Origin of the sequence: Paenibacillus sp. GCM10028914 (assembly GCF_042666275.1) — a bacterium.
In the GTDB taxonomy this organism is placed as follows: Bacteria; Bacillota; Bacilli; order Paenibacillales; family Paenibacillaceae; genus Paenibacillus_AQ.
Genome location: NZ_JBHTFO010000001.1, coordinates 1 through 57,671, shown reverse-complemented (window position 1 = coordinate 57,671; position 57,671 = coordinate 1). Strand labels below are relative to the sequence as shown.

The 57,671-nt window shown below is 40.1% G+C and carries 61 protein-coding genes, 1 pseudogene and 1 riboswitch (1 of these 63 running past the window's edge); of the genes and pseudogenes, 11 read left to right on the top strand and 51 right to left on the bottom strand.

From position 1 onward, the window contains the following. The 3 genes from ACFQV5_RS00310 to ACFQV5_RS00300 all read right to left on the bottom strand — a co-directional run. On the bottom strand, nucleotides 1-680 hold the beginning of the coding sequence (locus tag ACFQV5_RS00310; protein WP_379242429.1) for a TerD family protein. Its footprint begins 1,435 nt before the window's first position; the window shows 680 of its 2,115 coding nt (coding positions 1-680); the start codon lies at nucleotides 678-680; the stop codon falls past the left edge of the window. Between the two features lie 339 nt (nucleotides 681-1,019). Beyond that, nucleotides 1,020-2,618, bottom strand: a complete 1,599-nt coding sequence (locus ACFQV5_RS00305; RefSeq protein WP_379242427.1) for an ABC transporter permease — start codon at nucleotides 2,616-2,618, stop codon at nucleotides 1,020-1,022. Next, nucleotides 2,611-3,324: an ABC transporter ATP-binding protein gene (locus ACFQV5_RS00300; protein WP_379242425.1), complete on the bottom strand. Its 714-nt coding sequence runs from the start codon at nucleotides 3,322-3,324 to the stop codon at nucleotides 2,611-2,613. The genes ACFQV5_RS00305 and ACFQV5_RS00300 overlap by 8 nt, the downstream gene beginning before the upstream one ends. Nucleotides 3,325-3,548: 224 nt before the next feature. On the opposite strand from ACFQV5_RS00300, the gene ACFQV5_RS00295 reads away from it, so the two are divergent. Continuing rightward, nucleotides 3,549-4,616: a M42 family metallopeptidase gene (locus ACFQV5_RS00295; protein WP_379242643.1), complete on the top strand. Its 1,068-nt coding sequence runs from the start codon at nucleotides 3,549-3,551 to the stop codon at nucleotides 4,614-4,616. Between the two features lie 112 nt (nucleotides 4,617-4,728). Here ACFQV5_RS00295 and ACFQV5_RS00290 read toward each other — a convergent pair whose 3' ends face one another. Both ACFQV5_RS00290 and ACFQV5_RS00285 read right to left on the bottom strand, forming a co-directional pair. Continuing rightward, nucleotides 4,729-4,866 carry a DUF3953 domain-containing protein gene (locus ACFQV5_RS00290; protein ID WP_379242641.1) on the bottom strand — a complete coding sequence of 46 codons (138 nt, stop codon included), beginning with the start codon at nucleotides 4,864-4,866 and terminating at the stop codon, nucleotides 4,729-4,731. Nucleotides 4,867-5,121: 255 nt separating this feature from the next. Beyond that, nucleotides 5,122-5,670, bottom strand: a complete 549-nt coding sequence (locus ACFQV5_RS00285; protein ID WP_379242423.1) for a TetR/AcrR family transcriptional regulator — start codon at nucleotides 5,668-5,670, stop codon at nucleotides 5,122-5,124. A 197-nt stretch (nucleotides 5,671-5,867) separates the two neighbouring features. Here ACFQV5_RS00285 and ACFQV5_RS00280 point away from each other — a divergent pair, with 197 nt between their 5' ends. Next, nucleotides 5,868-7,637, top strand: coding sequence for an oleate hydratase (locus ACFQV5_RS00280; RefSeq protein ID WP_379242421.1), 1,770 nt, complete (start codon nucleotides 5,868-5,870; stop codon nucleotides 7,635-7,637). 117 nt (nucleotides 7,638-7,754) lie between these two features. Here the strand turns inward: ACFQV5_RS00280 and ACFQV5_RS00275 are convergent, their stop codons facing one another. The 3 genes from ACFQV5_RS00275 to ACFQV5_RS00265 form a co-directional block, all read right to left on the bottom strand. Continuing rightward, nucleotides 7,755-8,351: a hypothetical protein gene (locus ACFQV5_RS00275; RefSeq protein ID WP_379242419.1), complete on the bottom strand. Its 597-nt coding sequence runs from the start codon at nucleotides 8,349-8,351 to the stop codon at nucleotides 7,755-7,757. 259 nt (nucleotides 8,352-8,610) lie between these two features. Then, nucleotides 8,611-10,611 carry a heavy metal translocating P-type ATPase gene (locus tag ACFQV5_RS00270; RefSeq protein WP_379242417.1) on the bottom strand — a complete coding sequence of 667 codons (2,001 nt, stop codon included), beginning with the start codon at nucleotides 10,609-10,611 and terminating at the stop codon, nucleotides 8,611-8,613. Nucleotides 10,612-10,853: 242 nt separating this feature from the next. Beyond that, a complete protein-coding gene (locus tag ACFQV5_RS00265; protein WP_379242415.1) occupies nucleotides 10,854-11,384 on the bottom strand; it encodes a GNAT family N-acetyltransferase in 531 nt (176 codons plus the stop codon). Nucleotides 11,385-11,592: 208 nt separating this feature from the next. On the opposite strand from ACFQV5_RS00265, the gene ACFQV5_RS00260 reads away from it, so the two are divergent. After that, on the top strand, nucleotides 11,593-12,369 hold the full coding sequence (locus ACFQV5_RS00260) for an SMI1/KNR4 family protein (protein WP_379242413.1): 777 nt from the start codon (nucleotides 11,593-11,595) through the stop codon (nucleotides 12,367-12,369). Between the two features lie 161 nt (nucleotides 12,370-12,530). Here the strand turns inward: ACFQV5_RS00260 and ACFQV5_RS00255 are convergent, their stop codons facing one another. Next, nucleotides 12,531-13,103 (bottom strand): sugar O-acetyltransferase, encoded by a 573-nt coding sequence (locus ACFQV5_RS00255; protein ID WP_379242411.1) that lies wholly within the window; start codon nucleotides 13,101-13,103, stop codon nucleotides 12,531-12,533. Between the two features lie 119 nt (nucleotides 13,104-13,222). Then, complete coding sequence (locus tag ACFQV5_RS00250) at nucleotides 13,223-14,263, bottom strand: NAD(P)-dependent alcohol dehydrogenase (RefSeq protein WP_379242409.1); 1,041 nt, start codon at nucleotides 14,261-14,263, stop codon at nucleotides 13,223-13,225. A gap of 217 nt (nucleotides 14,264-14,480) precedes the next feature. Between ACFQV5_RS00250 and ACFQV5_RS00245 the strand changes: the two genes are divergently transcribed. Further along, a complete protein-coding gene (locus tag ACFQV5_RS00245; protein ID WP_379242407.1) occupies nucleotides 14,481-14,897 on the top strand; it encodes a MerR family transcriptional regulator in 417 nt (138 codons plus the stop codon). Between the two features lie 53 nt (nucleotides 14,898-14,950). Here ACFQV5_RS00245 and ACFQV5_RS00240 read toward each other — a convergent pair whose 3' ends face one another. The 15 genes from ACFQV5_RS00240 to ACFQV5_RS00170 form a co-directional block, all read right to left on the bottom strand. Continuing rightward, nucleotides 14,951-15,418, bottom strand: a complete 468-nt coding sequence (locus ACFQV5_RS00240) for a DinB family protein (protein WP_379242405.1) — start codon at nucleotides 15,416-15,418, stop codon at nucleotides 14,951-14,953. Nucleotides 15,419-15,503: 85 nt separating this feature from the next. Continuing rightward, nucleotides 15,504-15,842, bottom strand: coding sequence for an NIPSNAP family protein (locus ACFQV5_RS00235; protein ID WP_379242403.1), 339 nt, complete (start codon nucleotides 15,840-15,842; stop codon nucleotides 15,504-15,506). Nucleotides 15,843-15,860: 18 nt separating this feature from the next. Further along, nucleotides 15,861-16,325 carry a GNAT family N-acetyltransferase gene (locus ACFQV5_RS00230; RefSeq protein WP_379242401.1) on the bottom strand — a complete coding sequence of 155 codons (465 nt, stop codon included), beginning with the start codon at nucleotides 16,323-16,325 and terminating at the stop codon, nucleotides 15,861-15,863. A gap of 107 nt (nucleotides 16,326-16,432) precedes the next feature. Then, nucleotides 16,433-16,684 carry a DUF5694 domain-containing protein gene (locus ACFQV5_RS00225; protein WP_379242639.1) on the bottom strand — a complete coding sequence of 84 codons (252 nt, stop codon included), beginning with the start codon at nucleotides 16,682-16,684 and terminating at the stop codon, nucleotides 16,433-16,435. Between the two features lie 114 nt (nucleotides 16,685-16,798). Next, entirely contained in the window at nucleotides 16,799-16,945 is a 147-nt protein-coding gene (locus ACFQV5_RS00220; RefSeq protein WP_379242399.1) for a hypothetical protein, read from the bottom strand. A 12-nt stretch (nucleotides 16,946-16,957) separates the two neighbouring features. Next, nucleotides 16,958-17,548, bottom strand: coding sequence for an AAA family ATPase (locus ACFQV5_RS00215; protein ID WP_379242397.1), 591 nt, complete (start codon nucleotides 17,546-17,548; stop codon nucleotides 16,958-16,960). Between the two features lie 18 nt (nucleotides 17,549-17,566). Then, on the bottom strand, nucleotides 17,567-18,031 hold the full coding sequence (locus ACFQV5_RS00210) for an SRPBCC family protein (RefSeq protein WP_379242637.1): 465 nt from the start codon (nucleotides 18,029-18,031) through the stop codon (nucleotides 17,567-17,569). A 490-nt stretch (nucleotides 18,032-18,521) separates the two neighbouring features. Beyond that, on the bottom strand, nucleotides 18,522-19,373 hold the full coding sequence (locus ACFQV5_RS00205; protein ID WP_379242395.1) for a P-loop NTPase family protein: 852 nt from the start codon (nucleotides 19,371-19,373) through the stop codon (nucleotides 18,522-18,524). 589 nt (nucleotides 19,374-19,962) lie between these two features. After that, entirely contained in the window at nucleotides 19,963-20,058 is a 96-nt protein-coding gene (comI, locus tag ACFQV5_RS00200) for a competence inhibitor ComI (RefSeq protein WP_021255831.1), read from the bottom strand. Between the two features lie 400 nt (nucleotides 20,059-20,458). Next, complete coding sequence (locus ACFQV5_RS00195; RefSeq protein WP_379242393.1) at nucleotides 20,459-21,223, bottom strand: transglutaminase domain-containing protein; 765 nt, start codon at nucleotides 21,221-21,223, stop codon at nucleotides 20,459-20,461. 219 nt (nucleotides 21,224-21,442) lie between these two features. Continuing rightward, nucleotides 21,443-21,787, bottom strand: a complete 345-nt coding sequence (locus ACFQV5_RS00190; RefSeq protein ID WP_379242391.1) for a hypothetical protein — start codon at nucleotides 21,785-21,787, stop codon at nucleotides 21,443-21,445. 6 nt (nucleotides 21,788-21,793) lie between these two features. Next, the gene (locus tag ACFQV5_RS00185) at nucleotides 21,794-22,225 is read right to left on the bottom strand and encodes an SHOCT-like domain-containing protein (protein ID WP_379242389.1); all 432 of its coding nucleotides are present in this window, start codon (nucleotides 22,223-22,225) and stop codon (nucleotides 21,794-21,796) included. 12 nt (nucleotides 22,226-22,237) lie between these two features. After that, nucleotides 22,238-22,603: a DUF2089 domain-containing protein gene (locus ACFQV5_RS00180; protein WP_379242387.1), complete on the bottom strand. Its 366-nt coding sequence runs from the start codon at nucleotides 22,601-22,603 to the stop codon at nucleotides 22,238-22,240. Between the two features lie 269 nt (nucleotides 22,604-22,872). Then, nucleotides 22,873-23,697, bottom strand: coding sequence for an endonuclease/exonuclease/phosphatase family protein (locus ACFQV5_RS00175; protein WP_379242385.1), 825 nt, complete (start codon nucleotides 23,695-23,697; stop codon nucleotides 22,873-22,875). Between the two features lie 9 nt (nucleotides 23,698-23,706). After that, a complete protein-coding gene (locus ACFQV5_RS00170) occupies nucleotides 23,707-25,380 on the bottom strand; it encodes a PTS transporter subunit IIBC (RefSeq protein WP_379242383.1) in 1,674 nt (557 codons plus the stop codon). 379 nt (nucleotides 25,381-25,759) lie between these two features. On the opposite strand from ACFQV5_RS00170, the gene ACFQV5_RS00165 reads away from it, so the two are divergent. The 4 genes from ACFQV5_RS00165 to ACFQV5_RS00150 all read left to right on the top strand — a co-directional run bounded on the left by ACFQV5_RS00165 (nucleotide 25,760) and on the right by ACFQV5_RS00150 (nucleotide 30,751). After that, nucleotides 25,760-26,785 (top strand): LacI family DNA-binding transcriptional regulator, encoded by a 1,026-nt coding sequence (locus ACFQV5_RS00165; protein WP_379242381.1) that lies wholly within the window; start codon nucleotides 25,760-25,762, stop codon nucleotides 26,783-26,785. Between the two features lie 301 nt (nucleotides 26,786-27,086). Further along, nucleotides 27,087-29,375, top strand: a complete 2,289-nt coding sequence (locus ACFQV5_RS00160) for a glycoside hydrolase family 65 protein (protein WP_379242379.1) — start codon at nucleotides 27,087-27,089, stop codon at nucleotides 29,373-29,375. Nucleotides 29,376-29,393: 18 nt separating this feature from the next. Beyond that, nucleotides 29,394-30,053 carry a beta-phosphoglucomutase gene (pgmB, locus tag ACFQV5_RS00155; protein WP_379242377.1) on the top strand — a complete coding sequence of 220 codons (660 nt, stop codon included), beginning with the start codon at nucleotides 29,394-29,396 and terminating at the stop codon, nucleotides 30,051-30,053. Between the two features lie 176 nt (nucleotides 30,054-30,229). Further along, complete coding sequence (locus ACFQV5_RS00150; RefSeq protein ID WP_379242375.1) at nucleotides 30,230-30,751, top strand: hypothetical protein; 522 nt, start codon at nucleotides 30,230-30,232, stop codon at nucleotides 30,749-30,751. A 397-nt stretch (nucleotides 30,752-31,148) separates the two neighbouring features. On the opposite strand, the gene ACFQV5_RS00145 is transcribed toward ACFQV5_RS00150, so the two are convergent. The 20 genes and pseudogenes from ACFQV5_RS00145 to ACFQV5_RS00050 all read right to left on the bottom strand — a co-directional run bounded on the left by ACFQV5_RS00145 (nucleotide 31,149) and on the right by ACFQV5_RS00050 (nucleotide 49,307). Further along, the gene (locus ACFQV5_RS00145; RefSeq protein WP_379242373.1) at nucleotides 31,149-31,997 is read right to left on the bottom strand and encodes an AraC family transcriptional regulator; all 849 of its coding nucleotides are present in this window, start codon (nucleotides 31,995-31,997) and stop codon (nucleotides 31,149-31,151) included. A gap of 332 nt (nucleotides 31,998-32,329) precedes the next feature. Further along, nucleotides 32,330-33,598, bottom strand: coding sequence for a cytosine deaminase (locus ACFQV5_RS00140; RefSeq protein WP_379242371.1), 1,269 nt, complete (start codon nucleotides 33,596-33,598; stop codon nucleotides 32,330-32,332). Next, nucleotides 33,567-34,844, bottom strand: coding sequence for a cytosine permease (codB, locus tag ACFQV5_RS00135; protein ID WP_379242369.1), 1,278 nt, complete (start codon nucleotides 34,842-34,844; stop codon nucleotides 33,567-33,569). Before codB ends, ACFQV5_RS00140 begins: the two co-directional genes overlap by 32 nt. 305 nt (nucleotides 34,845-35,149) lie before the next feature. Then, on the bottom strand, nucleotides 35,150-35,803 hold the full coding sequence (locus ACFQV5_RS00130) for an EcsC family protein (protein ID WP_379242367.1): 654 nt from the start codon (nucleotides 35,801-35,803) through the stop codon (nucleotides 35,150-35,152). 231 nt (nucleotides 35,804-36,034) lie between these two features. Next, the gene (locus tag ACFQV5_RS00125) at nucleotides 36,035-36,349 is read right to left on the bottom strand and encodes a DMT family transporter (protein ID WP_379242365.1); all 315 of its coding nucleotides are present in this window, start codon (nucleotides 36,347-36,349) and stop codon (nucleotides 36,035-36,037) included. 3 nt (nucleotides 36,350-36,352) lie between these two features. Then, nucleotides 36,353-36,688, bottom strand: coding sequence for a DMT family transporter (locus ACFQV5_RS00120; RefSeq protein WP_379242363.1), 336 nt, complete (start codon nucleotides 36,686-36,688; stop codon nucleotides 36,353-36,355). A gap of 95 nt (nucleotides 36,689-36,783) precedes the next feature. Next, a riboswitch (guanidine-I (ykkC/yxkD leader) is annotated at nucleotides 36,784-36,883 on the bottom strand. A 92-nt stretch (nucleotides 36,884-36,975) separates the two neighbouring features. Continuing rightward, a complete protein-coding gene (gene paiA / locus ACFQV5_RS00115; protein WP_379242361.1) occupies nucleotides 36,976-37,494 on the bottom strand; it encodes a spermidine/spermine N(1)-acetyltransferase in 519 nt (172 codons plus the stop codon). Nucleotides 37,495-37,519: 25 nt separating this feature from the next. Continuing rightward, nucleotides 37,520-37,633: pseudogene (locus ACFQV5_RS00110) on the bottom strand (MarR family transcriptional regulator); the annotation flags it as partial. A gap of 34 nt (nucleotides 37,634-37,667) precedes the next feature. After that, entirely contained in the window at nucleotides 37,668-38,417 is a 750-nt protein-coding gene (locus ACFQV5_RS00105; protein ID WP_379242359.1) for an ABC transporter permease, read from the bottom strand. After that, nucleotides 38,418-39,179 carry an ABC transporter ATP-binding protein gene (locus ACFQV5_RS00100; protein WP_379242357.1) on the bottom strand — a complete coding sequence of 254 codons (762 nt, stop codon included), beginning with the start codon at nucleotides 39,177-39,179 and terminating at the stop codon, nucleotides 38,418-38,420. It abuts the gene before it with no gap. Nucleotides 39,180-39,386: 207 nt separating this feature from the next. Then, the gene (locus ACFQV5_RS00095) at nucleotides 39,387-39,728 is read right to left on the bottom strand and encodes a DUF1048 domain-containing protein (protein WP_379242355.1); all 342 of its coding nucleotides are present in this window, start codon (nucleotides 39,726-39,728) and stop codon (nucleotides 39,387-39,389) included. A gap of 33 nt (nucleotides 39,729-39,761) precedes the next feature. Further along, nucleotides 39,762-40,082, bottom strand: coding sequence for a PadR family transcriptional regulator (locus ACFQV5_RS00090; protein ID WP_379242353.1), 321 nt, complete (start codon nucleotides 40,080-40,082; stop codon nucleotides 39,762-39,764). Nucleotides 40,083-40,401: 319 nt separating this feature from the next. Beyond that, the gene (locus tag ACFQV5_RS00085; protein WP_379242351.1) at nucleotides 40,402-42,075 is read right to left on the bottom strand and encodes a ribonuclease J; all 1,674 of its coding nucleotides are present in this window, start codon (nucleotides 42,073-42,075) and stop codon (nucleotides 40,402-40,404) included. A gap of 195 nt (nucleotides 42,076-42,270) precedes the next feature. Continuing rightward, complete coding sequence (locus ACFQV5_RS00080; protein WP_379242349.1) at nucleotides 42,271-43,362, bottom strand: carboxylate--amine ligase; 1,092 nt, start codon at nucleotides 43,360-43,362, stop codon at nucleotides 42,271-42,273. Between the two features lie 247 nt (nucleotides 43,363-43,609). Continuing rightward, nucleotides 43,610-44,578, bottom strand: coding sequence for an arsenic resistance protein (locus ACFQV5_RS00075; RefSeq protein WP_379242347.1), 969 nt, complete (start codon nucleotides 44,576-44,578; stop codon nucleotides 43,610-43,612). Nucleotides 44,579-44,740: 162 nt separating this feature from the next. Next, nucleotides 44,741-45,112: a VOC family protein gene (locus ACFQV5_RS00070; RefSeq protein WP_379242345.1), complete on the bottom strand. Its 372-nt coding sequence runs from the start codon at nucleotides 45,110-45,112 to the stop codon at nucleotides 44,741-44,743. A gap of 66 nt (nucleotides 45,113-45,178) precedes the next feature. After that, complete coding sequence (locus tag ACFQV5_RS00065; protein ID WP_379242343.1) at nucleotides 45,179-45,655, bottom strand: GNAT family N-acetyltransferase; 477 nt, start codon at nucleotides 45,653-45,655, stop codon at nucleotides 45,179-45,181. A gap of 173 nt (nucleotides 45,656-45,828) precedes the next feature. Next, nucleotides 45,829-47,985, bottom strand: a complete 2,157-nt coding sequence (locus ACFQV5_RS00060; RefSeq protein WP_379242341.1) for a stalk domain-containing protein — start codon at nucleotides 47,983-47,985, stop codon at nucleotides 45,829-45,831. Between the two features lie 167 nt (nucleotides 47,986-48,152). Then, nucleotides 48,153-48,617 (bottom strand): phage tail protein, encoded by a 465-nt coding sequence (locus ACFQV5_RS00055; protein WP_379242339.1) that lies wholly within the window; start codon nucleotides 48,615-48,617, stop codon nucleotides 48,153-48,155. 210 nt (nucleotides 48,618-48,827) lie between these two features. Then, nucleotides 48,828-49,307 (bottom strand): GyrI-like domain-containing protein, encoded by a 480-nt coding sequence (locus ACFQV5_RS00050; RefSeq protein ID WP_379242337.1) that lies wholly within the window; start codon nucleotides 49,305-49,307, stop codon nucleotides 48,828-48,830. A 108-nt stretch (nucleotides 49,308-49,415) separates the two neighbouring features. Here ACFQV5_RS00050 and ACFQV5_RS00045 point away from each other — a divergent pair, with 108 nt between their 5' ends. Further along, a complete protein-coding gene (locus tag ACFQV5_RS00045) occupies nucleotides 49,416-50,381 on the top strand; it encodes a helix-turn-helix transcriptional regulator (protein WP_379242335.1) in 966 nt (321 codons plus the stop codon). A gap of 19 nt (nucleotides 50,382-50,400) precedes the next feature. Here ACFQV5_RS00045 and ACFQV5_RS00040 read toward each other — a convergent pair whose 3' ends face one another. From ACFQV5_RS00040 to ACFQV5_RS00030, 3 genes are all read right to left on the bottom strand, one after another. After that, entirely contained in the window at nucleotides 50,401-51,177 is a 777-nt protein-coding gene (locus tag ACFQV5_RS00040; RefSeq protein WP_379242333.1) for an NAD-dependent epimerase/dehydratase family protein, read from the bottom strand. Between the two features lie 158 nt (nucleotides 51,178-51,335). Continuing rightward, nucleotides 51,336-52,130, bottom strand: a complete 795-nt coding sequence (locus ACFQV5_RS00035; protein WP_379242331.1) for an SDR family NAD(P)-dependent oxidoreductase — start codon at nucleotides 52,128-52,130, stop codon at nucleotides 51,336-51,338. A gap of 83 nt (nucleotides 52,131-52,213) precedes the next feature. After that, nucleotides 52,214-53,224 (bottom strand): helix-turn-helix domain-containing protein, encoded by a 1,011-nt coding sequence (locus tag ACFQV5_RS00030; protein WP_379242329.1) that lies wholly within the window; start codon nucleotides 53,222-53,224, stop codon nucleotides 52,214-52,216. A 286-nt stretch (nucleotides 53,225-53,510) separates the two neighbouring features. Between ACFQV5_RS00030 and ACFQV5_RS00025 the strand changes: the two genes are divergently transcribed. Beyond that, nucleotides 53,511-53,741 carry a glycine zipper domain-containing protein gene (locus ACFQV5_RS00025; RefSeq protein ID WP_379242327.1) on the top strand — a complete coding sequence of 77 codons (231 nt, stop codon included), beginning with the start codon at nucleotides 53,511-53,513 and terminating at the stop codon, nucleotides 53,739-53,741. Between the two features lie 248 nt (nucleotides 53,742-53,989). Here ACFQV5_RS00025 and ACFQV5_RS00020 read toward each other — a convergent pair whose 3' ends face one another. The 3 genes from ACFQV5_RS00020 to ACFQV5_RS00010 all read right to left on the bottom strand — a co-directional run bounded on the left by ACFQV5_RS00020 (nucleotide 53,990) and on the right by ACFQV5_RS00010 (nucleotide 56,884). Beyond that, nucleotides 53,990-55,855, bottom strand: coding sequence for an FUSC family protein (locus ACFQV5_RS00020; protein WP_379242325.1), 1,866 nt, complete (start codon nucleotides 55,853-55,855; stop codon nucleotides 53,990-53,992). A gap of 121 nt (nucleotides 55,856-55,976) precedes the next feature. Next, the gene (locus ACFQV5_RS00015) at nucleotides 55,977-56,417 is read right to left on the bottom strand and encodes a MarR family winged helix-turn-helix transcriptional regulator (RefSeq protein WP_379242323.1); all 441 of its coding nucleotides are present in this window, start codon (nucleotides 56,415-56,417) and stop codon (nucleotides 55,977-55,979) included. A gap of 101 nt (nucleotides 56,418-56,518) precedes the next feature. Then, a complete protein-coding gene (locus tag ACFQV5_RS00010) occupies nucleotides 56,519-56,884 on the bottom strand; it encodes a hypothetical protein (protein ID WP_379242321.1) in 366 nt (121 codons plus the stop codon). A gap of 294 nt (nucleotides 56,885-57,178) precedes the next feature. Here ACFQV5_RS00010 and ACFQV5_RS00005 point away from each other — a divergent pair, with 294 nt between their 5' ends. Then, nucleotides 57,179-57,439, top strand: a complete 261-nt coding sequence (locus tag ACFQV5_RS00005) for a YmaF family protein (protein WP_379242635.1) — start codon at nucleotides 57,179-57,181, stop codon at nucleotides 57,437-57,439. Nucleotides 57,440-57,671 lie beyond the last annotated feature (232 nt).

Below are 57,671 nucleotides of genomic sequence, written 5' to 3'. Positions count from 1 at the left end.
CCACCTGACCAAGCAACAGCCAGACGAAGAACATCCGTAGCTGTCTTAAAGTATCGTCCGATTCGATCCAGGTTTGCCTTTTCATGCTTCACTAATGAAGCTACCACAAAGCCCACATTCTCTTTAAGCGGTATTTCTGACGGGAGAATATAATCCAGATCATCCGGGTCTATATATTCAATAACTGCATCGATATCAGCTTGATCGGTCTGTGAGATCGATACCTTGGCCTGTATAAGCTGGCGAATCATGCTGTGAAACTCCTCTATACTTCCAAGATCAATCAACTTCAGATTAACCTTATCTTGCAGTCGCGGTCTGTCTTTAGATTCATAGGCCAGCAAGTCCCCAGTCCAATAATGATACATCGCATTGAGATAAAGTTCCGCATCATCCGCCTCCATCACCTGTACCGGAAAGTCAGGATACATCGGCTCATACTTTACATGCGCTCCTACCATCACCCTTAAATCTGCAATAAGCTGGACATATAACACTTCGAACTGCTCCTTGGACAAGGCACGCATGACATTCAATAATTTATAAGACAACGTAAACCCTAGCGTTTCGATATTGTTCATCGCTGTTGCCAGATATGACTTCGGGAGCCGATCTGGCTCAGGATGTTCATTAACAATTAGTTTAGCCGTTCTTCTTAAGTAGATCGTATTAATTATCATAAAAAGAGTCCAGGAAAGCCATATCCCTATTTTTCACCAATTAAATAGAAGGAAGGAATATGATAGCCTGGACGCCTCCTCTCTGATATAGAAGTCCTTCAGGAAAGCTGCGACCCTAAATCACTAAATTGAGTTAGAAGGAAGAACCGCAATAGCCTGAAGGTCAAAACTCACGTCTGTGTAACCGAACTTTGATGTACTGATCATCCCATACTCCAAAGTGATCCAACAGGGCGAAAGTATTACGACTATGAAAAAGGAGCTACTTATGCCTGATCAGGAATGAAAATGAGAGGTTATCCCTGCTTCTAGCTACAGGAATAACCTCTCTATTTGTTCTTACAGAACCTGAAATAGCCGCTCTGCATGTCTCTGAATATATTTATACAACACGAAACTTACCAAGGTCATTAGTAGTGCAATGACAAGCAATATCAGATTTGCATTCATGTCAGATAGAAGCATAGATAATCCAATTGGAATAAATAGACTGATAAAGCTAACTAGCATCGATACCATAACGGCTGCACTCTGTTTGATGGCTGTAACTTCATTTGTCCATGTGAAATTAGGCAACTTCAAGTTAACAAGCACACCAATCAAAGCTGAATAGAAGGCATAAATGCCTGGAATCACAAGCAACAGCAAGCTCTCCATCCATCCCGTACCTAAGGAGATGATGAGCATCACGCAGCTTATAAACATAATCGGTAAGTTCATTGTAAGATTGACGGCTACTTTACTGAACAGAATGGTGGATTTCGATACAGGTGAGCTTTTTAAGATCCATAAGTGATTCCCCTCCAGAGAAATGGAGCATGAGGTTGTACAGCTCATGACAATAAACAAGGAAACAAAAAGCGGTGCCAACCTGCTCAAATAATCTGATAATTGCGGGATATCAAGAAATTGTTCTAATGTCTCCGGGCCAACGAACAATAAAGAGATGGACATCACTAGTAACAAGACCATGCCTATGCTTGTATTCAGCACATATAAAGAAGAACTCATATATCGGCGAAGCTCCTTCTTATACAGGGCACGAAACGGAGATGAGATTCTCAGCTCCTTCATTTGATACTTACTTCTAGCATGAGAGGTCGTTAAGCCAGTATGAATGGCTTTAAATCGGGTCCCAAGAATATAGGTAAACATCATAAAGACAAGCACCGAAATCGCTATAAATAGCAAGAGCGAATCCATCTGATAGGAGCAGACCGCATCAACATACATCGCTGTAAGAGGATACAGCTTAAATATCATATCGGCTAGTTGTGTACTCATGTCCCTAAGAAGCTGCTCATTTCCTTTCATGCTGAACGAACCGAGCATAAATGCAATAATCACCGCAAAAGTTAACACGAGGCTGACGAATCGGCTTCCCTTAAATCGTGAGGAGAACCAGCTAATGAGTGCACCAATAATGGTTGCAGCAATGATAGGAACTAACGGAATAAATACAAGCGTTATCAGAAAACACACATAATAGAGTGCACTCGGATTTACTTTAATGGCATACACGATGCCTGCCGGCACCATCACGATTAAACTGAAAAACAAATTGAGCACATAGAGCTGAAGTACGCGGCTCGCTACAACATCACTCGTTCTTATAGGCAGTGACATGACTAAGTCATAATCTTTAAAGCCAAATAATACATCGCCCGCCTTATAGATTGTAGTGAAAAAAGCTACAACCGAGGTAGCTGCCATCATTATAGCAAGCAGTAGATCCATTCGCCCTATTTGTTCGAAGGTCAAAGACATTCCATAACTGTAGATAAATGAAACTCCTGCGATAACAACCATACTCAGTAGCATAGCAATGCACAGCAGAATCCATTTTCGTCTTTCCTTCACATCATGGGTATGCAGTGCCTTATTTATGCCAAAGGAAGATAGTAACTGTATTCTGGTTAATTCCCATATATTAATCATTGTTAATCAGCTCCAGGAATACATCTTCTAGACTATGATCACCTTTAACATCTTCTGTCTTCCCATGAGTAATTAATTTCCCAGCCTTGATAATCGCAATCTTATTACACAGCTTCTCTGCTACATCTAGCACGTGAGTGGAGAAGAAGATCGCACTGCCGTTTCTACACAGCTCTGCCATGATTCCTTTTAATGTGTGCGCCGCTTTAGGATCGAGGCCGACAAAAGGCTCATCAAGAACAAGCAGCTTCGGCTGATGAATAAGAGCCGATATGATCGCTAGCTTTTGCTTCATACCATGCGAATAGGATGAAATCATATCACCTAAATGAGGTGTAATCTGAAATTCATCGCTGTACTTTTGAATTCGTGCCTCACGATCCGCTTTGGTTACGTTATAAAGATCAGCAATAAAATTCAAGTATTGTATACCTGTTAAGTGTTCATAAATATCCGGGTTATCAGGGATATATGCAGTCACCGCTTTGCAGGCAACGGGATCTTTACGGATCGAGATGCCGTCAATTTCAATCTCACCTTCTTCAAAATCTAGAACGCCCACGACGGACCGAATCGTCGTTGTCTTCCCTGCGCCGTTATGGCCGATAAAGCCGTAGATGTCACCTCGCTCAACCACTAGATTCAAATCGTCTACTGCTTTTTTGCCACCCTTGTAACTCTTCGTAAAATGCTTGATCGTAAGCATTCCCTCACCCTTTTCTTGAAAATTACCTATAATACGTTCAGCCTAATCAGAACGTTCAATGAGGAAACCTGTAAAAACACACCATTCAATTATTTTGGATTCGAACCCATAAGCTGAGTATAAAGTAGCGCATTCCAGTTAATGACTTGATCCGTATAGTCATATATAATAAATGGATAATCACTAATTATTGAGGAGGAACATCCTTGGACTCTACTTTGAAAATGTTAAAAGCTCTAACCGACGCCAACGGCGTTCCAGGCCACGAAGATGAAGTACGCGACGTTATGCGTGAGTACATAGCTCCTTATGCCGATGAAATTACGACAGATCATCTCGGAAGCTTGATCGCCAAAAAAACAGGTACAGACCCCGATGGCCCTAAAATTATGGTTGCCGGACACTTGGATGAAATCGGCTTCATGGTGACTCGAATTGACGATAAAGGCTTCATCTACTTTCAACCGCTCGGCGGCTGGTGGGAGCAAGTGATGCTAGCGCAGCGGGTGACCATAATGACGCGTACCGGGAATATTCCTGGCGTGATTGGATCAAAACCACCGCATATTTTATCGCCTGAAACACGTAATAAGCCAGTTGACAAAAAAGAGATGTTTATCGATATCGGCGCAGAAAGCAAAGAACAAGCTACAGAGTTCGGTGTTCGTCCTGGCGACTCCATCGTACCGGTATGCGAATTTACCGTAATGAAAAATGAAAAAATGCTGATGGCCAAAGCATGGGACAACCGCATTGGCTGCGCCATTGCGATCGATGTACTGAAGCAATTGAAAGATGCTGAGCATCCGAATACCGTTTATGGTGTTGGTACTGTTCAAGAGGAAGTCGGCTTACGCGGAGCGAAAACGGCTACCAATGTAATTCAGCCGGATATCGGTTTCTCGGTTGACGTAGGCATCGCCGGCGATACGCCAGGTATAAGCGAAAAAGACGCCATGGCTAAAATGGGTAAAGGACCGCAAATTCTCATTTATGACGGATCGATGATCTCCCATCGCCGTCTACGCAACTTTATTACCGACACTGCGGATGAGCTCGGCATTCCTTATCAATTCGACTATGTTGCTGGAGGCGGCACCGATGCGGGCGCCATTCATGTGACAGCTGGCGGTGTACCGTCGCTTGCGATTTCGATTGCAACGCGATACATTCATACGCATGCTGCGATTCTACACCGTGATGATTTCGAAAATGCCGTGAAGTTGATCACCGAAGTAATCAAACAATTAGATAAAGATAAAGTGAAGGAAATTACTTTCGGGCAAGTGTAAAGAAGAATTACACGCCGTTTTAGTCCTTTCGTAAAATGTAACTAATAAAAAGGTAGCCGATCAATACGATCAGCTACCTTTTTGTTTCTCCGCATTCTACTTTCCTAGAGTCTTAAACTATAAAACTCTGGGTAAATACGAATAGTAAAAATAAAAATAAGCCCAGACTAAACCAGCCTTGTAGCTTTCTTTTTTTCTGAAATTTTTCTAATGCTATCAATAAAGTTGTTAACCCTAACGATAAAATCATTAAAGGTTGATAATCAAAATTACTTGAGATGAGTCCATAAAGGCCTAGTGCAATTGTGATAATTGAGAATAGAATCCTTAAAAACATTGACAAGAGTTATTTCTCCCCTTTTCAATTTTTTCCATATTATAACATGCGCGTGAAGTTAACTTTATAACAATATAAAAAAGACTGCTGAATAACTTTTGACTAGAAAAGTTACTAAACAGCCTATTACTACTTTAGGATACATCCTCATCATCAGGTATACAAATTCTAGAAACGCTCTACTGCATCCAAAAAACGGCCATCCATCAATCGAACGATGCGGTTCACGATCTCCTCACAAGGCGTTTTCATCCCATCTTCAATCCAATCTAACAATGTTCCTGCAAAGGCATAACTGTAAAATTGAACGATGAACGTCTTATCCTCTTCTGAAATCGTACGGGAATCCGAAACTTCATTGATGACATTGCTTAGAAGTTCAAACAAAACCTGATTTAAAAACCTCTCCAAATGCTCTTTTCCAAGAGAACGACAAGTGTTCATACAAATCGCCTTATTGCTTTCCACATATTCTAATATGATCAATAGCCCTTGATGCCATGTATCATAGGATTTGTTATTCTGAATTGCGCCTAATGCCTCTGTTTTATATATCCATCCAAGCAGGTCATAAATGTCCTGGAAATGATAATAGAAAGTCTGGCGATTCAAATTGCAGGCTTCCACCAAGTCTTTGACTGTTATTTTATCTAAAGTCTTGGTGCTCAGCATATCCTTCAACGCATCAGCCAATGCTTGCTTGGTGTATAGATTCATAAGAAGCCTCTCCTTACGCTGCAATATTTCTTATTATTTTACCATAACCAATCGTTAATTTAGACATATGTGCCTTGATGTTGAAATTTTAGACACAGGGCTTTTAATGTCTATTTTTATTCCATTCATACTCATATAAAGTGGTGGTGTCAGGAATATTAAAAGAAGTTGTAATGAATTTATAGGAGGTTGTTAGGATGTATTACAGCAATGGTAACTATGAAGCATTTGCTCGTCCCAAAAAACCACTCGGTGTTGATCAAAAATCCGCCTATCTGATCGGCTCTGGTTTAGCATCACTGTCCGCAGCCGCTTTTCTTATACGTGATGGTCAGATGAAAGGGGATAACATTCATATACTTGAGGAACTCGATATTTCCGGAGGTGGACTTGACGGCATCTACGATGACGGCCGGGGTTTCATTATCCGCGGTGGACGTGAAATGGAGAACCATTTTGAATGCCTGTGGGATCTATTCCGCTCTATTCCTTCCCTTGAAACAGAGGGTGCATCGGTATTAGATGAATTTTACTGGCTCAACAAGGAAGATCCGAACTACTCATTGCAGCGTGCTATCCTTAATCGTGGCGAAGATGCCCATACGGATGGTAAATTCACACTTTCTCAAACTGCTTCAATGGAAATTATCAAGTTGTTCTTTACTCCAGAAGAAGCGCTTGAAGATCTGAAAATTACAGATGTCTTCTCGGAAGATTTCTTTAACTCAAATTTCTGGCTGTACTGGCAGACGATGTTTGCTTTTGAGCCTTGGCATAGCGCTATGGAAATGCGCAGATATATCGCCAGATTCATTCATCATATCGGGGGATTGCCTGATTTCTCAGCGTTGAAATTTACTAAATACAATCAGTATGAGTCTCTTGCACTGCCGCTAATGAAATATTTGAAAGATCATGGTGTCACTTTCCAATATGCTACGACCGTAACGAATGTGGAGTTTGATATTACGGAGAACAAAAAAGTTGCTAAAAAACTGGTCTATGTACAGCACGGCCAAGAACAACACATCGACCTAACCGAAAATGATCTGGTATTCATCACCAATGGCAGCAATACCGAAAGTTCTACATTAGGCGACAACAACACACCCGCTGTTATGAATACCTCCCTCGGGGGAAGCTGGGAGCTTTGGAAGAGAATCGCCGAGCAAGATCCTGCCTTCGGTCGTCCAGACAAATTCTGTGGCAACATTGCGGAAAGCAACTGGGAGTCTGCCACAATTACAACGCTAGATAATCGGATTCCGCCTTATATCGAAAAGATCTGCAAACGCGATCCGTTCAGCGGAAAAGTCGTTACTGGCGGTATCGTAACCGTAAAAGATTCAAAGTGGCTGATGAGCTTTACTTTGAACCGGCAGCCACACTTCAAAAACCAACCAAAAGACCAGCTCGTCGTCTGGGTATACAGCTTGTACTGCGACGTACCAGGTGACTACATCAAGAAACCGATGAAGGACTGTACCGGTATCGAGATCACGGAAGAATGGCTCTACCACATGGGCGTACCTGAAGCAGAGATTCACGATCTTGCCGTAAACTCCGCAAACTGTGTCCCTTGCATGATGCCTTTCGTTACATCTTACTTCATGCCAAGAGCTGCAGGAGATCGTCCGAATGTCGTTCCTGATGGTTGTGTCAACGCTGCCTTTATCGGTAACTTTGCCGAAACACCGCGAGACACGGTATTTACCACAGAGTATTCAGTTCGTACCGCCATGGAAGCTGTATACACGCTTCTTGACATTGACCGCGGTGTGCCAGAAGTATTTGGGTCCGCTTATGATGTCCGTGTGTTGCTGGATTCCACTGCGAAGATGATGGATGGCAAGAAACTAACCGATCTGGAGCTGCCTCCAGCAGTCCAATTAGCAGCCATGACGGGTATACAAAAAATTTCTCACACCAGAATCATGCAGCTGCTTAAAGAATATAAGTTGATTTAAACGAAAAAAATAAATGTAATAATATGAGGTTCTAGCACAGTGAGAATGATTTAAATCACTGGGCTTGAACCTCATTCAATTTATGTCATTCCTATACATGCGATTAGAGAATAGATTTCAGATTGTTTCTAGCTCAGTAAACAGGCAATTAAAAACGTTCACTTCACCAACGTTCAGTAGTTCTGTTTCAATATCAGGAATTATTGTCATACAGAGATCGGAGTCTACTTTCATAAGAGAGATTGAATCCATTAACAATTCAATTTTTCTAGTGATCATCTTCAAATTGTCATTATAATCAACGTCAGAACTGAAATCCCAAGTGTCATCTTTTAGTTCAGTTTTAGTTATTTTGTAGAAATAATAATGACCAATAATACTTATATACAGATCCACATCGATTCGTGTTCCTCCCAAAGCATCCATTAACTCGATGTCATCATCAAGAATATCCTGATTTTCCACCGTTAGAATTTCATATTGCATACAGTTATTTTCCTCTAAATTAGTCCAATCAGTGATCGAGAAGTTAGGAAGTGAATTCTTAAGTTTCTCTAATAGTTCTTTATTTCTTCCTTTGTATTCATTTCTTGTATTACACAGCTTGATGTATTCCTTGCTTGTTTGATATCCTGGATCGTCGTATGCAATTCCTTTAGGGTAAAATTGATAAATTCGTGATAATATATCTTCCACTTGGTTTCCACCTGCCACTCAAAAATATTATTGAACACCTTATTTTATCACCATAATGGAGGAAATCGGAATGGAAATTGCTAATTATCCCTCTTTATTTCGTTTCCACGTTTGCAGGTGCAAGAACTTGATCCACATATTCGACTTCCCCCATGGATTTGTAATGTCGAGCATTTACTCATATGAATTTCTAAAAAGAAGCTGCCCTAAGATCTAATGATCTTTTGGGACAGCCTCATCCGCTTATCGTAAATTCAATCAATAGGTTATAAAGCGACTACTCTGATTTATAAGCAAGTAATCTCAGGGCATTAAAAACAACCACTAAAGTGGAGCCTTCATGTATCAATACTGCTGGTCCAATACCCGCAATACCGAATATAGTGGCAGGGATCAAGAGCGCTGTTACCCCAAGGCTGATCCATAAGTTTTGTTTAATAATGACCTTGCTCTTGCGACTAAGTCCTATGGCAAAAGGAAGGCCACGCAACTGATCGGACATTAAAGCAATGTCTGCTGTTTCCAATGCTACATCCGAGCCAGCTGCACCCATGGCAATCCCTACCGTACTTTTTGCCATAGCGGGTGCATCATTCACGCCATCGCCTACCATCGCCACTTTTTGTTCGCGCTGCTTCAGCTTTTGAATAGCTTCTACTTTATCCTCTGGCAATAAACTGCCCCAGGCATCCGTCAATCCGATCTTTTTGGCCACTGCATCGGCTACTTGCTGATTATCGCCGGTAATCATAATGATCTGTTTCATTCCGATTGTTTTCAACTTGGAAATGGCCTCTTTTGCATCATGTTTAGGCGTATCCATCAGTCCGATCAAACCCAAAAACTCATTCCCTTTTCTAATGATCATCGCTGTGTTACCTTCTTGCTCCAGTTTATTTAAATCAGCGTCTAATGGTGTGGGAAGTGTTACTGACAACGTATCTTCAAAGATACCCCTGTTACCGATAACGACTTCTTCTCCCTTCCATTCAGCTTTAACGCCTCGGCCAGTCACAGACTCTAATTGCCCTGCTTCCTCTATCTCCATCGTACCCAGGCGTTCTTGCACACCTTTTACTACAGCGACCGCAAGTGGATGATCACTTAACTTTTCGACTGCTGCGGCAGCCATGAGGAGCTCGTTGGAATCCGTATTTCCATAAGGAATAACTTCGGTCAGTTTGGGTTTGCCCTCTGTAAGAGTTCCCGTCTTATCAAAAGCAAGGGCAGTGAGCCCACCGAGTTCTTCAAGAGGCCCGCCGCCTTTAATGAGAACACCACTTTTGGCTGCTCTGGCAATTCCGCTAAGCACTGCACTAGGTGTAGAGATGGCAAGAGCACAAGGGCTTGCAGCAACAAGAACCGCCATAGCTCTATAGAAGCTGTCTGAAAATGTTTCGTCGAGTACAAGAAAAGCAAAAAGCAGCAATACCACTAGAACTAACACACAGGGTACAAAGATCTTCTCGAATTTATCCGTGAATTGTTGGGTAGGCGATTTCTGCGATTCCGATTCATTGACGAGTTTAATGAGTCTGGCTAATGTGGAGTCCTTGGATTCTTTGATGACTTTCACTTCAAGAACACTGGTACCGTTGATGGTCCCCGAATACACTTTATACTCTGGCGGAATTTTGGAGAAATCATTGTATTCTGCAGCAGGATCCAAGACCTGCTGTTTGTCTACCGGGACGCTCTCGCCTGTTATCGGCGCTTGGTTGACACTGCTGCTTCCCTTCACTACAATACCATCTGCTGAAATAGTACTGTTCGGTTTAACAATGATGATTTCCCCTAGCTTTAATTCCTCTATGGGCACTTCAACTTGTTCATTTCCTCTTCGAACAATCGCCGTTTTGGGTGCAATGTCCGCGAGGGCAGCAATGGATTTACGCGCTTTATTCATGGCATAGTGCTCCAGGGCATGTCCAAGACTAAAAAGGAATAACAGCAAAGCACCTTCCGCCCACTCTCCGAGAAATCCGGCCCCAATGGCGGCCAAAAGCATCAAAAAGTCTATTTCAAAATGTTTTTTGCTTAAAGATTCCCAAGCTTCTTTAGCTGTAAAGAAACCGCCAAAAAAATAAGCCCCTAAATAAAAGGCAAAGGATACATAATTGGAGTTTTGAAAAGTTATGCTGATGATGAAGCCAATGGCAAGAAATACACCCGATAAAATAGAAAAAATCAATTCGGTATGAGCACCCAACAGCGAGTGTTGATGATCATGATCATGGCCACTATTTTCTTGTGATGAAGTATGTGTCTGTTGCTGCATTTTGTGCTCCTCCTAACAAATTCTAATGGGGTATCGTGTGCTACCATTGTTTCTGCTGATCAGGAAATTCAAACAACTATACATTATATAACCATTTCTCATGTTGCCTAATAAACTCGAAAACATGCATTAATCAATAAAAGAAGTAGTACTCCTACTAATAAAAAACGATGCAGGGTATTCGGAAATAAAAAAAGCCCCATCATCCATAATGGAGATGAGACCAGATTATTATAAATCTATTAGTACGAAAAATGATCTACTGTTAAAGTTTTGGTATTGTTCTCCCAGTCTTCTCTTATCATTGCATATCCAACAGAATCAAATAACTCGCCGTTTTGTTTCCAAGCTTTACGATTGTAAGATTCTTTTACAAATCCACTATTAAAAAACGTTTTTCTCATCGCAAAGTTATCATATCTAGTATGACCTTCGATTCTAATAATGTGAGTATAATGATTGAATACATAAGAACTTAACCAATGAAGGACATGTTTGGCTATTCCTTGGCCTCTAGCCTTTTCTTTCAATCGCAAATCGAATAAACATATGGGATCTTCTAAATCAAAGATTCGAATTAAACCAATTTTTGCATCATGATCTATAATCCAAAATGTTTGGTTTCCGTTGTCGGTATAAATTCCGTTGGCTAAATTTTCTCTAATAGACGACTCCGTAGGATTCTCCTGTCCATGATAACTCCATGTTTCTGATGTTAAAAAATCAACCAATTCATCAATCATTTCATTTTCAAACACTACGTAGCTGTACATCGTCTTCCCCCTTGTATGGCTGAATTCAAAACCAAACATTTGTAATTCTTTCCCTATATTATCACTTTTTCTTGTTAAGCGGTTGTAACACTGAAGACTGTCGTAAACGTGATGCAGGAGGCCTAATATAGAGCGGCAAGGCCTGTTCTCACGATCACCCGGACATGGTATGATATGCAAAAAACGAAGGTCCTCTAGGAGTGAGCATATGAAAAAGGATTTTGAGCGGGAACTGGATGCCGTCATTGCCCAAATGCAGGTCGCTTTGGAGGAAGAACGAGTGGAAAATCCCGAATTTTATGCCCAGTACCCTTCCTACATCGCTACGGAAGCCGATAAGGAGGATATGAAGGCCGCAGTCAGAAGGTGGAAGTTGCCTGAGGAATACGTCTATTTCCTGAAACATTTTGTCCCCGAGAGGGTTGGCTGGAGCACAGACGATTACATTTCTTTGGAGATCTACGGAGCTAGGGATTTGGTTAAGGGCCAGTGGGGATATGCTTATAACCCCGTTACCGATAAAGACATTACCGATTGGCCAGCTTCTTACCTGGTCATTGCTTCGGACGAAGGTGATCCGTACTGCATTGACCTTGCCCGGGGAGACACGACCGTCTATACGGCGGAGCATGGGACGGGCTCATGGGATTTTTCCGTCGCATGCGATAACCTCATCGAATTTCTTCATAGCGCGTTGATCCCCCGCGGGTATGAAGATTGGGACGTCCATGAACAGCCCGCGTATAAATATGCTGAAATTCATCTTACGGGGGAAGGTGCCGATAAAATCAAAACGCTGCTGTTCGTCAAAAAAACATTTTCTTGCGATGTTGCACAGGCGAAATCCTTGCTGGGTGAACTGCCTTTGCGCGTATTCAAAGGCATCGAGACGGCCGCCACTGCCGTAGAGACGAAGCTTAAGAGCATAGGCGCCGATTACGAAAAGCAACCGATAAGCCAGAAGGACTTCCTGTCTGCGGAATGAATAATAAAAATCGGATTTTCCAAGAACATAACCTCTCTTGCTGCTTCTATGAGAGATAACATCATAGGCAAAAGCCAATTGTCTTTATGCCATAATGTCAATTATATTTGACATTATGTATGGTTTAAAATACTTTGACTGGTAAAAGGAAAAGAATAATATCACTCATATATTGTTTTCACAACTTTTGCTGGTACTCCAGCTACAACACTATCATCTGGAACATCCTTAGTCACAACGGCTCCTGCCGCAACCACAGAATTCTTTCCAATTGTCACACCTGGTAGTATTGTAGCATTGGATCCAATCCAAACATTTTCACTAATTGTCACTGGCGCTGAGTAGGTTGTATTTCTTGTTTCTAATGATAGTCCATGATTAAGTGTAGCAATAGTTACATTCATCCCTATCATTGATCCGTTTCCTATTGTAATTCCACCTCTATCTTGGAATGAACACCCTGTGTTAAGAAACACATTTTTTCCAATAGTGATGTTTTTACCAAAATCCGTATAAAAGGGTGGGAAACAAGTGAACGATGAATCGATTTGACTGCCTGTTAATTCTCTAAAAATCTCTACTATCTCTTCTTGCGAATGATAGGACGTATTTAACTCCATCGTTATTTTTTGAGCTTCATAACTACACTGAGTTAATAGTCCATGTAGTTTTTTATCTGCACCTGATATTGGATTTCCTTCTTTACAAAAGTCTATAAATTCTTTCATGTCCATAATTAGACTCCTCCTAACTTTTTCTAATCGATAGAACGCATTAAATACGTTATTAAAGCCTCAGATAAATGAATATATGAGGCTTCCCATTCCACTGCTATCTTACAATCTGACTTCAATCACATCGTGCTAATGTCAATTACGAATCTGTATTTCACATCTGAAGCTAACACGCGTTTATAGGCTTCATCAATCTGGTCAGCCGAAATGACTTCAATTTTAGGTGCAATATTGTGTTTTGCGCAGAAATCCAGCATTTCCTGTGTCTCACGGATGCCTCCGATCATCGAACCAGCAAATGAACGGCGGTGTCCGATCAGGGACATTACGTTTAATGATAACGGCTCCCCGGGGGCACCGACATTAACCAAAGTTCCGTCAAGCTTGAGCAGTCCGAAATAAGCATCCATGTTGATACTTGCACTTACCGTATTAATAATCAAATCAAAGGACCCGGCAAGTTTTTTAAAGGTTTCAGGGTCGCTAGTGGCATAGTAGTTAGCTGCGCCAAATAGCAAGCCATCCTCTTTTTTATTCAATGATTGTGACAGAACGGTTACCTCAGCACCCATAGCATGTGCTATTTTGACAGCCATATGACCCAGACCGCCCATTCCCACAACCGCTACTTTCTTACCTGGACCAGCACCCCAATGATTTAGTGGTGAGTACGTTGTAATACCTGCGCACAGTAAAGGTGCAGCTACGTCAAGCTCAATGGCATCCGGTATTCTGACTACGAAGTTCTCGGTGACAACAATGTGGGAAGAGTAGCCGCCTTGCGTTGGCTCGCCATATTTATCAACACCAGCGTAAGTAGGAATATTTCCTTTGAGACAGTACTGTTCTTCTCCTTTCCGGCAGTTCTCACATTCGCCACAGGAATCAACCATACAGCCAACCCCTACCCGATCACCTACTTTGTATTTTGTAACTTCGGCTCCTACATCCGTTACAATGCCTGCGATCTCATGTCCAGGTACAAGAGGATAATTCACCGGGCCCCATTCCCCGTGAGCAGTGTGGATATCAGAATGGCATATGCCGGAATATTTAATCTCAATAAGAACATCATGTGAATCGAGATCCCGACGTTTTATTTCAGCGGCTCGAAACGGTTTGTCTGGACCGTCTACAGCTCGTGCTTTAGCAGTTAACATTTTAATAACCTCCTATAAGTTGTTTTAAAAGAATATGATTGTATTTGCTTCTACCTGCAGATAAATGTTAAGCCTTATAGTTAACTCTAAGTCAAGCGATTAATATAATATTTGATGTATTTCGCTTGAGTTTGACTTCCAGCAAAAAAACGTGATAAGATTTCGGATACTATAGAGTTAACTCTAAGTCTAAATTATAGAGATCTGGAGAGACATAATGAAGACATATTCGATCAGCGAAGTCGCAAAAGAATTGAATCTTACACCTTATACTTTGCGTTACTACGACAAGGAGGGACTTATGCCTTTTGTAGAACGGAACTCCAGTGGAACACGATTGTTTAAAGAATCTGATATAGGCGCTTTAAAAATCATAGAATGTCTGAAATCTACAGGGATGCCGATCAAAGAAATTAAAAATTTCATCGATTGGTGTTCTGATGGTGATTCTACCTTGCAGCAAAGATATAATATGTTTATGGAACGAAAAGCTGTTGTTGAAGCACAAATCGAAGAATTGAAGAAATCAATGGAAGTTATTGAACATAAATGCTTATATTACAAAACTGCACTGGAAGCAGGAACGGAAGATATTCATAAAAACATTAATATAGGTAGTACTCTTGCCAACTAACAAAACCACCTGTCATTCATAACTTTTGTATGAATAACAGGTGGTTTTCTCTTCTATTGATTTTTTATCTGATTCTTGATTCCGATAATTGCTCCCATATGCAATCCTTCATGGAAAATTGTTCTGACAAGCACCTGCTCTATGGTATGCATCCCCATATCCGTTGAAGGAAACTCCTCTTCCATCCGTCCTCGATACTTCTCTTCAATAATACGGGGCTGTTCCCGAAGATATAAGATAAGCTTGGACAATGAAGGCGTTTCGTCCGTAAAATGTAATGGTGTAGTCCCGTAACCGAACCATTGGTTAAAATCCATAGAGATCGGGGGATCGTCTTTCGTAAGAACCTGTATCCATACATATTGATCTAGGATCACGTGCCCCAAATTCCATCGAATGTTATTGTTAAAGCCTTTTGGGATGATTTCCGCCTCTTCGTCAGTTACATCACTTAAAAGTCCCAACAGCTCACTCCGATATGTTTGCAACTGTTTAAACATCACTTCATGTCTTCTTTCCAACAAGTGCGCCTCCTCAGTTTCTGTCATAAGAACTATCGATCCAATCATTGATGTCATACACTGTGCACACTAAATAAATAAGTTTTTACAATAATGTTGATATCAACTGCTCATTTTTCACCTCTAATAAATACTCTTTGTACACATAATCTCTACCGCCATATTTTTCATACCAATCTTTTATCCGTTTAAGGTGTTCACTGTCACTCCGAACATTCGCTTCTATTTCCTCGTACTTCTCAAAGCTATCATATTCCCATATAGCAAAAATCTCTGTGGTCGAATCACTCTTTGGTGTCATCCATCTCCCTACCAGCCGAGCTCCATGCTTAATCTGGTTAGGGTAATTCGTTTCATTAAAATGTGTGTTTAAGATATCAACAAAATCATTTTTTACGATATAAAACTTCCTTCTATAGAACACAACCATCACACCCTTCAATTAGTCTAATAAAAGTTCCATCGGTTCCTTACATTGTTGGTATCCATTCCGTTCGTAAAAATCGATACTCCATTCACTTGGCCATACTATTATGAATTCATATTCATTCTTTCTTGACCAGGTTTCAATCTTCTTAAGTATTTGACTTCCTACTCCTTTGCCTCTGTATTCTGGTAATGTATAAACATTGGTCATATATGTAAATGGGCTCGTCTTTCTTCCTGGTCTCGGTACTTTATGGATTAGTTCAATATATACATGTGAAATTAATTGACCTTCTAGATCAGCAACCCAAACATACCACCGGTTACTCTGGATTGCATTTGTCAGAAACTCTCTGCATTCTAAGTAAAAACCTTCATATTCGTTACTCTCAATCGGACAATCACTATATTCATTAGTAAAATCCCATCTCATCTTAATGAGCTGGTCAATGTCTATATTCGTTGCTAAACGTATGTTCATAGAGTTTCTCCTCATTATGTATCGATATAGTAGGGCCGAGAATAGATTCACATATTTGCGTTGTTATAAGAATAAACGCTTTTGTGTAACGTCATTCTTGAGGGTACTTACATTAGATATGAAAATCCTAATTCTAAATCAAATAATTCACTTTCGACTAAAAATTGAGATAGAATCTGCACGTGGCTTGCACCTATAATTAGTAGAAGTCGATCTTCACAGGAAGTCGCAATCCGTGCAAGATTTGAAAATATTATTAAGTTTCTTTGATACCACCAATTCAACCATTCCAAGCCAATGTAATTATCTATTTCACCTATCCGAGCAATGTTTATATTCATAGTATGGTGCTTTTTAATCGAGGAAGGTTCTCATTAACTTCTAATTTCAACTGGCCTAAACGGTATTTCTGATACTGCTGATTTATTTCATGATTTTTCTCTGTATCAATCTCTAAAGCTAATTTATTGGGTTTAAACTTTTTTTATAAGTTCTACAACCTCGAGTATTTCTTGTTGTCTCTTTGCAGAAAGAAGGTCATCAACCTCTGTAGTAATCATGTCAGGTGTTGGTCCCATATGAAACGTTCCAAGAAGTAATATTTTTGGTTTTATCCCCATAAAAAATCCTCCTTAAATTCTAATATTTCTGATTTGAGTAATTAATTTATCGATTTTCTTTTTTAAGATTCCTCTCTTATCAGGTTGTAGTTCGATATTTGCTTCACTTGCGATTTGATCCATTATTTCATCTGGAGTTAAATTGTCTGTATGAATATGAGTTTCAAACAATTCTTGGGACAAACTCGTAATACATCTATCGATTTGTTTTGCCGGCCAAGAATTCTGATTATCTCCTCTGCTCTTTAATCTTCTTAATAATGTTTCCCGGGTTGCAAGTAAAGTGAAATGTTTAACATCAACTCCATTCGATCTCAACTTATTTATTATTTCATTGAAGTATTGAGGATTAGTAATTGTCATAGGTACAATAATAATCCCTTGAAATTCACTGTTTATCGTTTGAAGTATAGAATAGTTAATCTCTCTCCAAATAATATGATCTTGAAAATCATCTTTTAAAATTTGTTTTGGAGCATTTTTTCGAATAAAATAACCTACATTCTCAGGATCATAGACAAACGAATTGGGTATTCTCCTATTCAACTCGTAAGATAATGTAGTCTTACCAGATCCAAAAGCTCCATTAATCCAAAGGATCAATGATTTCGCCTCTCTTTATTATTGATTTTCAGCTATTATTTTTAATTGCCTATTTCTGTGTTCTAAAAATTTCTTCATGTAGTTTTTTAAAATAATTCTTTCAGTAACCCAACCTAATAGTCCGAACGGAGCTTCGAAGACCAATGTGTCTTTCATCATCGTTCTTTCATTATGTTCTTCAAACGTATGTTCATGCTTCAAACTTTTGAAAGCTCCCTTAACCATCTCATCTATAAAATAATAGGGCCTTTTATACTCTGTAATTCGAGACGTCAGTTTCTGTCTTACTAAAAAATGCGTTGCCTGAAATGTTACATATTCTCCTTCGTTAATCATACCTTTTATGGTTCCTTCAATTGCTTTTTCTTTTGTATGTTTCCATACGGTCTGCGTATGTATCTCAATATCTCTTGCCAGATCAAAACAACGATCAATTGGTGCATTTATGAGAATTTCAGTTTTTACTGTAATCAAATGACTCACCTCTTGGTTATATTTCACTCGTACTTACTAAAGACGGTATATCCCTTGCGCTGCTACACGAACGAGTAATTTTAGCGCGCACTAAGAATTGCTCCTTTATAATTTATCGAGCGTTTTTCATTGTTATATCGGCTAACGTCTCCTTGTTCCGACGAAATCGGAATGTGTCCGGCAGAACTACTACAATTTACTCGCCCCAATATTCAATTGTAACTCTCGAATATTCATCTTCACTTATTACAAATCCGAACTTAAAATCCTTTGAAATAACGATTAAATCATTATGCATATCATATAATAGATAATTGAGATACAATTGGTTACTTCCCCCAAAATTTCTATCTGAAATATCTATACTCTTATATTTCAATAAATCAATAACCAACTGATTCTTTGCTTATTTTCTCTTATTTACTTCGTCTAGTTTCAGACATACAATACCACCTTCGAGAATTTCAACAGCCATTTCCGCGTCTTCTTATCCATGTGCTCACTGATAAACCATCAAAAATTTATTTATTTTTTTCAATATCTCGTTCCATTCGAAATCAGAATTATTAATAATCATTTTATTCATCTCGAGTTTGGTTAGTATCTCCAACTCTATAGTCTTTCTGATCTCTAATACTTCATAAACACCCTTCATTCCTACAAGATGATTGGCCTTACCGTATCCTTGTTCTGTAAAATAATAAATCAAGTGTCTAAGCCACTCTTCAGGCCTTTCCCCAATAACACGACTAATAGTTTTTTCTACATTGTCCTGATAGAAGTATATAATTGTCGGATTTAATAGCTTTATACAATCTTCAAGTGTCTGGATGTAATTAATAATCATTTCCTTTGGTTCATTATCTCTACCAAGGGTTATTGTGATAGGATTTTGTAAAAAGCAATTTTCTAAAATAAAGACTTCATCTGTTTGGTTAACTTTTTCATAAAAACATTTCCATTTATCTATCAAAAGTTGTTTGTGCATTGCTAACGGTAAATTATAAACATCGAACATGTTTAGTTCCTTATTGATTCCTATATCATTTATATCGATTTCCTTATTCATACTGCCATAATAAATAATATAATTTTCTCCCTTAACCTCAGTAAATTTAATGATGTATTCATGAATATCACTGTACTTTTCTAACAAGTTTTTATACTCTATTTCACTTAAATAGGCTGCACTTTCATAATCCGCAGGATGATTAACATCACCTTCAAGAAACAATTGACTTTTAATTTTGTATTCATCAAATAATTCCTTAATATATTTCGCGGTTGATGTCTTCCCTGATCCAGGGATTCCTTCAACTAAAATAATCTTCGACTTTATTGATTTCCCCATATTTTGATTTGCATCCTTTTCATATAACGATCCATTCGCGAACTTCATTAATAAGTCCATATGTAGAGTATTCGCCTAAATCATTAAGCTATCCTGCCTGTTAGCTTAAAGGGGTTCTGAGATCAAATAACCATTAAAAATCATCTTTAAAAACAATAAAAGCCGCGATTTCCGCGACTTCTTATCCGTGTTCTCCTACAACTTAACCAATACTTCCGTGCCGTCCTGTTCCTTGACATCGACCAGAATCGTCCCTTTATAACATTGCAAATCCTTGATGAGCTGCCTGATCACTCGCCTCGTGCTTTGACTTTTCCGATTCGAAATCATGTGTCAGGCTCTGGCGCTCACTCGACGAAATCGGAATGTCCGGCTGCCTCCTGCTTCACAGAAATCTATATGCCCGATACGTAGAAATGGTGTTTAAATTCATCTTGTGCTTTGATACATCTTTTCCATTATGGTAATATATATTTAATAAGACCAAGTGCTGCTAACACTTGGTCCATACAATTGGCTTGGATGGTGTATTCCCTTCTAAGTCTTAGGAACAAAACCCACCTTCGGCGTTCAACCTTTGGGTGGGTTTTTACTTTCTCTTGTTGTTATGATTAATATATGTTAAAAGAGCAAGAATGAACGTTCCAAAAAGGAGCATGATCGTTATTGCATCTTTTACTTCCATGGCTTCACCTCCTTTCGAAGGGAAACCATGCCCACCCAAGATTCAATTGTAGTTATATTTTACCTTTATTTACATCTACGTACAAGTGTTCTTATATTGAATATGATTTCTTAGTTTTATATGTAATTTCAATACAACTCGTAGCCCTTTCAGATAATGTTCTTGTATTCACAACATTCTACCGATCTTAAGGCGGACGAAGTCGCCGACAGCGCTTTCGCAATTAGTGTGTGCGGTTGTGTCCGCGCATCGCACCGTCCAACGGACTTAGCCTCGCAGGGTTATCGGCCTGAATCAACTTCATTGAAACTCATCAGCCGATCAAGCGAGCTTGCCCCCCGTAGCGTAGATACTATGTTAAGTGATGTTGTCGCTTCATCGAAACATAAACTTATATTGTTTAAATTGGTGACTTCCAAAATTCATATGGACTTATAGTAGTTACTCTTATACTTGTTTCTTCATCAAATTTCATGTTATTGAGCTCTAAAGGTATAAAGTGATCGGGAAGTAAAAGATAATAAGTTTTATTTATTACTGACTCTTCAAAATTAAAAGTACTAATCTTAGGAGTTATAAACCAAAATAAATTCTTAGCCATGTACCCTATATAGAATTTTGTCCACTCTGTTTCCTCTGGATTTCCATTCACCCAAACGGGTTGATTATTTTTAAGACGTTCCCGGAATTCATGTAAGCCAAGCATACTACCAGTATCATCAGTTACGTATACATTCCAAGAGGGATCTAAATAAATCCATTTATTCATGGATTCAAGAAAAACGGAAGTTACAACATGGCTGTCCAGGTCATATGCATCATAAGAGCGACAATGCACTCTACGAGAGTAGAAGCCTAATGATAACAACATTTCATTTAATATGGTGGCTAATACAAAACAGTTCATCTTAATAGATTTATCCTTGGCAAGATCTAATACATGAATTGCATTACACATTTTCGGTGGAGCTACATTATCATGTTTAATTTTCTCATGTAACCAACCCATTATATTTAGTACTTTGGAGATATCACTATTCTCCCCTGCAACTTTAGTTAACTCATATTTATTTTTTATGTAACTTAATTCATTGTTGTCTTTATCGTACGCGAAGTCCCCCAGTAGATCATTATGATTTTGAAGATCATAATCTGTAAATTTCAATAAATTAATATAATGATCTTTGAATTCTGGAATATAACCAAACAGCTTTATCCCCTCCAGCGGATTTTATTATGGGAATTTCACTTAACTAATATTCGCCTAAATCATTAAGCTATCCTGCCTGTTAGCTTAAAGGGCTTCTGAGATCAAATAACAATTAAAAATCATCTTTAAAAACAATAAAAGCCGCGATTTCCGCGACTTCTTATCCGTGTTCTCCTACAACTTAACCAATACTTCCGTGCCGTCCTGTTCCTTGACATCGACCAGAATCGTCCCTTTGCAGCATTGCAAATCTTTGATGAGCTGCCTGATCACTTGCCTCGTGCTTTGACTTTCAAGAATCGCCAGTACCAGTTCAACCCCGAATCGGCTGCTGTCAGATTCGAAATCATGCTTCAGGCTCGGGTGCTCACTCGTTTGTCCGTCTCTCTTGTTCAGCCAATTCTTCAAAGAGCGCTTGACTAAATTAGAAGTTAGGATCCCGCTGCCCATGTGTAGTAGTGCATAAGGAACTGGAATCAGAAAAGTGAACCCCTTGCTCTTAACCTTCACAATCATCATAATCCGTCACTCAATCACTACGGTGACGATGTCCCCTTCACCGGAGCGGACGTCAATGATCTGTCCATCAAGTTCGTTCTCTATTGCATCAATCAGCAGATCGATATCAATATCCTTCACATATTTTGCAGCTTGTGGAATATTGGACGCGATGCTGTGTCCCGCTCCAAGAACAGCCTTCACAAGTTTAATTGGTAGATTGATGTTGACATTCGTATTATCTTGGGCTAATACTCGAATTTTCAACGTTTTGTCTAAATAACCGCCGGATGCCACTGTCAATTTGTTTGAATAGTCGGGATTCCCCAGAACCTGCACGGTTTGCGATGTATGAGCTGTTTGTCTTTCTTTTAGCGCATCAATCAACTCCGAAGCCTTGTCTGAATCTATTTTGCCTTCCTGTAACAAGGATAGCACTTTGCTAATTTCTTCTTTCATCGTTATTACTCCTTATTCATTCTTTAACATTTTGACCGCTTCATCCGCGGTGATTTCGCCATTCTCCAACATGGATATGACCTTCTTCTCATCGACTTCCGGCTTCTTCCGCGTATCGTATCCGAGGGCCGTAATAATATCATTGAGCTTTCCGCGCACCGTTGGGTATGAAATGCCGAGCTCTTTCTCTACTTCCTTAATGTTGCCTCTGTTCACTAGAAAGGTCATCACAAAATGAAGTTGTTCTGGTGAGAGCAGAGCCAGCTTTGATAATTCAAACGTGTTCTCAATGGTGGTCCGACAATGTCCGCATTCCAGCTTAACAGCGTGCAGCGAATGATCGCATACAGGACACTGTGTGATGATGGGATATTTCATACTCTACTCCTTTCTTTTATTGCATTATAAATCAATAAATTCAATTTGTGAATTAATAAAATGAATTATTTTAACACAATAATTAAATTTTTTATTACATATCATAAATAAATTAAATTGTTATATTTATATAATTAAAATTACCGATTCCAATCTGAATGGAGCCAAGTTTCAATCGAATATTTTATCCGCTCGACTCATTCTTTATAGGAACAACTGAAAAAAGCACACATCCCCCTTCCAGGATGTGTGCTTTTTACGTTTTAACCTTATAATTCCACCGCGACACCAGAGTGATCCGAAACTACAGGACCATTTGTTCCATTCAGTACGACTTTTGAAGACTTAACAGGAATTTCTCGATTCGAAAAAATATAATCGATTCGTAATTTTTGCTCATTATTTTCCCAGCCCGCGATAGCTTTGACGACAGTAAAACCATCGTCTTTCTTAGCGGCAAGTTCATAACAATCATGCCATCCACTCTGTGTCACTATGGAATAACCTTCTCCTTCAATATGAGCTGCATTATTGAAATCACCCATAATAATAGCAGGCAGAGAACCAACATACTTGTCCATAACAGCAAGAGAATGTTCCCACTGCGGCTTAAATGGTTCCTCTTCATCATTCCACCAGCCATAGTGACCGTTTACAAACCAGGTATCCTCCATTCCTGATACACCCGTTTTTATCCCTACGATCTTGCGTGTCCGGTAATTTTCATAATCCCGCTGATCAGAAATGTAAGCGCCGAACGCTTCCTTAATTGGTGTCTTGGACAGAATAGCAAGACCTTCATCGTATTTCGCATAGCCAACATGAACAGGGATATATGTCCAGTAATATTCATGTTTCAACTGCTTACGAAGTACATGAGCATAGTTATCTGCTTTGACGATCGTATTCTCTTCCGCTTCATAATAATAGGTCAGTTCCGAAGCAGGAAGTGCTTCTTCCTCCATGCTTTGATTGACTTCCTGAAGTGCAATCACATCAAAATCATGTTCATTGATAAAATGAGCAAGCTGCTCTATTTTCTCAAGCTGATTTTCTTCTATCCATGCATGTGTGTTTAGTGTTAATAGCTTCAAATCTCATCATCACCCTAGTCTGTCTTGAATATCTGATTTCAGCACATCTGCCTTCGGTCCATAGATTGCTTGGATTCCGTTGTCCTTCTTGATCAGTCCAAGTGCTCCAAGCTTCTTCCATTCTTCTTCATTTCCAACGGCATCAACGTCTTTAACCGTAATACGAAGACGGGTCATACACGCATCCACATCCACAATATTTTGCGGTCCGCCGAGAATGCTAATGATTTTTGAAGGAAGATCGCCCCCTTCAGCAGCACTTTCTCCAGCTATTTCTGAAGTTGTTACAGATCCAGTATCCTCAGTCTCTGCTTTATCAGACTCCTCATCTGTATAATTCCCAAGTCTGCCCGGTGTTGCCAATTTAAATTTACCAATCATAAAGTTGGCAATAAAATACGATGCTCCGAAGAATACGACTGTTGTTATAACAAAGTTAATAATATCTGCGACGAGACCCGCATTAATCGATAACGGTACCCGGGTTAATAATTCAATCATACCGAAGGAATGCAACCGCAAATCGATCAAATCTGCCATACCAAAAGCAAGACCGGTAATCACTGCATACACTCCATATAAAAGCGGTGCAGCAAACATGAACATAAACTCAAGTGGTTCAGTTACTCCTGTCAAAAATACTGCCAAACCTGCGGAAAGAAACATTGATTTATATTTAAAACGTTTATCTTTATCTACTCGGCGGTACATAGCCAGTGCAATACCCATCAAGATCCCTGCTCCAGCGATCATTTGACCTACTTTAAAACGTGCAGGAGTTACAGTGGAAATGAGCTGCTGATACGCTGTAGGATCTGTTCCACGCAAGTTAGCAAGGTCACTCGCCCAAGCAAGCCACAGCGGGTCTTGTCCAGCTACCGTTCCGCCAGCATTCGTTCCGGTAAGTACGGTGTAAATACCACCAAGCTCTGTGTAGTTAACAGGAATCGTAAGCATATGATGCAGACCGAAAGGTAGAAGAACCCGTTCCAGCGTACCATACAAGAATGGAGCAATAAATGGAGCGGAATCACCTGAAGTAGCAAGCCATTTACCAAAACTATTAATTCCCGTTTGCACGAAAGGCCATACAGCTGCCATCACAATGGAAATAATTACTGACCATACAATAACAACGAATGGTACAAACCGTTTTCCGTTGAAGAATGCAAGTGCTTCCGGTAATTTTCGATAATTATAATATTTATTGAAGATTGCCGCACCTACGAAACCGGAAATGATCCCGACAAACACACCCATGTTAAGTGCTGGCGCTCCCAATACAGAAGTGAAGTATCCAGACACCAGAATTTCTTGTCCAAATAAAGTTGTTGTTTTTGCTCCCTCCTGGGTAAGCATGTCACTGCTCACTCCAAGAATGGTTCCTGTCGTAATATTAATTAAGATAAAGGCAATCAGTGCAGCGAATGCTCCTCCAGCCCTTTCTTTAGCCCACGATCCACCAATAGCTACCGCAAATAAAATATGAAGGTTATTGATAATTCCCCAACCAAGATTCTCCATCACACTGCCAGCGGTCACTAAGAACGAAATATCTGCCCCAAACATGGCTAAAACTTTACCCAGGGAGATCATAATACCGGCTGCCGGCATGACAGCAACGACAACGAGTAGCGCTTTACCAAACTTTTGCCAGAACTCAAAAGACAATAATTTTTTCATATGCCTACCTCTTGTTCTTAATTATTTCGCAACCCATTACTTCATCCATTATGATTCCCAGTAGCATCATTAATATTGCTGGTATCAAGAAATCCCTTACATAAAAGCTTCTGCTATTGAAATGCATAAGCTTTTATAGCTCATATTTCTTTAAGCGTTTACACTCTGCCCTCTAAACAGGCTTGGGATTCAAAATAGATTTCCTTTGCAACTTTGTGCAATTCAGTGCAATCGGTTGCAAACTCATTATAAATAATATCGCTTTCATTTTGCAACCCTTTTTTTTAAAAGTATTCTCCCTACCTGGTATAACGTTGTTCATTTGCCAAGGTGTGTGTATGATATAACTAAAAAAGAATATATTAAAGGAGCGCTACCGATGGCAGTAACAATTAAAGATATAGCAAGGCGAGCGAATGTTGCTACTTCCACCGTATCTCGCGTCATTCAGGACAGCCCAAAAATTAGTGAAGCAACGAAGGCGCGAGTAAGGAAAGAAATGAAAGCGCTTGGTTACGTGCCAAATTTCTCTGCTCAAAGTCTTGCTAATAAGATGACCCAATCCATTGGAATTATTATGCCTGAAGCAGATGTAGCTGTTTTTCAGAATCCGTTCTTCTTGGAGAGTATTCGAGGAATCAGTGATTTAGCAAATGAGAAGAATTTTACGATGGCCATTGTCACAGCAAGTACGGATGAAGAACTGCTTGAACGCGTCAAAATGATGACAAGAACCAACCGAGTTGATGGCTTCATCGTACTCTACTCCAAATCGGAAGACCCGGTTATCGATTATTTTCATAACGAGAAAATCCCTTATACCGTCATCGGCAAACCACAGCAATACGTAAGTGAAACGACTCATGTGGATAATGATAACTTTCAAGCTGGTAAAGACGTAACTCAGTATTTAATGCAACTTGGTCACGAATATATTGCTTATGTTGGTGTAGATATAAGCCGCACGGTTCACAAAGAAAGAGTTCGGGGATACAAGAAAGCACTCCAAGAAGCGAATATCTCTGTTGATGATCGATATATAGTAGATCCTGAATTTACAAAAGCGGATTTAGATTCACTCTTTAAGTTACCTAACCGGCCTACTGCCATCATTGTTGGGGATGATATGCACGCACTTCCGCTGCAAACCATGCTTAGTCAGATGGGGGTTTCCTTGCCCGAAGCCTGTTCTCTTGTGAGTTTCAATAACCTCCATATTGCTGAAATGCTGAATCCACCGCTTACCTCAGTAGATATTGATATTTTCACATTAGGTTATCAGGCTGCTAAGAGTTTGATTGAGAAAATTCTCGATCCCAAAGAAATGACAAAACATATCATCGTCCCTCACCGAATTGTTGAACGCGCTTCATCCAAACGTAGAACAGAAGAAGTAAATTCATAAACTAGCATACTTATCACTAAAGAATGATCACGTGGCAAAGTCGATTTCGTGATCGTTCTTTTTTTATAGTTGACAGGGCAACCGGTTGCACTATATACTGATTACGAAATTTCATGAGAGCACTTTCATAATGCTAACATCGTATTTTTTGAAGTAGGCAATTCAAGTGTTTCATAAAATAATATGTATGAATTTGGTTGATAATAAGAATAGTCTTTGCAATACGATGAGAGTATGAAGAAAGCAAAAAGATAAACTAAACAGGAGCTGTGAAGCCTCACACTCCCCTAGGAGGATTTATATGTCTTATAATCGTTTATTTGACACACATGATTGGAAACTCACTACCAATACACTTCACAAGAACCATCTACGTCTCCAGGAAAGTATGACTTCTCTTGGTAACGGATACATGGGAATGCGCGGGAATTTTGAAGAATCATATTCTGGCGATCATCATCAAGGGACTTATATTTCTGGTGTTTGGTTTCCTGATAAAACAAAGGTTGGTTGGTGGAAAAACGGTTATCCGAACTATTTCGGTAAAGTAATTAATGCGATGAATTTCATTGGAATTCGTGTCTTTGTCAATGGCCACGAAATTGATACTTTTAAAGACGAGGTAACTGATTTCTATCAAGAGCTGGATATGAAGGAAGGTATTTTACGCCGTTCATTCACTGTTAATAATCAGGTCCGTATTGAAACCGAACGTTTCTTAAGTGTCAGCTTCCTTGAGCTATGCCTCATCTCCTACCGTGTAACGAATCTGACGAATGAGAATTTAAAAGTTACTCTTGTACCATATTTAGATGGAAATACGAAAAATGAAGACGCCAACTATGAAGAGACTTTCTGGGTTGAAGCTGGTCGAAAGGTAACCGAACCTTATGTCAGCCTTTCCGCAGAGACAAAAGAAAATGCATTTGATATCGAGCGCTTTACGGTCAATGCTACGATGGGAATTGTTTCAGAGAACGTCTTATCTAAGACGACAGAAGAAGCAGATCTATATGCAGGAGTCAATTATGAATATGAAATTTCTTCTGGTGCTTCTGTGGAAATTCAAAAGTTCGTTGTTGTTACTACTTCTCGAGACATGGAGAAAGAGAAACTCATTCCAACAGCAGAGCAGCTGATGGACGATGCAATGAACAAAGGATACAATCTGCTTAAGGAAGAGCATATTGCGGAATGGGATCGGCGCTGGGAAAAAGCAGATATTATGATTGAAGGCGATGTGGAAGCACAGCAAGGTATTCGATTCAATATCTTCCAGCTGTTCTCTACTTATTATGGACATGATGAGCGTCTAAATATCGGTCCTAAAGGTTTCACAGGTGAAAAATACGGCGGCGCTACCTACTGGGATACAGAAGCTTACGCTGTTCCGATGTATCTCGCTCTAGCAGATAAAAGCGTAACCGAAAACTTGCTTCGCTATCGCTACAATCAATTAGATGGTGCGAAACACAATGCACGTCAGCAAGGTTTAAAAGGTGCTCTCTATCCAATGGTTACTTTCACTGGAGTTGAGTGTCATAACGAATGGGAGATTACATTTGAAGAAATTCATCGTAACGGAGCCATTGCGTACGCCATCTATAACTATACGAATTACACAGGAGACAAAACGTATCTTCAGAATGAAGGTATTGAAGTACTGACTGAAATCAGTAGATTCTGGGCTGACCGGGTTCATTTTTCGAAGCGTCACAACAAATATATGATTCACGGTGTAACTGGCCCTAATGAATATGAGAATAACGTAAACAACAACTGGTATACCAACACCATAGCAACTTGGGTGCTGAAATACACAATGGAAAGTCTTGCGGATATCGACGAACAGAGAAAAGAGCAGCTTAATATTTCCGATGAAGAACTGGCTCACTGGCAAGATATTGTAGACCGTATGTACTTCCCGTACGACGAAGAGTTGGGTGTTTATGTACAGCATGATACCTTCTTGGACAAAGACCTGCGTCCTGTATCTTCGCTAAGTAAAGAGGATCTGCCTTTGAACCAAAAATGGTCCTGGGACAAAATCTTGCGTTCTCCTTTCATTAAACAGGCGGATGTACTGCAAGGAATTTATTTCTTCAGCGACCAGTTTACATTGGAAGAAAAAAAACGCAACTTTGATTTCTATGAGCCGATGACTGTTCACGAGTCCTCCCTCTCCCCTTCTATTCATGCTGTTCTTGCGGCTGAACTGAAGATGGAAGAAAAAGCAGTAGAGATGTATAAGCGTACAGCTAGATTGGATCTAGATAACTACAATAATGATACTGAAGATGGTCTTCACATTACTTCCATGACAGGCAGCTGGCTTGCGATTGTACAAGGATTTGCCGGTATGAAAACGTATGGAGATACTCTCCGTTTCGCTCCATTCTTGCCAAAAGACTGGAAGAAATACAGCTTCCATATTAACTATAGAGAGCGTCTAATCAAGGTAAGCGTCGATCAAAACGAAGTGAAAATCACACTCGTTTCCGGTGCGCCGCTGACGATGGAACTATATGATAAAGAAGTACACATTACTGATCATGAACCGGTGGTTGTATCAACCGCTGCCGAAGCTTAATTATAGGGGGGAGAAACAATGAAAGCCGTTATTTTCGACCTCGATGGGGTCATTACCGATACAGCTGAATATCATTATTTAGCATGGAAAAGTTTAGCTGATGAGTTGCAACTTCCTTTTGATAAACAATACAATGAGAAATTAAAAGGTGTGAGCCGGATGGAATCACTTGAGCTCATCCTAGCTCTCGGCAACGTATCTTACTCTGAAGAAGAGAAAAAAGCACTCGCAGAGAAGAAGAATGATCTATATAAAGAAATGATTAAAAAAGTAACGCCGAAAGATCTGCTGCCCGGCATTGAAGCTCTTTTAATAGAGCTGCGGGAAGCCGGTATAAAGACTGCACTTGCTTCTGCAAGCAAGAATGCACCGTTTATTCTTGAACGTCTCGGTGTCACCCACTATTTTAATCATGTGGTAGATGTGAATATGATCAAGCAAGGCAAGCCAGATCCGGAAATCTTCTTAACGGGTGCTGCTAAACTCGGCGTCCTACCTGAGGACTGTGTCGGCGTTGAAGATGCCGAGGCCGGAATCGAGTCTATTCTCTCCGCAGGTATGTATGCGGTAGGTGTAGGGACCCCTGCTCAAATGCAAAAAGCAGACCTCATCGTCTCTTCTACTGCAGAGTTGTCTCTTACTTTGCTGAAAGAGAACTTTAAGAAAAAAACAAATTAATGATGTGTCGATAGACAAGCGCCGTGAGTGGGAAGATCGTTATTTGCGATCCGTCCACTCACGGCGTTTTATTGTTTTCCTGTTGAATCAGCAAGCAACCTTTTTCATTTTGAAGCGTCTAATATACTAAGCTTATCAAATACATACGTATCCTATAAAAAAGGTGGTCGGTATCTGTGAGTACCATTACAATGGCAGAAGCTTTGGCTGTACGTGCAGCCATGAATCGTCTGATTAATCAATTGATGCAAGAACGATTGAATAACAGTAGTACCATTATAGAAAAAGGAGAAACGGCTGAGGTTCCTGCACGCAGCGTTGACGTCATAACGGAAGAAATTGATGCGATTTCAGCCGATTACAGAAAGTTAGATCTGTTAATGGCGATATCAAATACAACCGAGACAATCTCATGGAATGATACTAATATTACCGTCATGGAAGCGATCGAATTGGCCAAACAAATGCGTAATGAAATCGGACAGCTTGCGAATCTCGGTTACCGCAAGAAGCTCGAGCGCCAGAGTAGCCGTGGACACGATGGCTCCGTTACGCTGTTTAATGTGGCATTATATGACCCGGAAGCGTATCAGGCAGCTGGCCGCAAGAAGGAACGCGAGGTAACGAAGCTGTCTTCCTTGATTGAGCATGCAAATCATCATTCGAGGATTTCTTTTGACGCAACAAAGTATATGTAATAGCAGCAAACGTCGGCTTCAAGCCTACAAGTTTAACCATTTGCAGGTTTGAAGCCGGCGTTTGCCGGCTGGCGGGAAAGTGCGGGCAACCGCTTATTGTTTGTCGGATACAAACAAATGAATGAACCTAAAATCGACTCCTAAGCACAAACGGATGACGGTTAACGGATTACGTTTATCACTCTATTACGATTGACGGACTATAGAAAATCAAATTAAATCGCCCCGTTTCCCGCCGCCAACTATATGACCACCCGAAAGACCATAGAATACAGCTGAATCTAGCGAATACATCAGATAAAAGTAAAAGAACAAGCCAAGCTGGCTTGTTCTTTTGAGTTTATAATTGTTTGATTTTTGTCATCGTCCTGGTCAGGTGTAATGAGCGGGCTGAAAGTTATTTTTTCTTAACGGGGATCCAAATCTCACCAGAAATATGCCCTTCCATTCCATAATACATTTCGAAAGTAGGGCCTTCAACCTGTTCGAACTCCGATGTCGGAAACCATTCAGCATATATCCGCTCCCACAAATTCTGTAAATCACATTGTGGATCTGGAAAAATCGCCCATGTTAATGTCGGGACAGACAGTTTTGTAAATCTCTCCGGTATTTCTAGCCCCTTCGGTAAATGATAACAAACCATGTACTTAAAAGATTCTCCAGTTTGATCATATAAGGCAGCGTGCAATACGGTGTTACTAAATCGTCCGAGTAATTCGTTCATAAGAACAACACTGCCATCTTCATCACATTTTTCACGAAATTCAGGAACTTCAGAAAATGCTATTTTCCTGTCTGAATTTATAAGGCCATAAACTCCAAACATCTCAAAAGACCTTTTTTGCTCAATTCGGTAATTCATTTCGATATCCCCTTTTATAGAAATATGAAAGGTCATTCGAGGATAGGCTTTTAGAGAAACGCCTTTATCGCGCGCAGATATCGGCATGATCCCATGAACATTCTTGAACGCCCGCGAAAACGCTTCTGGTGAATCATATCCATATTTCATTGCTACTTCGATAACCTTTACATCCGTTGTCTGCAGTTCAAATGCTGCTAAGGTTAACCGCCTGCGTCGAATGTACTCAGATAACGATACTCCAGTAATAAAAGGAAACATTCGTTGAAAATGATAAGTTGAGCAACAGGCTCTCTGCGCTATTTCATCATATGAGATATGATCAGCTAGATTTGATTCGATATATTCCATGGCGCTATTCATCCTGTCCAACCAATCCATCGTATTCCCCCTTTCAAATTAAACTTTAGCGTAAATATAGAATGAATACCTTGCATTTTCTGCACGAAAAAGTCAGTCGGGTATGACGACTAAAGCGATATGTACAATGGATTGAATCATTTCATGCACTCCTCTAATTTAGATAAACGGTTTAGCAATGAACTTATAACACTACATCATTGTAGCACTTCAGAGAAATAATAGCGCCAAAAAAGGATGCAAAAAAGCTTACTCCATCTTCAAGAAGTGGAGTAAGCTTTTTAAATGTTTGCTCATGTTTATATAATCATGGAAGCCTAAGTACTCTGCTTGATGCATCGCACTTCATTAGCTTATTTATTGAAAGTAATCTTCTCCGAACCACCATCAAGAATGATCGACGTGTCCCGCGGCTTCGTTTCCGCGATTTTGCGGCCGCCTCTGAACGAATAAAGCACTCCAGCCTGTTTGCGAATAGCCTCATATTCGTTCTCTGCTTCAAGAACGATGAAGTTAGCTGGCTTACCTTCTTCAATACCGTACATATCTTCAATATGCAACGTTTTTGCACTATTTTTCGTAATGAGATCGATCGAATTCACGATTTGATCGTAACCGAGCAACTGTGAAGCATGGATACCCATGTGCAGCACCTGAAGCATGTTGCCTGTGCCTAGCGGATACCAAGGATCAAAGATATCATCGTGACCAAAGCACACATTAAGACCGGCTTCCTGCAGCTCTTTGACGCGAGTCAGCCCTCTTCTTTTCGGATATGTGTCGAAGCGTCCCTGCAGGTGAATGTTGACCAAAGGATTGGAGACGAAATTTAGGTCAGCCATCTTCAGCAATCTAAACAATTTGTACGTATATGCATCATTGTATGAACCCATTGCTGTCGTATGGCTTGCCGTCGTGCGGGAGCCCAGTCCACGTTCGTAGGCTTCTTTAGCGACCACTTCAAGGAAACGGGATTGTTCGTCATCGATTTCGTCGCAATGGATGTCGATGAGACGGTCGTATTTTTCCGCAAGGTCAAACGCAACCTTCATTGAATCAACGCCATACTCCCTCGTGAACTCGAAGTGCGGAATGCCGCCAACCACGTCAACACCCATCTTCAGCGCCTCTTCCAGCAATTCTACACCGTTCGGGTAGGAGTGAATGCCTTCCTGAGGAAATGCAACAAGTTGGATGTCAACGAATGGTGCCATTTCTTCTTTTACTTCAAGCATCGCTTTAACTGCGGTCAAGCTTGGATCGGTGACGTCCACATGTGTCCGTACATGCTGGATACCCTGTGCGATCTGCCATTTCAATGCTGTTTTGGAGCGCGTCTTAACGTCTTCATGCGTTAGGAATGCCTTGCGTTCAGACCAACGCTGGATGCCTTCGAACAGTGTTCCGCTCAAATTCCATTCCGGTTCGCCCGCTGTTAACGTTGTATCTAGATGAATGTGTGGCTCAATAAAAGGAGGTAGTACAAGCGAGCCGCCCACATCAATTACTTCCTCATTTGCTGTTACTTCCAGTGACTGTGTGATTTGCTCAAACTTTCCGTCTTTCACGACGATATTCCAGAGACCTTCTTTACCCCGCAATTTTGCGTTCTGTATAATCATTTATATTCCCCATTTCTTTAGATTCTTTCGCAGGAACGATCAACATCAAGACGATGTAAGCCACTGCCGTACCGATCAGAGCGTTTAGTGGCGTAATTCCTGGAGCCAGTTGGGCGAAGGCAACGCCGATAGCCCAAGCAATCATCGCTATCCAGTTTACATTCTTAAATGTCATGTCAGCAAACGGTTTATAGTTTCTACGCTTCACAAAGAAGTAGTCTGCGATGATAATAGCCCCGATAGACGGAATCGCTGCGCCCAGTACATTCAGGAAACCAACGAAATTGTTGTACATCCACATCGCAAATACGGTACCCACGATGCCGTTTACTACTACGAAGAACTTTTTCGAAATCTTAGTGATGTTGGCAAAGCCCAATCCGGAAGCGTATAGGGCGTTATCGTTGGTCGTCCAGATATTCAAGCCCAATACGATGATCGCAGGAACGATCAATCCTTGCAGGAACATAACCTCCGAGATATCTGACAGGTTATAAGCCATTGCACCGACTGCGCCGAACAGGAACATGAGTGAGTTCCCTAAGAAGAACGAAATGACTGTTGCGGTAACCGCCTGCCGGGAAGTTTGAGAAAACCGGGCAAAATCTGGCGTTAATGTTCCGCCGCTAATGAATGATCCGATACAAATGGTCAATGCAGCTGCCGTGGTGAGCGACTCTGCTGGCATATAATCTAGCAAACCTTGCAGACCGCCCAGCGTGTCTACTCCCTCGAACACGGAGTAACCGCCGAGAATGGCAATAGCCGGAACCGCTATATAACCCAAAATAACGAGCGATTTCATACCGAAAATGGCTGTTGCTGTCATTGCGAAACCAAACAAGAAGATTAACAGGTATACGTTCCAATCCATCGCTTTGGCGACCGGAACTGCAAACATGGCCACACCGACACCGAACCATCCGACCTGTGTGAAACCAAGCAGGAACGAAGGCAGGTACGACCCTTTCGCACCAAACGAATATTTTGCCAGCAAATGTGTGGAAAGTCCAGTTTTGGCTGCGATATGTGCCAGTGCTCCTGTATAGATGCCAAGTACCAAGTTACCCCCAAGTACAATAGCAATGAACTCCATGAACGTCAGGCTGACTCCGAGTGTTCCCCCAGCAAGCATGCTTGCCGAGAAGAAAGTGAATGCCAGCATTACGGAAAATGTCTTACGAAAATGGTTTCTCTGCGTTTTCGGCACCGCTTGCCACGAAAACTCTTGATCTTGTTTACTCATCAGAATACCTCCAGGATAAAATCTCCTGATACCAAAAAGCAGAAAAAAGAGGCTACTCATCAGGTTCAAACTGACAAGTAGCCTCTTTTTTTCATCATAACCCGCGCGAAGACACAGAGCATCCCATGAGGGTATACGCCCTGATTAACGCGAGATTATAAAAATCCGCTGCCCTTGCCAGCCTCTCTGGACTGAATTAAAGGTACCAGTGTTCAATTACTATCTATTATTTTGGAAAAACGCATGAATGTCAATGTTAGTATTATCCAACGATTACAACAAGTATCGAAGGTATCTTCGAGAAATCAAGCTTTTATTGTATCCACAAAATCATTTCCCTTTTCAATAAATAGCTTCTTAGCTACTTTTCCAATAGCAGCCGTGGATACTCCATCTGCAGTCCCCCCGATAAGACCACCAGCCAATGGTATCATCTTGCCGAGATTTACTACACCTTTAGTTCCAAACTTAGTAAGTAAGCGGAATCCTACTTTTTGATTTATTTTTGTAATCACGGAACCAGAAATCTTTTGGATTGCCGCTTTGGTTAACTTCTGACCGATAACAATCCCTAAATCCTTTAAGATATCTTTTACCCCGTTACCACATAAACACATGTAAACAAAACTTTTTACTTTATCATCTTGAAGATCATAACCTCCCATGTGAGCAATTGCTGCAATCATTCTCATTTGAACAAATAGTACACTTGCTAGATTCGCAGGTATTGCTGCTGGAAGAGTCACAAGTCCCCCAAGTCCAGTCAAAAAACCAGAAGTAGCAGATTTAGATGTTTGCCACCTAATCAGTGAGTCGGCTGCTTCTTCAATCGATTTGGCCTTGCGTAAATAACTATTCGCTAGTTCTTCAGCCGTATCAGTACCTGAAAGGCCGTTGAGGGCTTTATCATATGCCCAGTCCAATGCTTTTATAATGATTTCTTGATTCATTTTTGCCATCTTCTCTTCCCTCTCTGACGGTTAATTATATGAATGCTCATGGGAAAGTATCGAACTTCTTTTTCTACCACTCAATTCAAACATTGTACATCAATTTTTCAAAACTCGCTTTGGTTAAGCAGAGTTAAAAAAAACCACTACCCTAAAGTAGTGACAACCCGTCGATTTATGAGAGGGACGGAACTTCAAATATAGTAATATATAGTTCATGTTTATGAACTACTACTTCTGTTAACTGACCAGCTTCAAACCTACAGCAGATCCAAGTACCATCGCGATAAACAGAATTCTTAATATATTTCTCGGTTCTCCGTAAAAGATCATGCCAAGAATTGCTCCACCGGATGCCCCTATTCCTGTCCATACGGCATATGCTGTACCCATTGGAAGGGTCGCCATTGCCAAACTTAGAAATATAAAGCTTAATCCAAAACCTGAAATCAATAAAAGCACGGAAGCTATGTTACGGTCTTTATTGAATTTATTAATCATGAGGACTCCGAACATTTCAAATAGACCCGCTAAAATAAGAAAAAACCAATCCATGAGTTATGCAACCTCCTTTTTCTTATCTTTGCTTACCAATTTTAGTCCAATGACACCTAACAACAGTAGTGCGATGAGCATCATCTTCTCCATTTGAACGGGATAGCCAAACAGAAGAATTTCAGCAAATACAGTACCAGCTGTACCTAAACCAACGAATACGGCATATACGGTTCCTACCGGCAAGAAGCGCGATGCTCTTATCATCAGCCCAAAACTCACAATAATAGCAATAAGTGTACCTCCCCATTCAAGAAATCCACTAGCATGCTTCAATCCGATGACCCATCCCACCTCAAACAATGCAGCGATAATAACAGAAGCCCAAGTTTTATTCATTTACTCCACACTCCTCAATAAATTTGCGCTACAAGTGTTTATCAAATGTAGCAAAAATAAAAAAGCCTGGGTAATAAGCTGTCTTTCGACAGTTTATCTCCCAGGCTTTTATCCCTCCGTGACACAACTTTTCAGTTGTGAGTTATCTCTCGGACCTGCCCGATATAATATCGCGGAACCCTAGATAACATTCGTGTAATTCAATTTTCATTCAAATTATACACACTTATTCTAATTTTACAAGCCAATTTATATAACATATTATTCCATTATGCCAATTTGTCTTGTTATATCAGTGTTTTAGTCATTATAAAATCAATTTGTTCTTCATCACCCATATAAAAAGCGTGTGCTCCAGTTTGAACAAAACCCATTTTTTTATAAAATGCAATTGCATTCTCATTCTTCTCCCACACGCCGAGCCAAACCATCTCTTTATTTTGTTCATTGGCAATTTCCAACGCTTTATTTAGCAGGTATTTTCCAAGCCCTTTCCCTTGAAATTTGTTTCGAATATAAATCCTTTCGATTTCGAGTGAATTATCGCCCATTTTTTCGGACTGAGCATCATTTATATTGACCTTCAGATATCCAGCAAGTCCATCATTGTAACAGACGAAATAAAATTCTGAATTGATATGGGATAATTCTTTCTCCAACTGATTCGTGGTAAACGCTCTATCCAAATAGGCTGTTAAATTTTCAGGTGAATTCTGTTCTTTAAAGGTATTGTTGAACGTTTCAATACTTATTTCTTGAAGTGCTTTGATATCTTCTAAGGTACACTTTTTTATCTTTATAGTCATTCTATATATAGCTCCTTTATAGCAATCAATAGTTTCTCTTGTTTCCCTTTTTTACAAAATTTTTGTTGTGTTCGTCATCTCTCTTCTCAATAAAGCCGTTAATTTCAAGTTTTATTATGGCACGAGCTGCGGTTGTTCGAAAAGCCGCGACCTCCGCGACTTCTTAAGTATATCTACCCTAACTGGAGTTTAAAAGCTTTACTGGCGAAGAAGTATGCAATGATCATGATACCGACACACCAGGCAAGCGCGATCCAGATATCGCTGCCAGCAGACCCTTCATACAAGTGGGCACGAATCGTATTCACGATGGAGGTCACGGGTTGATTTTCAGCGAACACACGAACAATTTTTGGCATGCTTTCGGTGGGGACAAAGGCTGAACTAATAAACGGCAGGAAAACCAGCGGATACGAGTATGCGGTCGCCCCTTCCATAGATCCCGCTGTCAATCCGGGTATAACCGCTAGCCAAGTCAGAGCCAGCGTAAACAGTCCAAGAATCCCAGTTACCGCGAGCCAATCCAAGATACCAGCACTGGAACGGAAGCCTATCAAGAGCGCGATGAGGATAACCACCACGACAGTAAGTGCATTGGAAACAAGTGAGGTCAACACATGAGCCCACAATACCGATGAGCGCTTGATGGGCATCGTAATGAAACGTGACATCAGCCCACTCTTTACGTCCGTATACAGCCGCACGGAAGTGTAAGCGACGCCTGAAGCTATAGCCATCAGTAAGATTCCCGGTAATAAATAATTGACGTAGTTGTCTGTGCCAGTCTCAATAGCGCCGCCAAAAACGTAAACAAACAGCAGCAGCATCATAATCGGTGTAATCGCCACCGTAATAATCGTGTCCGGGCTTCGCATGATGTTACGCATTAAACGTCCAAGTAATATCCCTGTTTTGCTATTCATTTACCTCTCCTCCTTGTTAGCGATGATCGCGAGGAATATTTCCTCCAATGTCGGCTGCTTCTCAATGAATTCCACTTTCGCTGGAGGGTACATCTCTTTGAGTTCTGTTAGTGTACCGGTTGTGATAATTTTTCCACCATGCAGGATGGCGATACGGTCCGCAAGTTGTTCCGCTTCATCTAGATACTGGGTCGTCAACAAAATGGACGTGCCACCGTCAGCAAGCTCCTTGATGGTATTCCAGACCTCAATCCGTGCTTCGGGGTCAAGCCCTGTCGTCGGTTCGTCGAGAAAAATGACTTCTGGTGTCCCGATCAGACTCATGGCGATGTCAATCCGTCGCTTCATCCCGCCAGAATATTTGTCAGCTGGGAGGTTGGCCGCATCGGTCAGGCTAAATCTCGCAAGCAGATTGTCAGCAACTTGAGCAGGATTCGAAACTCCTCGCAACTTGGCGATCATCAACAGGTTTTCCCGTCCGGTGAGCATCCCGTCTAATGCTGCGAACTGCCCTGTAAGGCTGATGCTCTGGCGAACTTGATCCGCTTGACGCTGCACGTCATAGCCGCAAATACTTACTTCACCGCCACCGGGCTTTATCAGCGTTGAGAGGATGTTGACCGTCGTTGTCTTGCCCGCTCCATTTGAGCCCAACAATGCGAATATTTCACCACGCCGCACCTCAAACTCCACCCCCTTTAAAACTTCCTTGTCTTTAAAGGATTTTTTTAACCCTCTTACAGAAATCGCTGTATTAATCATACTTTTTCCTCCTTATAAAAACGTAGCAAGAATGCTTGAGAGATCGAAAAATGACGGTCAAGCATCTTGCAGAGCTAGATTGCCTTTTTCACTATATAGTGTGACTGATAATAAGTAACACTTAGTACTGAGGTAAAAATATAACTGAATAGCAAAGGCGGCAATCACTTTTGTAACCAGCTAATCAGTCGAATCAATCTATTGAATTTATTTTTTTCCCAATCGATTTATGATACTCTTATTCAGATCTTCACGATACTTGGCGACATAAGTCTTAGCGTTTGCGACTAGTTCGTCGGCAAATGACGCTACATCTTCTCCGGTGATTTCCAGCACTTGTCTACCGTCCGCTACACCTGCTTCGAACAAATCGATTAATTCATACTGAATGTGCAGCATATCCATTCCGTTGCCTGTTGCGAAATTCCACATATAGTTTTGAATTTTCTTAAATACGAATTGGTAGTCCTCTGGCAAGGCATCAACCCGTACCATCATCATTTTGTACTCTTTTTTATCACCAATTAGTTTCTTAAACATTTCCATCATATTATTTTCCTCCTTCAATTTTAAAACTGAAATCTAGCTTGACTTCAAGCTGTTGATTTTCGATGATACAAAATCCCATTTTTCCCAAAACAAATCAAGCTCCTGACGACCAGCCTCGTTAAGAGAGTAAAACTTACGGGGCGGTCCCATATCTGAAGGTTTCTTTTCGATGTTCACCAGTTTTTTCTTTTCTAATCGTACGAGGATGGTGTATACCGTCCCTTCCACCACTTCGGAGAAGCCTAACTCGTTCAGTCGGCGAGTAATTTCGTATCCATAGGTTTCATGGCGGCTGATGATTTCCAGTACGCAGCCTTCCAGCGAACCCTTCAGCATTTCAGTTAAATTTTCCATGTTCAAAAGCCTCCTCTATTTCGTCCCTCCTCTAATTAGTCTGACTAATTTTCAGTACAGCATAGCACCAAGGGGAATATTTACTTATTAGCTTATTGGAAACCAAGAGCTATTAAGTATTACTTATTACAGGTACATCGTATCACTGAGTAGCAGGTGGCGTCAACCATTTTTTTGAAAACTATTTCGCAATCACATTAAATTCTTCTAATCAAGCCAAGTATTTATTTTCTAAACATTGATTTATGACAAGAACTTATATACCTACAACAAAAAAACCGCAACTGATGCGGTTTTGAGTATTCTATATGCTTGAGAACTAAACTTCAATGATGATTGGCAAGATCATCGGCCTTCTTTTGGTCTGGCTGTATATAAACTTACCAATCTGATCTTTGAGTGTCTGTTTAATTAAATTCCACTGACTCATTTCTGAATCCGTCAAATTGTCCATAACCGAATTCACACGTGTAAGAATTTGACTCATCAACGCTTCGGAATCCCTAACAAATACAAACCCCCTGGAGATCACTTCCGGTGCCACAAGCATATGACCTTCCGTTTTACTCAGTGTGGTAACGATAATTAACATGCCGTCTGAGGATAGCTGTCTGCGGTCCCTAAGCACAATATTCCCTACATCGCCTATCCCTAAGCCGTCTACCAAACTGTTCCCTGAAGGGATTGCTTTACCAAGCAACGCCTTACCCCGCTCGATTTCAACCGTATCCCCATTGCGTATAATAAAGACATTATCATTCGGGATGCCTACTGACTCCGCCAACAACCGATGCTGATACAGCATCCGAAACTCTCCATGAACGGGGATTAAATACTCAGGCTTCATTAAAGTCAGCATTAATTTGAGCTCTTCTTGGCTGCCATGTCCCGAAACATGCATACCTGATGAAGACCCTGACCCATAGATCACCTTTGCCCCACGTACATACAAATTGTCAATTACACGCGACAGATTTCGTTCGTTACCTGGAATAGGCCCAGCTGCAATGATCACGGTGTCACCAGGTGAAATTTCGATATGAGGATGCCTAGAGCTGGCTAACCTGGAAAGTGCCGCCATGGGTTCACCCTGACTTCCTGTACATAAAACGGAGATTTTACTAGCTGGATACATCTCAGTCTCGTCTGGTTCAATCAGCAGATCTTCCGGAATGTTTAAGTAACCGAGATCTTTTGCTACGGATACAACATTGACCATGCTCCTGCCTAGAAGAACTAGTTTACGTCCTGTTTCGACCGCTGCATCCACAATTTGCTGAACCCGATTCACGTTGGAAGCGAAGGTAGATATAAACACCCGCTGATCCGCCCTTACGAATGCATCTAGAATATGTTCGCCAACCAAGCGTTCTGAAGGCGTAAAACCCGGTCTCTCTGCATTTGTACTTTCCGATAGGAGTACCTTAACCCCCTGCTTACCAATATCAGCCATGCGATGCAGATCCGGATAAGGGCCACTCACCGGTGACATATCAAATTTAAAATCGCCTGTATGTACTACATTTCCTTCCGGTGTCTGAAAAACAATGCCCAAGCAATCTGGGATACTGTGGCTCGTAGAGAAGAAAGAAACCTGAATTGCTCCAGCTTTAATAGCGGAATTGGCATCGATGACATGTAGCTCAGCGTCTCGCAGAAGACCGTGCTCTTTAAGCTTGATTTTTATGAGACCGATCGTGAGCGATGCTCCATATACCGGAATATTCAATTGCTTTAACAGATAAGGAATCCCACCAATATGATCCTCATGCCCATGGGTTACAATGAGTCCTTTGACTTTACTCTGGTTTTCCAGCAAATAAGTTATATCCGGAATTATAAGGTCAACACCTGGCAGACTTTCATCTGGAAATTTAGATCCGCAGTCAATGACAACAATATCCTCATGATATTGAAGCATATACATGTTCTTCCCGATTTCATTCACACCGCCTAAAGCAGCAATTATCAAATTATTAGCAGTTAGACTCACGTTCTGGCCCCTCCTGTCATATTGCCCTAATTCTTCATGCTCCTATTATTTGGTGCTTTTCAAATGTTATTCACCTATGATTATTTCTTATTGTCAAATCATACTAAAGCCCGTTAGTTGAGAAAAGGAAAGGCAGCCGATCGCATGTTGACCGGCTGCCTTTTCCCTATATCCTCTTATTTGAATGAGTGCAACTTATTGCTTACTAAAAAAGTAATTACGGAAATTCTTAATATGAGAGTAGTTATATCTTGCAATTCTTATGCTTCGTTTTAGGTTCAGGTCCTCTTTATACCAAAGTGATCTGAGTACCTTCTTTTGCTTATACAGTTCTTTTATTTCTTTAGATAAGTTCGGGTCAGTGACATACTTTTGTAATACAACTTTCGGAACATTTGTCCAAAGACCAGTCTGTTTACCGTATACACATTCTTCATCTTTACCATAGACAACATTGTCTATTAGTGCCTTTAACATATTAAGCCCTGCTGCTCTGACAAATAGACTGCTTCTACCAAGTCGAGGATTAATTTCAAACATCATATACTTACCTGTTCTGCTATCATACTTCATGTCAATATTGGAAAAGCCGACATAACCGATTTCTTCTAGGAAAGTCTTAATTTTCTGATATAGTTCCATATCCGAACGAGAGATAATGGCTGCGTAGTTTCCTAATGTTTTTGGTGCATATTCCTCAAGCACAGGCTGTCCGAGACACATCATTTTTACTTTTCCATTATCATCAGAAAAGCTATTGATAACTCGCATAGAATTGTCTCCACCAGGGATAAATTCCTGAATGATTAATTTCCCTTTATAGTCAGACGCATTCATGCTTTTAACCATGTTTAAGTATTCATCTTTAGAATTAAAGAAAAAGACCTTCTTCTTGCCCTCAAATTCACTATGCAAATATTCGTAAGCATTGCTGTTTTCTGGCTTTACAACAATAGGAAAGGCAAAGTCCATTGTATCCAATGCTCTTTCACGCTCATGCGGCTCACAAACAATCGTTTTCGGATAATCCAGTCCATGTTTTTCACATAATTTATAAAACTTATCCTTTGTATCAAACGTATCAAGCAATTCCTCGGAAACAAAGTGATTCGCAATAAGACCTTTGAACTTGGAATAATGTCTTGTCAACAGGCCAGCATAGTAATCCGAACAAGGTATAACAACTATTTTTTTACCGGGAGCTGCATGTTTCTCCAATACGGATAGTAGAGCTCCGGGAAATACTTCATCATTGTCAAAGCGATCGATTTGAACGAGATGAAACAAGTTACTGTTCATGGTTGGTATCAACAGCCGTGTGCACAACAAAAGCGGCTTAATTTGATAAGTCTCATGGATAATTCTTGCGTTACCATATGCATTTTCATCGCTGCCTAGTATAATTGGTAAAAAATCGTTATGTCTCATATCTGCTCCTTATACAACATGTTCTAATTCCGCTGTGGCGGTTATGGTATTGTCGCTCTGTTTAATTATAGATGATGTTGAGAACTAAACACCACCCCTCATTCATTCATACCTCTCGATAAATATAATTAGGTACTAGATTTATATACAAAAGCTCCGCGAGCAGCTCAATAATTGTTTGGGTTACAACCACAGACGCTGCGACAGTGGCCATCTCCCCTGGCAAGGTCAGAGCAAGAGGAAGTACAACTAGCGAATTGCGAGTTCCAGCACTGAATATAAGAGCTCTTCCGTCAGATGGACCAATACCGAATAAAGCTGATATTATTCTTGCAATTACAGGGGATAGTATATGAAATAACAAATAAATTGGTATAACCGCTACTATTATACTAAAATCCTTTACAACCTTGTCAATTTGAGAGCCTATCACCAAAAAGAGCACAATTGCCATAAACGGGACAGGCAACCATGCTGTAAAGTGTAAAGCTTTAATACCGCCAGCGTTTCTTTTAGCTAAAAATTGGATGACCAATGCAAAGAATAAAGGGACCATAATTAAGTAAACAAAAGCTTCAACGAATGGACCGATCCTTACGATTTCAGATGCCTCAGTACCTATGAATAGCCAAAGGTAAATAGGTAGCATAATCATTTGGACAACAAATAGAATTGGAGTAGACGCAAGAATTAACTTTTCATTCCCTTTGCCCAACTGAGTAAAAACAATAACATAATCTATACATGGTGTTAATAGTACCAAGCAAACTCCTATCAAAACTGGGCTAGGCTGGGGAAAAATCTTAATTAATATGAACACAAGCAAAGGAATTAATATAAAATTTACAAGCAGTAAAGCTCCTATGAAGCGCCTATTAGAGAGTGCCTCCCTTAATTTAAGAAAAGGAATTTGACTAAACATACTGAATAAAAGAATCGCAATCACAATTGAAACTAAGGGTTCTAATAAGCCTCCTATTCGTGGACTTACCAAACCAACAATTCCCCCAATTATTAAAGCCACGGCATACACGCCGACTTGGTTCTCTTCTAAACTCTCCCGAGAAAGCAACACTACACTCTCCTCTTCTTTATTCGAATTATATCATAAGTGTTTTTTTGACGAGAAATGTACTGCTCCATTCGTAATCAGTTCAATTAGATTAAGGAACATAAAAAAGCAGCTGATCATATGGATTAGCTGCTTGTGTAACTCATTACATACACAATTTAAAATCTATTTTCCCATTACAGCAAAGTAATTTTCTTCATGATCAGCGAAGTTAAAGACTCTGCCGGAAGGAAGTTCAACGATATCGCCAACTGTGACATTTTTAGTCTTCAAATCGTTATATAATTCATCGATGTTTTCCGTGAAGTACATGATCGATGGTGTTCCTAGATTCATTCCAGGATTCATTTGAGCAACGAGTTCCTTGTTATGAAGAACTATGCTCGTTGCTGCACCTTTAGGAGCAACTTCGATCCACTTCATCGGACCGTTCACTTCTTCAGCAATAACCTCAAACCCTAGTTTTTCTGTCCAAAAATTTTTAGATTCGTCTTGGTTGTTCACATACAACATAACTTGGCCAATTTGACTAATCATTTTTATACACTCCTTATATGTACTTATTTAGGTTCAGGTTGCATAAAGAATTTCCCCGCAACAGAATTATAGATCCTGGATATACCATGCGTCACATGCGAAATGCTCGGAGCCGGCCAGCGGTGATTTCAACATCTGAAAACCATGTTTGGTATAAAAGCGATTAGCTGCCTGCATATTTTGCAGCGTTTCCAGATAACAAGCCTTATAATGCTGTTTTGCAAATTGGAGTGCGGTCTGCAACAACTCTTTCGCAATTCCTGTTCCTCTAGCTTCTTGTATTAAATACATCTTCTGCAGTTCGCAGATTTTATCCTCAGCGGAGCCAAATTGTGCGATCCCACACCCGCCAAGCATCTTGCCGTTTTCATCGAAAGCGACCCAATAAGCCCGACCCTCTTGGTTATAGTAATCGAAGAGATGGCTTAAACTTTCGTCTTCCCATGCTAACCCTGCGCGGTTTCCGCCAAAATCAATTAAACACTGCCGGATAATCGCTTCTATGTTGCTGTTGTCTTTAGCTTGAATTGTTCTTATGTTCATTCTAGTAGCTCCATTTCATCTCGATGCTCTTTTTTTCTAACCCTACTTGATTATTCCTATTATAGAACTACACCGCGCTATCTCCAACCAAAAATATGTTAGTGTAAGAGCTTAATCCCTATAGGATATCCCCGTTCAAGAATCGCACAAATTTTCAGTAAGCTGATGAGGATTTATTGTTCAAATAATTCGAAAATATATTCATATGATTCATCTATTGTTTTATCTTCATAGTAAACATCAGTTAGCGCCTTGTTAACAGCACTATCGAAATCATTGTACCAATCTGGAATAGGATACGCCTCAACAGCTGATCCATTATCCACATCATAAATCATGGATACATCAAAGTTCTCATTATAAGATCGATTTAGAATAGATATTGTTTTATCGTTATAAAAAGTTGGATACGAGAGAGGATAGCTACTAAAATGATTATATTTCCCTCTGGATTCAATCATTTTCAAAGTATATTCTTCACTAAATATATAGTTCATTATTTCCAGCAGAATATCTTTATTGTCACTTTCTTTAACCAATGCCAATGAGGATTGTCTTATATTTTGCTGTTCACCTTCAACTTTATTAGGCAAAAAAGAAACTTTTATCGGAAAATCGGCCTTTATTTTCATAGGAGATTGTGCATTCCATTCTCTACTGAAATTCTCATTTAAATATAACTCCATATTAAAAGAATTAGAAAACATCATCCCATAATCGCCGTTAGAAAAAATATTATCATTAGGGTAGATTCCGTTTTCATACTCTTCATAACCTTTCCCATAATCCCTAACCATAGTAGCAAAAAATCTATATAACGCTTTCCATTCATCATTCATAAGTTGCCCGTCTTTATAAAATGGTGTTTCTAAATTATAACCAAACATCCTTAATTGAGATCCTATAAACAACTCGTCTTCGTCAACATTCTTTACTGCAAATGCTATAGGACTATAAGTGCGATCTTGTTCTTCTGAGGAAGATCTCAACTGATTCAATGTATTCAGAAATTCGCTATAATCAGGATACAAGGGTAGTAAATCAACACCGAGATCATTAAAAACATTTTCGTTCTGCAAAACAAAATACATGGTATTTATTACTGGAGAAATATAATATATTCTTCCATTACCGCCTTTTACACTACTATTAAGAACCCCTTTATGTAAATTACTCTTATTCTCTATGTGATCAGTTATATCAAATAATAGATTGTCTTTAACGAGGGGAGCTAATTTGTTTGGAGTTAATCCAATAATTAAATCCAGTTCACCGTTTTTCACTTTTTTATAGGTATAATCAATCACGTCTTGCTCCGTTAAGGCCCCCTTTTTGGTCTCGGGATACAGCTCTTGTAAGTCAACTTCGATATTAAACTTCTCCTCTAAATCTCTTTTGAATTGTAAATATTCATATGTGGAATCATTCCCGACATCTGGTAGACCAATAGAAATAGTGGTCTTCTTACTACTATTTTCTTTAGAGTTATTTGTCACATCAAGTACCTTACCACTTCCATCATCAATAATACGTAGATTTTTGTCATCAATGAGGTGTATTGTGCCATCCTGTTTTAAGATTTCATGCTGCTCCTTTAATCCGTGAGCTACGGATTTGCGAATCAACCCTTGATTCTTAAACACCAACGAATACAGATCATACTCTCCAGTCTTTCGATTCGAATAATCAATGGTTACAATAAGTAGATTCTTGGGTGTCCACTTGAAGTCTAATGCGAGATCATGAGTATTCATATTAATGTCCTTTATGCCTAATGGAATCGTGGTTTTATGTCCCGAATAAACACCAGTAATCTCAAGATCTCCGTTGGCTGCACTAATCATATAGCTGTATCCCATCATGCTGCCATAAAAGGTATCTTTATAATTGTTAAGTCCAGTCACAGTTACCTTCCCTGTCTTTGTGTCCCGATTGGACACTTCTCCATCTAATGCAGATGCGAGGAATCTAATTGGCACATATAGATGACTAATATACCGTACAGGTTCTCTGCCCATATCCACTTTTCGACCATCTACTTCCGCAATTCTGCTTCCCATGTGGACAATAATCTGCTTCTTATCTCTCTTGAGAACCGCCATATTGTCATTTTTCATCTCCCATTGCAGACCTGCCCCGCTGCCTAGCGAAAAAAAACTTCCATAAGTCACTCCGTCCTTATGTAGCGTCTCAATATGCGAAGTGCGGCCATCTTCCCATTGCAATTCCAGCTCGACGTACTTGGAAGCCGCCTCAGAATGTTGAGCTCCCAGCGGTAAAACCACTGATATCATAAATATAATGAGAACCGCATTTTTCCAAAGTTTCATTAGCAAGCAACCTCCTCCCACTAACTGTAAATTTCAATACTACTTTATAACGATAATCTCTTAGAAAAAGTTGTGCATGATCCCTCACTGCAACAAATCTGTTCATATCGCTCTCAGAAAGAAAAATAAAAGAGCTGCGAACGATCGCTGCTCTTCTCAATAATTCATTAGTATTGTCCTTTAATTACAAAAAATGAGCCTCGAATGGTCCCCGCTAATTTAGATTTCTGTCTAGCAAACTTAAACTTCCCCTCTAACTCCTGTGGTACCTCCATCCCTTCAGAAAGCTTAAAACCAACGGCCCGCTTCTTGGGATCATCAACCGTATACATGACATTGAGTCCGAGACCATCCTCGTAAAATACGTAGGAGAACTGGATGTTTTCCACTTGAAAACGCGATGTTTCTAAAGGTTTAGCTGAAAACTCAATATTACGTTCTTCTTTCAAGATTCGTATTACATAATCAAGAGTCTCCTGGCTTTCGCTGGCTGGTACAACCGTAAACTCATGTTTATATTTGTTCATAAAATAACGGGCTTCGTTCGCTCGTAAACCAGCAAGCGCTTCGGCTACGGGTGAGGACTCTAAACCAACCATAGATACATTTTTAAAATCAACGATGTAGGACATTCTAACCCTCCTAAAAGTTTTGCGAGCTTTGCTTCTTGGATCTACTTCGCGCAAAACTCGCATCGGAAGCATTCACCATAGTTTTGCGAGCATTGCCTCTCAGATTTACTTCGAGCAAAACTCGCTTCGGAAGCATTTACCTAGTTTTGCGAGCTCTACTTCTCAGATTTACTTCGAGCAAAACTCGCTTCGGAAGCATTCTGTTATCTCTTATTTCCTTACAACAGGAATCCACATTTCCCCATACACGAATCCGTTCCGCTGTCCCATCTCAACCGTTGCATTCGGCCCACCGACATAGGCAACATTATTTGCTTCTGGTAAGGCTTGACCAAAAGCAATACCAGTAAGCATATTACTCAACTCGTCAGCCGTCTTCCCTTCCCCTTTTACAACGAGGTATTCCCCCTTAGGAAATTGAATGGCCCTAGTAGCTTCCGGTAGAGATGCTTCCGTCATAACGCCAGCATAATGCATCATCTTGTTATTCACTGCTTCGTTAACGGCAAAAATGTACTCATTTTCGGCTAAAGCCTTTAAAGTATCAAGCCTTCCATCTTCTTTGACGGCTGACCAAAAATCTGCCTTTTCCTTATTTATGCCAGCATAATCTGTGTAATCGCTCTTAAGCTCAGTCCCAATTCCTAAAACGGTAAAACTGTCTTTTTCCTCCAGAGTATAATTTGCCATATTCAAAACCTTCCTTCTAATAATTTATCATGTGATTTGTCATTTCACTTGATAGGTTTATAATAGCCTTAAATCATGTCAAAAAATGATACTGTTTAGGAGGTCTCAATGAAAAAGGTTGAACGGATTAATATCATCATGCGGTACATCAATAACCGCGCTCACTTTACGATTTCTGAAATCATGAGAGAGTTTAACATCTCACGTTCAACTGCTATTCGAGACATCAGAGAAATTGAAGCTATGGGTATGCCGCTTGTCGCTGAAGTTGGAAGGGATGGGGGTTATTTTGTCATGAACAACTCTGTCTTGCCTACGGTCCGCTTTACCGATAATGAAATTAAAGCCCTATTTATTGCTTTTATGGCCACAAGAAATCAACAGCTTCCTTATTTAAAGAGTCGCCAGTCTTTAGCGGAGAAATTACTTGGCCTCATCTCAGAGAACCAGCAGGATGACCTTGTTCTTTTAAATCAAATATTGCTATTTGAAGGTACCAATCCCAATAATCCCGACTTACTTGATCTGTCAGATCTGCCCCATCCAATGTTAGAGAAACTCATCCAAATCATTCTGTTGGACAGCTATTTATTGGTTTCGATCCAAGAAGAGAACGAAATAAAGTCTTATCCTATTTATCTGTTGCACTTATACCGTGAAAAAAGCTTATGGCTAATTGAAGGTTTTGACTTAGAGGAAGGAAAGAGACGGATTATTCCTGTCGATCATCTTATCAATGTAGAACCTTATCCTACGAAAAAAAGAGTAAACAAGAAAAAGATATTAGAACAACTATCCAAGCAAGAGGAGGAAGTTATTAACCTGATCATTGAACTTGGTCCCAAGGCGATCGCCCAGTTTAAAAAATATCATCCTTTAAAGTTATCTATTTCATATACGAATCCTTATCAAACTACAGCCACTCTAAAGACTTTTATCAATGTTCATCATTCAGAAGAACTAAGCGAAATAACAAATTGGCTGCTGTTCCTAGGTAAAGATATTCATATCAGGAAGATACCCGATGAAGTCTTAGAAGGTTTACAAGACAGAATAAGCTTATATCTCCCTTAAGGATAGCAATTGGTATATGCTACTGCTCTTGTCCACCCTGAAAAGATGTTTCATCCTGTTGTACCTTACGTCCCGCAGCCTTGGCTAACTCTAGTAGCTCTGTTGCATCATCTTGAGGTTTGTATCCGATCAATTCCTCTAAATAATCTATATTGTAGTAATTATCACGATTAGCGGAGGTGCCGTACAGATTTAAATACTTTAGTTCGTCATCTGCTTCAATACAACAAATAATCAACTGGAGCATATCACGCTCAGATATCCAGATATGACCCGCTCGCTCGGAATGAGGACGATCATCTCCAGGAAAGTTACCAATACGAATATTTACCGAAGAGATCTTACCTTGATCCGAATATAGTCGGCCCAGCAGTTCAATATAGCATTTGCTTAAACCATAAAAGCTATCTGGACGGTATGGATCATCAGGATCTATCTTCTCGTAGGTCTTATAAAAACCCGTCGCATGATTGGAGCTTGCGAATATAATGCGGCGCACGCCATTTTGTACCGCCGCCTCAAACAACTTGTATGCACCACTCACATTTCCCGCCAACACCTTACCAAGAAAATCCCCGTCGTCCTTAATCCACGCAAAATGAAGCACCGTATCCACTCCTTGCGTCAGCTCTCTCAGCTGTGCTTCGTCCACGATGTTCAACTGCACGATGCCTTGCTTCTCGTCCGCTTCTATATCCGTTCCGACTATGTCATACCGATTGTCTTTTTGCAGCTCCTTATAGATTACTTTCCCTATGGTACCTGCCGCTCCTGTTAATAACAGTTTGCGTTTCATTCGTTTCAGGCCCCTTTCTCGCTTCATCGTTTCGCGAATACTATAGTCTTATTAATTACCCGTTAGGAGAAGGAATTATACGATAATATCTAGGTTTCTCCATTGGATATATATGAAATCAATAGAAAAAAGTCGCGTATTCCGCGACTTTTAGCATGTTAAAAAATAGTTGGTACCATTCCCCCATCCATACGAATTGGGGAACCTTTAAATGCGGATGCATAAGGACTACATAAAAATGTTGCAAGTCTGCCTATTTCAATAGGCTTGATAAATCGCTGTATTTCAGATTGAGGTATGTTTGTAGTCATAAATCCTTTCTCTTTTTCCGAAAAGCTCATATTTTCATTAGAGTACATACCATCAATTATTTGATACACATTTTCTGAAAGTGTTGGTCCTGGCATAATTGAATTGACTGTAACTTCTGTTCCGATGGTTAATTTAGATAAGCTTTTTGACAAAGATAATAGCATTGATTTGGTCATACAATACTGAGGCATTTGTCCTGAAGGCATAATTGCTTCTTCACTCGCAATAAAGATAATGCGGCCGTAATTCTTCTTCAACATTTGAGGCAAATAAAGTTTAGATAATCCATTTGCAGCAAGCACATTTGTGCGGAAGTAATTTTCCCATATCTCATCGTCAACTTCTTCATATGGCATAATTTCATAAATACCTGCATTGTTAATTAAAATATCAATACTAGGATGTTTGGCAAATAAAGCTTCTCTTTGCTCAATATTCACAATATCGGCCGTAGCATTTTGTGGAGAAGTATCGGGGAAACCTGCCTTAATTTCATTCACAGCTTGTTCTACCTCATCGTAATTCCGTCCATTTATCAGGACATTAACACCTTCTTTTGCCAGTTCAATAGCAATAGCTTTTCCTATGCCTTTAGATGATCCTGTAACTAGAGCTGTTTTACTGTTTAATCCCATATCCAAGTTAGATTTCCCCTTTAAATTCACTTATGTCAGTTTGAAATTCAATTATTAGTCCCGTGCATTTCTTAACTATTCTTAAAATATCAGGCTTTATTTAAATAATCAGTACGCCAGTTCGCAGGCGTATCATCCTCCCAAAAACGGAATGCGCGGTAGAATGAGTTCTGGTCTTCATATCCAATCAAGAAAGCCACTTCTTTAATGTCGAGTGAAGGGTCTGCCAAGTACTCTCGGGCCTTCTCTTGTCTTGATTTTGTCAACAGATGCTTGAAGCTCGTATTTTCTTCAGCTAGCCGACGCTGCAAGGTGCGATGGCTCATACCCAACTCATTCGCGATAGTCTGAATGTCGGGGCGGCCTGCAGTGAGACTACGTTTCATAATCCATTTGACTGTCTCGGTAATTGATCGGCTACTCTGCTGTTCATATAATGATTGGTCCAGAGCAGGAGTCAAGATCTCGAGTAACTCTTCATTATACGAAACAAAGGGACGGAGCAGATCACTTCGATGAAGCGTCAGCTGGTTACATGTTGCACCAATCTGAATACGGCAGCCAAAGAAAGCTTCGAGGCTCTTTATATCACCCATTTCATGTGTAAATTTAACGCACTGAGCCGTCAAAGGTTGTCCCGTGCCCCGCCGCCCAAGCTCCAGAAGAAATGCCAGCGTAATTCCAACCAGCATCGATGGACCTGACTGATCGGTATTCAGCCATCCGAGATCGATTGTACAATGCTCCTTATTTTCAGCGATGCGTAAGCTTTCAGGGGGACAAAGTTGTTTGTACCGAGCCATTCGGTAAAGCGCATCACGGTAATCACGAGCATGATAAGTCGCTAAGACACTCGGAGGGTACTGTGATGCTTCAAAGACGGTTGCTAGTTTGATGATTGCATTCGCAGTGTCACCTACTAGATCGGAATAAGCTTGCCAAATCGCAAAATATTGTGCGGTGGTAACTACAGGTTCCGTAATAATGGCAAGCGGCAGTCGTGCTTTGCATGCTACATCGCTAGCTGCAATCCCCAATTGATGTAATCCTGTCCAAAATCCTTGTGGAATTTTAATTCGGTCAGAGGCATGAGACTTCATATATATGGTCCTCCTTAAACTAGTTCAAGCTGCAATTTAGTATCCTGCCTATTTAATTGGACAGTTACTATATTATCCCTCTAATGACTCTTTTGTAACTAGCGGTAAGCGACATGTTTCTTGCCGGATATGCCATAAATAATATGTAACGCATGCAGGACAATGCTTAACCATTCTGCCTGCTTATGAGATCTTTCTTGAATCCTTACGAACTTCTTAGGGCATTATAATTTTTGGACCTTATTCAGTAAAGATGAGTCCTTAAAAAATGAGGGAGTGATATTAAATGACTAAAAACAAAAGCAACAATCGAAATGGTGCATCTGAACGTAATAACACAGATGACTTTAATGCTGGAGAAACCGTAGGAACTGTTGGCGGAGGTGCTGTAGGTGCTGTCGTAGGTTCAGCACTTGGTCCAATTGGAACCGTTGTTGGCGGAGCTGTAGGCGCAGCACTAGGTAATAAAGCGGGTGATGTTACAGGAGATACCGACGAAAAGCAGCAAGATGAATAAACAGATATCAGCCATCTGTTAGTAAAGAAAGGATTTAGCTGAAATAATGCTGTATCCTCGCTTACTTGGATTGGTGTCGTGAGTATAATCGTCATTTTGGCTTCTGTTGTTTAAATCAAAAGCATGCGAATCATTTTTTTTGATTTCGCATGCTTTTTGGGGTTATAAATGTTATGAAATTAATCAATCTTACAAGCTATCGTGTCAGGTTAGCTTAAAAGAATCAGCAGAAAACCGAAAGAGAAAGATCACTTTGTGTATTTCAATGAAAAATCAAGAACACGCAGAGAACGCTTTAGCTGAATCATATCCTCAAATACAGAAGGGATTTCAGGCAACGCTGGAATATCCATTACCGGTTTCTTGTTATTTTTTATAGACTGCGCAAGTCCTGCGAAAAAGTGTTCATACTTCCCAATTCGTTCTCTTGGAACATTATTAATATTATTACGAGACGCAGCTAATAACATGTAACCAAGATGTAAACTATCCCCAATAGCAGGCCATAAAATTGTTGTTCGTGCATTTCTTCTCATCGATTCAGCAAATGCGTTGTCATACACAAGTCTCAGTTGAATAAGAGAATCTTGAAGTTTTGCTTCGATTGATTTTTTCACTTGGTTACTTTCATGGTTTAAAATGGCTGATAATAGCTCTCCTTCCTTCTCAACAGTATCCATAAATACTAAAGGTAGTCTTTTTGATGCCGTCTTCCTCCATAGCAACGAAGTACCTACGATTGCTACTAGACTTCCAATGATAATATCAACGATCCTAGCAGAAATAAAATATTCGCTTGTCAATGCTGGTTGTAATGTTGAGCCGATTAACAAAGTACTGGGTGTAATAAAGATAACAGCTAATGAATAATTCCGACCGTAGATTAGCTCAACAATAAACTGCAGACTAGCTAATATTAACGGAATAGCTAAGCTTTGAGGATGAAGCCATAATAAAAATGCGCCTATAATAATCCCTATGATTGTTCCCACAGAACGCTGAATACCTCTATGTAGATTATTGACGTAGGTTCCCCCACCCATAACAGCGGCACTTGATAAAGGTACCCAATAAGAGCGGTCAAAATGGAAACCATATGCAATGGCGGCTGAAATAATAAGAACGATTCCATATCGAAGTGCTATAAAGGGGGTATTGGATCCCGATTTGAAAACATTTTTCAGCAGCAATCGAAATCCTACTTTTGTTTCTAATTCCTCAGGATTCGCCGTAGAATGAATAACGGTTTCTGAATTAATCTCAAAAGCAAGCTTAATATTAAGATAGAGATTACTTAAGGAATTATTTAATTCGTCATCCACTGGTTGCACTGCAAATCTTACTTCCTTCTCTTTTCCTTGTAACTGATTAGCTATGATTTGTAGAGATTTGCAGAGTTGTTCCTCTACTTCATGTTTTGGCATTAATGAGACATCAAGTATGGAAAGAAAGATATCCTTAGCCTGGGCATTAAGGCTTCTTAATTTTTCAGTAAATTGTTTGTCTTTCTGTCCGAATAATTTCGAATTTATTAATATATGATCAGCCTGTTGCATAAGAGAAGCCGTTTGATGCTGTAAGCTAGTATAATGTTCAGTCCCGGTTGCAGATAGTAGATTTGCCAGACTATGATATACGGCTGAGATTGCTCTACTTTCCGTGCGGTGAGGATTTTTAATAACCCCAGCCATTCCTACAATCCAAGCAAACAATCCACCAAGGAATAGAATGAACGCATTTTGGAGAATTTCATTCAGATTCGATGTCATAGAGGTACCGACCGCATACGCTAGAACAAAGAACATTCCGCCCGGTCCAGTAATCCGAAAAAGATTAAACATAAGGGTAGATAATCCCCCTACTATACCGAACATGATCACCATTAAACTCGTATTGTAAGAGCAGAACGCTCCAAGCGTAAAGGAAGCTGTTAATCCAACTGCAATCCAAAATAATCGAGCAGCACGCTGTGCATATGTCTCATTAGATACATATAAAAAAGTAAATCCACCTATGGAAGCCAAAATTCCTAAGGCTGGGTTCCCCATTAAGATACCCAACAAAGCGGGAGTTCCTACACTGATAGCAGATCCAACTCCTCTAAACCAATTCAAAGGAATAGGCTTTATCCGGAAGACCTCTTTGTACGTTGTTCTCTTTGGGAACGTGTGTTTAGCACGTCGTCTATAACTGTAAGTATTGTGACTATTCATATTTATTTACCTCAATTCAAAACTAATTGCCCATATCATTTATCGCATTTTTTTCAAACTGCTGAAGCACTTTGGTAAAGATCGTTAATTCTTCATTTGAAATTCCTTCTAGTATTTGTTTAAACACCTCTTCTAAATGTATATAGATCGCATTTCTTAGTTCGGTTCCTTTTTCAGTAATGAAAATGAAGTATGAGCGACGATCTGTGTGGTTCATTTTACGAATAATAATTTGATCTCTTTCCAATATATCAAGTATCTTTGCCAAGGTTGCAGGGTCCTTATCCGCTAGAGTTGAAAGCTCTTTTTGTCTTATACCATCATTTTCATACACTCTTTTTAATACAGTCCACTGCTCTGGTGTAATGGAATAACTTTTAAGATGTACTGTTAGAAAACGAAGTATCGATCTGCTCGTTTTAGTTAAGGAATACCCGTAAATTTCTTCTGTACTGAGATTCATCTGTACCTTCCCTTTCAAATTAATATGTCTACATATAATATGTATACAAATAATATGTATGCTAATTAATTATAATCTTAATATTAATATAATTCAAACTTTTATAGCCATACCCTTGTTGCTTTAATTTCATAAGAAAAGTAGACCTCCTTGATAGTAGGTCTCTTCCGAAGATTAAACCCCTTGATCACACCCAACGATTTGGTACGAATTGCGACCTTGCCGTTTCGTTTAAAAGGTTGTATTTCTTTACTAATGGCGACGATATTCGATATCTTAATCCTTCTTGTCGGGAATTCCCCGCTGTCTGCAGATTCTGCAACGACGGTTTTTAATCCTACTTTTGTGATCACCGAGAAAAATGCTTTTTTGTTTCTTTCATTCAAAAATAATTGATCGCCAATCGATGATATGAGAAATTGTCGAAACGTAATCCGCTTAATCTGGCGGCATTTGGATACTGGCATATATTCTCCTCCCCATATAATAGATTCCAGATATCATATGAGATCTTGATCCGTATTGATTGTATTTAAGTCAAAATAGTTGCAATCGCCGTTCCCTCACTGATGCCTTCTTCATACATTATGATGATTCAGATTATTGATTTGTAAGGAGATGTGAGGATGAATAAAGGAAAGCGCTCATGCAAGAACGTACACTGCTCACAAACCACCAGTCGTTTTCAGCATCGGATGTCTGGCAACACATCCATTACTGCTTGACATCGACATCGCTTTCGTAACTTAACCGTTCGCTTTATTCCTGGTGTAGGTACACATCGTCATACGTTCAATGGGATTACTCAAATAGCTGACGGACATAGACATCGCTATTCGGGTATAACTGGACCCGCAATCAATGGTCAAGGACCTCGTCACTTCCATCGTTTCCGTCAATTGACTCGATTCGCAGACGGTCATAGGCACCTTATATCTGGCAGAACAAGTGTGCCAATTCGAGTGAGTGGTACTAGACTTCATCGTCACGATATTATTATTGAAAGCATTAAACGCGTTTAATACAGATAAAGGTTCTCCCTATGGTCTATTTCCCCGGGGAGAACCCTACCTTCCTAACTAACTTGTTATGTCTCTAATGCCCATTTCGAATACGCGTAAGGCTTCTAATTTAATGGAAGAAAAAGAGGACAAGCACTAGGGTACATAAATCAAAAAAACCACATAAATGGTCATACCCCTGTCAAGTAGACAGAACAAAAAAGACACCTTTACGCAGCAACCGTTTCCCGGT

Excerpts from the sequence above, each read along its gene's own strand:
- ACFQV5_RS00180 (WP_379242387.1), bottom strand. The coding sequence starts at position 22,603 with ATGAAATATCCCATCATCACACAGTGTCCTGTATGCGATCATTCGCTG.
- ACFQV5_RS00305 (WP_379242427.1), bottom strand. The coding sequence starts at position 2,618 with ATGATTAATATATGGGAATTAACCAGAATACAGTTACTATCTTCCTTT.
- comI (WP_021255831.1), bottom strand. The coding sequence starts at position 20,058 with ATGGAAGTAAAAGATGCAATAACGATCATGCTCCTTTTTGGAACGTTC.
- ACFQV5_RS00265 (WP_379242415.1), bottom strand. The coding sequence starts at position 11,384 with ATGTACAGCTACGTAGTGTTTGAAAATGAAATGATTGATGAATTGGTT.
- ACFQV5_RS00230 (WP_379242401.1), bottom strand. The coding sequence starts at position 16,325 with ATGAACATACGTTTAGCAACGAATATAGACATTGACCAGCTCATTAAG.
- ACFQV5_RS00250 (WP_379242409.1), bottom strand. The coding sequence starts at position 14,263 with ATGTTAACTGCTAAAGCACGAGCTGTAGACGGTCCAGACAAACCGTTT.
- ACFQV5_RS00280 (WP_379242421.1), top strand. The coding sequence starts at position 5,868 with ATGTATTACAGCAATGGTAACTATGAAGCATTTGCTCGTCCCAAAAAA.
- ACFQV5_RS00190 (WP_379242391.1), bottom strand. The coding sequence starts at position 21,787 with ATGATGATTGTGAAGGTTAAGAGCAAGGGGTTCACTTTTCTGATTCCA.
- ACFQV5_RS00220 (WP_379242399.1), bottom strand. The coding sequence starts at position 16,945 with ATGGGGATAAAACCAAAAATATTACTTCTTGGAACGTTTCATATGGGA.
- codB (WP_379242369.1), bottom strand. The coding sequence starts at position 34,844 with ATGAGTAAACAAGATCAAGAGTTTTCGTGGCAAGCGGTGCCGAAAACG.
- ACFQV5_RS00270 (WP_379242417.1), bottom strand. The coding sequence starts at position 10,611 with ATGCAGCAACAGACACATACTTCATCACAAGAAAATAGTGGCCATGAT.
- ACFQV5_RS00170 (WP_379242383.1), bottom strand. The coding sequence starts at position 25,380 with ATGAAAAAATTATTGTCTTTTGAGTTCTGGCAAAAGTTTGGTAAAGCG.
- ACFQV5_RS00145 (WP_379242373.1), bottom strand. The coding sequence starts at position 31,997 with ATGGATTGGTTGGACAGGATGAATAGCGCCATGGAATATATCGAATCA.
- ACFQV5_RS00130 (WP_379242367.1), bottom strand. The coding sequence starts at position 35,803 with ATGGCAAAAATGAATCAAGAAATCATTATAAAAGCATTGGACTGGGCA.
- ACFQV5_RS00260 (WP_379242413.1), top strand. The coding sequence starts at position 11,593 with ATGAAAAAGGATTTTGAGCGGGAACTGGATGCCGTCATTGCCCAAATG.
- ACFQV5_RS00255 (WP_379242411.1), bottom strand. The coding sequence starts at position 13,103 with ATGGACATGAAAGAATTTATAGACTTTTGTAAAGAAGGAAATCCAATA.
- ACFQV5_RS00100 (WP_379242357.1), bottom strand. The coding sequence starts at position 39,179 with ATGATTAATACAGCGATTTCTGTAAGAGGGTTAAAAAAATCCTTTAAA.
- ACFQV5_RS00205 (WP_379242395.1), bottom strand. The coding sequence starts at position 19,373 with ATGGGGAAATCAATAAAGTCGAAGATTATTTTAGTTGAAGGAATCCCT.
- ACFQV5_RS00065 (WP_379242343.1), bottom strand. The coding sequence starts at position 45,655 with ATGAACATAAGAACAATTCAAGCTAAAGACAACAGCAACATAGAAGCG.
- ACFQV5_RS00025 (WP_379242327.1), top strand. The coding sequence starts at position 53,511 with ATGACTAAAAACAAAAGCAACAATCGAAATGGTGCATCTGAACGTAAT.
- ACFQV5_RS00070 (WP_379242345.1), bottom strand. The coding sequence starts at position 45,112 with ATGATTAGTCAAATTGGCCAAGTTATGTTGTATGTGAACAACCAAGAC.
- ACFQV5_RS00160 (WP_379242379.1), top strand. The coding sequence starts at position 27,087 with ATGTCTTATAATCGTTTATTTGACACACATGATTGGAAACTCACTACC.
- ACFQV5_RS00050 (WP_379242337.1), bottom strand. The coding sequence starts at position 49,307 with ATGGCAAATTATACTCTGGAGGAAAAAGACAGTTTTACCGTTTTAGGA.
- ACFQV5_RS00140 (WP_379242371.1), bottom strand. The coding sequence starts at position 33,598 with ATGATTATACAGAACGCAAAATTGCGGGGTAAAGAAGGTCTCTGGAAT.
- ACFQV5_RS00015 (WP_379242323.1), bottom strand. The coding sequence starts at position 56,417 with ATGAATCTCAGTACAGAAGAAATTTACGGGTATTCCTTAACTAAAACG.
- ACFQV5_RS00055 (WP_379242339.1), bottom strand. The coding sequence starts at position 48,617 with ATGTCCTACATCGTTGATTTTAAAAATGTATCTATGGTTGGTTTAGAG.
- ACFQV5_RS00060 (WP_379242341.1), bottom strand. The coding sequence starts at position 47,985 with ATGAAACTTTGGAAAAATGCGGTTCTCATTATATTTATGATATCAGTG.
- ACFQV5_RS00185 (WP_379242389.1), bottom strand. The coding sequence starts at position 22,225 with ATGAAAGAAGAAATTAGCAAAGTGCTATCCTTGTTACAGGAAGGCAAA.
- paiA (WP_379242361.1), bottom strand. The coding sequence starts at position 37,494 with ATGACTATAAAGATAAAAAAGTGTACCTTAGAAGATATCAAAGCACTT.
- ACFQV5_RS00095 (WP_379242355.1), bottom strand. The coding sequence starts at position 39,728 with ATGATGGAAATGTTTAAGAAACTAATTGGTGATAAAAAAGAGTACAAA.
- ACFQV5_RS00125 (WP_379242365.1), bottom strand. The coding sequence starts at position 36,349 with ATGGATTGGTTTTTTCTTATTTTAGCGGGTCTATTTGAAATGTTCGGA.
- ACFQV5_RS00105 (WP_379242359.1), bottom strand. The coding sequence starts at position 38,417 with ATGAATAGCAAAACAGGGATATTACTTGGACGTTTAATGCGTAACATC.
- ACFQV5_RS00295 (WP_379242643.1), top strand. The coding sequence starts at position 3,549 with ATGTTAAAAGCTCTAACCGACGCCAACGGCGTTCCAGGCCACGAAGAT.
- ACFQV5_RS00285 (WP_379242423.1), bottom strand. The coding sequence starts at position 5,670 with ATGAATCTATACACCAAGCAAGCATTGGCTGATGCGTTGAAGGATATG.
- pgmB (WP_379242377.1), top strand. The coding sequence starts at position 29,394 with ATGAAAGCCGTTATTTTCGACCTCGATGGGGTCATTACCGATACAGCT.
- ACFQV5_RS00040 (WP_379242333.1), bottom strand. The coding sequence starts at position 51,177 with ATGAAACGCAAACTGTTATTAACAGGAGCGGCAGGTACCATAGGGAAA.
- ACFQV5_RS00120 (WP_379242363.1), bottom strand. The coding sequence starts at position 36,688 with ATGAATAAAACTTGGGCTTCTGTTATTATCGCTGCATTGTTTGAGGTG.
- ACFQV5_RS00030 (WP_379242329.1), bottom strand. The coding sequence starts at position 53,224 with ATGAAGTCTCATGCCTCTGACCGAATTAAAATTCCACAAGGATTTTGG.
- ACFQV5_RS00300 (WP_379242425.1), bottom strand. The coding sequence starts at position 3,324 with ATGCTTACGATCAAGCATTTTACGAAGAGTTACAAGGGTGGCAAAAAA.
- ACFQV5_RS00290 (WP_379242641.1), bottom strand. The coding sequence starts at position 4,866 with ATGATTTTATCGTTAGGGTTAACAACTTTATTGATAGCATTAGAAAAA.
- ACFQV5_RS00045 (WP_379242335.1), top strand. The coding sequence starts at position 49,416 with ATGAAAAAGGTTGAACGGATTAATATCATCATGCGGTACATCAATAAC.
- ACFQV5_RS00245 (WP_379242407.1), top strand. The coding sequence starts at position 14,481 with ATGAAGACATATTCGATCAGCGAAGTCGCAAAAGAATTGAATCTTACA.
- ACFQV5_RS00165 (WP_379242381.1), top strand. The coding sequence starts at position 25,760 with ATGGCAGTAACAATTAAAGATATAGCAAGGCGAGCGAATGTTGCTACT.
- ACFQV5_RS00090 (WP_379242353.1), bottom strand. The coding sequence starts at position 40,082 with ATGGAAAATTTAACTGAAATGCTGAAGGGTTCGCTGGAAGGCTGCGTA.
- ACFQV5_RS00010 (WP_379242321.1), bottom strand. The coding sequence starts at position 56,884 with ATGCCAGTATCCAAATGCCGCCAGATTAAGCGGATTACGTTTCGACAA.